This window comes from Planotetraspora thailandica (genome assembly GCF_016863335.1).
Classification (GTDB): Bacteria; Actinomycetota; Actinomycetes; order Streptosporangiales; family Streptosporangiaceae; genus Planotetraspora; species Planotetraspora thailandica.
The window spans coordinates 1-56,644 of the sequence record NZ_BOOR01000072.1; the positions used below are offsets into that span (position 1 = coordinate 1).

At 70.6% G+C, this 56,644-nt stretch carries 52 protein-coding genes (1 of these 52 cut by a window edge); 20 read left to right on the top strand and 32 right to left on the bottom strand.

Annotated elements, in window-relative coordinates; genetic code table 11:
- Window positions 1-246 precede the first annotated feature (246 nt).
- Genes Pth03_RS35745 through Pth03_RS35755 form a run of 3 tightly spaced genes read right to left on the bottom strand, consistent with a single transcriptional unit; the run spans window position 247 to window position 2,961 of the window.
- Entirely contained in the window at window positions 247-1,437 is a 1,191-nt protein-coding gene (locus tag Pth03_RS35745; protein WP_203948914.1) for an ROK family transcriptional regulator, read from the bottom strand.
- 57 nt (window positions 1,438-1,494) lie between these two features.
- Complete coding sequence (locus tag Pth03_RS35750) at window positions 1,495-2,139, bottom strand: DinB family protein (protein WP_239119618.1); 645 nt, start codon at window positions 2,137-2,139, stop codon at window positions 1,495-1,497.
- Between the two features lie 42 nt (window positions 2,140-2,181).
- Complete coding sequence (locus Pth03_RS35755; RefSeq protein WP_203948915.1) at window positions 2,182-2,961, bottom strand: HAD-IIA family hydrolase; 780 nt, start codon at window positions 2,959-2,961, stop codon at window positions 2,182-2,184.
- A gap of 82 nt (window positions 2,962-3,043) precedes the next feature.
- Between Pth03_RS35755 and Pth03_RS35760 the strand changes: the two genes are divergently transcribed.
- Complete coding sequence (locus Pth03_RS35760) at window positions 3,044-4,081, top strand: LLM class flavin-dependent oxidoreductase (RefSeq protein WP_239119619.1); 1,038 nt, start codon at window positions 3,044-3,046, stop codon at window positions 4,079-4,081.
- A 4-nt stretch (window positions 4,082-4,085) separates the two neighbouring features.
- Here Pth03_RS35760 and Pth03_RS35765 read toward each other — a convergent pair whose 3' ends face one another.
- Window positions 4,086-4,982: a TIGR03619 family F420-dependent LLM class oxidoreductase gene (locus Pth03_RS35765; protein WP_203948917.1), complete on the bottom strand. Its 897-nt coding sequence runs from the start codon at window positions 4,980-4,982 to the stop codon at window positions 4,086-4,088.
- A 22-nt stretch (window positions 4,983-5,004) separates the two neighbouring features.
- Between Pth03_RS35765 and Pth03_RS35770 the strand changes: the two genes are divergently transcribed.
- Together Pth03_RS35770 and Pth03_RS35775 are read left to right on the top strand one after the other, a co-directional pair.
- Window positions 5,005-5,964, top strand: a complete 960-nt coding sequence (locus Pth03_RS35770) for a phosphotransferase family protein (RefSeq protein ID WP_239119620.1) — start codon at window positions 5,005-5,007, stop codon at window positions 5,962-5,964.
- Window positions 5,921-6,151, top strand: a complete 231-nt coding sequence (locus tag Pth03_RS35775) for a TFIIB-type zinc ribbon-containing protein (RefSeq protein ID WP_239119621.1) — start codon at window positions 5,921-5,923, stop codon at window positions 6,149-6,151. Before Pth03_RS35770 ends, Pth03_RS35775 begins: the two co-directional genes overlap by 44 nt.
- A gap of 66 nt (window positions 6,152-6,217) precedes the next feature.
- On the opposite strand, the gene Pth03_RS35780 is transcribed toward Pth03_RS35775, so the two are convergent.
- The gene (locus Pth03_RS35780) at window positions 6,218-7,177 is read right to left on the bottom strand and encodes a hypothetical protein (RefSeq protein ID WP_203948919.1); all 960 of its coding nucleotides are present in this window, start codon (window positions 7,175-7,177) and stop codon (window positions 6,218-6,220) included.
- A 206-nt stretch (window positions 7,178-7,383) separates the two neighbouring features.
- Between Pth03_RS35780 and efeU the strand changes: the two genes are divergently transcribed.
- The 7 genes from efeU (at window position 7,384) to Pth03_RS35815 (ending at window position 15,310) form a co-directional block, all read left to right on the top strand.
- The gene (gene efeU / locus Pth03_RS35785; protein WP_203948920.1) at window positions 7,384-8,232 is read left to right on the top strand and encodes an iron uptake transporter permease EfeU; all 849 of its coding nucleotides are present in this window, start codon (window positions 7,384-7,386) and stop codon (window positions 8,230-8,232) included.
- Window positions 8,233-8,263: 31 nt separating this feature from the next.
- On the top strand, window positions 8,264-9,406 hold the full coding sequence (gene efeO, locus Pth03_RS35790; protein WP_203948921.1) for an iron uptake system protein EfeO: 1,143 nt from the start codon (window positions 8,264-8,266) through the stop codon (window positions 9,404-9,406).
- Window positions 9,403-10,659 (top strand): iron uptake transporter deferrochelatase/peroxidase subunit, encoded by a 1,257-nt coding sequence (efeB, locus tag Pth03_RS35795; protein WP_203948922.1) that lies wholly within the window; start codon window positions 9,403-9,405, stop codon window positions 10,657-10,659. Before efeO ends, efeB begins: the two co-directional genes overlap by 4 nt.
- A gap of 158 nt (window positions 10,660-10,817) precedes the next feature.
- Window positions 10,818-11,933: a hypothetical protein gene (locus tag Pth03_RS35800; protein ID WP_203948923.1), complete on the top strand. Its 1,116-nt coding sequence runs from the start codon at window positions 10,818-10,820 to the stop codon at window positions 11,931-11,933.
- 20 nt (window positions 11,934-11,953) lie between these two features.
- Window positions 11,954-13,120, top strand: a complete 1,167-nt coding sequence (locus Pth03_RS35805; RefSeq protein ID WP_239119622.1) for a toxic anion resistance protein — start codon at window positions 11,954-11,956, stop codon at window positions 13,118-13,120.
- Window positions 13,117-14,703, top strand: a complete 1,587-nt coding sequence (locus Pth03_RS35810) for a vWA domain-containing protein (RefSeq protein WP_239119623.1) — start codon at window positions 13,117-13,119, stop codon at window positions 14,701-14,703. Before Pth03_RS35805 ends, Pth03_RS35810 begins: the two co-directional genes overlap by 4 nt.
- Complete coding sequence (locus Pth03_RS35815) at window positions 14,690-15,310, top strand: hypothetical protein (protein ID WP_203948924.1); 621 nt, start codon at window positions 14,690-14,692, stop codon at window positions 15,308-15,310. Before Pth03_RS35810 ends, Pth03_RS35815 begins: the two co-directional genes overlap by 14 nt.
- 30 nt (window positions 15,311-15,340) lie before the next feature.
- On the opposite strand, the gene Pth03_RS35820 is transcribed toward Pth03_RS35815, so the two are convergent.
- From Pth03_RS35820 to Pth03_RS35840, 5 genes are all read right to left on the bottom strand, one after another.
- Window positions 15,341-17,296 (bottom strand): CehA/McbA family metallohydrolase, encoded by a 1,956-nt coding sequence (locus tag Pth03_RS35820; protein ID WP_203948925.1) that lies wholly within the window; start codon window positions 17,294-17,296, stop codon window positions 15,341-15,343.
- Window positions 17,297-17,418: 122 nt separating this feature from the next.
- Window positions 17,419-18,402, bottom strand: a complete 984-nt coding sequence (gene meaB, locus Pth03_RS35825) for a methylmalonyl Co-A mutase-associated GTPase MeaB (protein WP_203948926.1) — start codon at window positions 18,400-18,402, stop codon at window positions 17,419-17,421.
- Window positions 18,399-20,516: a methylmalonyl-CoA mutase gene (gene scpA / locus Pth03_RS35830; RefSeq protein ID WP_239119627.1), complete on the bottom strand. Its 2,118-nt coding sequence runs from the start codon at window positions 20,514-20,516 to the stop codon at window positions 18,399-18,401. Before scpA ends, meaB begins: the two co-directional genes overlap by 4 nt.
- Window positions 20,517-20,542: 26 nt before the next feature.
- Complete coding sequence (locus tag Pth03_RS35835; RefSeq protein WP_203948928.1) at window positions 20,543-22,339, bottom strand: methylmalonyl-CoA mutase family protein; 1,797 nt, start codon at window positions 22,337-22,339, stop codon at window positions 20,543-20,545.
- Between the two features lie 69 nt (window positions 22,340-22,408).
- Entirely contained in the window at window positions 22,409-23,188 is a 780-nt protein-coding gene (locus tag Pth03_RS35840; protein WP_203948929.1) for a peptidoglycan recognition protein family protein, read from the bottom strand.
- Window positions 23,189-23,348: 160 nt separating this feature from the next.
- Here Pth03_RS35840 and Pth03_RS35845 point away from each other — a divergent pair, with 160 nt between their 5' ends.
- Complete coding sequence (locus Pth03_RS35845) at window positions 23,349-24,524, top strand: DUF5925 domain-containing protein (RefSeq protein WP_239119624.1); 1,176 nt, start codon at window positions 23,349-23,351, stop codon at window positions 24,522-24,524.
- On the opposite strand, the gene Pth03_RS35850 is transcribed toward Pth03_RS35845, so the two are convergent.
- The 4 genes from Pth03_RS35850 to Pth03_RS35865 form a co-directional block, all read right to left on the bottom strand.
- Complete coding sequence (locus Pth03_RS35850; RefSeq protein WP_203948930.1) at window positions 24,487-25,125, bottom strand: hypothetical protein; 639 nt, start codon at window positions 25,123-25,125, stop codon at window positions 24,487-24,489. The genes Pth03_RS35845 and Pth03_RS35850 overlap by 38 nt on opposite strands.
- Window positions 25,115-26,377 carry a hypothetical protein gene (locus Pth03_RS35855; protein ID WP_203948931.1) on the bottom strand — a complete coding sequence of 421 codons (1,263 nt, stop codon included), beginning with the start codon at window positions 26,375-26,377 and terminating at the stop codon, window positions 25,115-25,117. The genes Pth03_RS35850 and Pth03_RS35855 overlap by 11 nt, the downstream gene beginning before the upstream one ends.
- Entirely contained in the window at window positions 26,374-27,132 is a 759-nt protein-coding gene (locus Pth03_RS35860) for an ATP-binding cassette domain-containing protein (protein WP_203948932.1), read from the bottom strand. The genes Pth03_RS35855 and Pth03_RS35860 overlap by 4 nt, the downstream gene beginning before the upstream one ends.
- Before the next feature lie 126 nt (window positions 27,133-27,258).
- Complete coding sequence (locus tag Pth03_RS35865; RefSeq protein WP_203948933.1) at window positions 27,259-27,591, bottom strand: hypothetical protein; 333 nt, start codon at window positions 27,589-27,591, stop codon at window positions 27,259-27,261.
- Between the two features lie 380 nt (window positions 27,592-27,971).
- Between Pth03_RS35865 and tuf the strand changes: the two genes are divergently transcribed.
- Window positions 27,972-29,144: an elongation factor Tu gene (tuf, locus tag Pth03_RS35870; RefSeq protein WP_203948934.1), complete on the top strand. Its 1,173-nt coding sequence runs from the start codon at window positions 27,972-27,974 to the stop codon at window positions 29,142-29,144.
- A 4-nt stretch (window positions 29,145-29,148) separates the two neighbouring features.
- Here tuf and Pth03_RS35875 read toward each other — a convergent pair whose 3' ends face one another.
- Window positions 29,149-30,318: an NAD(P)/FAD-dependent oxidoreductase gene (locus Pth03_RS35875; RefSeq protein ID WP_203948935.1), complete on the bottom strand. Its 1,170-nt coding sequence runs from the start codon at window positions 30,316-30,318 to the stop codon at window positions 29,149-29,151.
- Between the two features lie 407 nt (window positions 30,319-30,725).
- On the opposite strand from Pth03_RS35875, the gene Pth03_RS35880 reads away from it, so the two are divergent.
- From Pth03_RS35880 to Pth03_RS35895, 4 genes are all read left to right on the top strand, one after another.
- Window positions 30,726-32,597, top strand: coding sequence for a S9 family peptidase (locus Pth03_RS35880; protein WP_239119625.1), 1,872 nt, complete (start codon window positions 30,726-30,728; stop codon window positions 32,595-32,597).
- Window positions 32,594-33,853, top strand: a complete 1,260-nt coding sequence (locus Pth03_RS35885) for a M20/M25/M40 family metallo-hydrolase (RefSeq protein WP_203948968.1) — start codon at window positions 32,594-32,596, stop codon at window positions 33,851-33,853. The genes Pth03_RS35880 and Pth03_RS35885 overlap by 4 nt, the downstream gene beginning before the upstream one ends.
- Before the next feature lie 82 nt (window positions 33,854-33,935).
- The gene (locus Pth03_RS35890; RefSeq protein ID WP_203948936.1) at window positions 33,936-34,748 is read left to right on the top strand and encodes a DUF4253 domain-containing protein; all 813 of its coding nucleotides are present in this window, start codon (window positions 33,936-33,938) and stop codon (window positions 34,746-34,748) included.
- Window positions 34,749-34,825: 77 nt separating this feature from the next.
- Window positions 34,826-35,638, top strand: a complete 813-nt coding sequence (locus tag Pth03_RS35895; RefSeq protein ID WP_203948937.1) for an SAM-dependent methyltransferase — start codon at window positions 34,826-34,828, stop codon at window positions 35,636-35,638.
- A 10-nt stretch (window positions 35,639-35,648) separates the two neighbouring features.
- Here Pth03_RS35895 and Pth03_RS35900 read toward each other — a convergent pair whose 3' ends face one another.
- The 7 genes from Pth03_RS35900 to Pth03_RS35930 all read right to left on the bottom strand — a co-directional run bounded on the left by Pth03_RS35900 (window position 35,649) and on the right by Pth03_RS35930 (window position 42,627).
- On the bottom strand, window positions 35,649-36,641 hold the full coding sequence (locus Pth03_RS35900) for a lactonase family protein (protein WP_203948938.1): 993 nt from the start codon (window positions 36,639-36,641) through the stop codon (window positions 35,649-35,651).
- Window positions 36,642-36,704: 63 nt separating this feature from the next.
- Window positions 36,705-37,835 (bottom strand): MsnO8 family LLM class oxidoreductase, encoded by a 1,131-nt coding sequence (locus Pth03_RS35905; protein WP_203948939.1) that lies wholly within the window; start codon window positions 37,833-37,835, stop codon window positions 36,705-36,707.
- Window positions 37,836-38,879, bottom strand: a complete 1,044-nt coding sequence (locus Pth03_RS35910) for an LLM class flavin-dependent oxidoreductase (RefSeq protein WP_203948940.1) — start codon at window positions 38,877-38,879, stop codon at window positions 37,836-37,838.
- Window positions 38,876-40,072 carry an LLM class flavin-dependent oxidoreductase gene (locus Pth03_RS35915; protein ID WP_203948941.1) on the bottom strand — a complete coding sequence of 399 codons (1,197 nt, stop codon included), beginning with the start codon at window positions 40,070-40,072 and terminating at the stop codon, window positions 38,876-38,878. The genes Pth03_RS35910 and Pth03_RS35915 overlap by 4 nt, the downstream gene beginning before the upstream one ends.
- 23 nt (window positions 40,073-40,095) lie before the next feature.
- Entirely contained in the window at window positions 40,096-41,421 is a 1,326-nt protein-coding gene (locus Pth03_RS35920) for an NtaA/DmoA family FMN-dependent monooxygenase (RefSeq protein WP_203948942.1), read from the bottom strand.
- A gap of 236 nt (window positions 41,422-41,657) precedes the next feature.
- On the bottom strand, window positions 41,658-41,897 hold the full coding sequence (locus Pth03_RS35925; protein WP_203948943.1) for a hypothetical protein: 240 nt from the start codon (window positions 41,895-41,897) through the stop codon (window positions 41,658-41,660).
- Window positions 41,898-42,000: 103 nt separating this feature from the next.
- Complete coding sequence (locus Pth03_RS35930; RefSeq protein WP_203948944.1) at window positions 42,001-42,627, bottom strand: hypothetical protein; 627 nt, start codon at window positions 42,625-42,627, stop codon at window positions 42,001-42,003.
- Window positions 42,628-42,653: 26 nt separating this feature from the next.
- Between Pth03_RS35930 and Pth03_RS35935 the strand changes: the two genes are divergently transcribed.
- Window positions 42,654-42,818, top strand: coding sequence for a hypothetical protein (locus Pth03_RS35935; protein WP_203948945.1), 165 nt, complete (start codon window positions 42,654-42,656; stop codon window positions 42,816-42,818).
- A 9-nt stretch (window positions 42,819-42,827) separates the two neighbouring features.
- On the opposite strand, the gene Pth03_RS35940 is transcribed toward Pth03_RS35935, so the two are convergent.
- From Pth03_RS35940 to Pth03_RS35950, 3 genes are all read right to left on the bottom strand, one after another.
- Window positions 42,828-43,571 (bottom strand): sulfite exporter TauE/SafE family protein, encoded by a 744-nt coding sequence (locus Pth03_RS35940; protein ID WP_239119626.1) that lies wholly within the window; start codon window positions 43,569-43,571, stop codon window positions 42,828-42,830.
- A 155-nt stretch (window positions 43,572-43,726) separates the two neighbouring features.
- Window positions 43,727-44,206, bottom strand: a complete 480-nt coding sequence (locus Pth03_RS35945) for a hypothetical protein (protein WP_203948946.1) — start codon at window positions 44,204-44,206, stop codon at window positions 43,727-43,729.
- A 480-nt stretch (window positions 44,207-44,686) separates the two neighbouring features.
- Window positions 44,687-45,625: an AraC family transcriptional regulator gene (locus tag Pth03_RS35950; protein WP_203948947.1), complete on the bottom strand. Its 939-nt coding sequence runs from the start codon at window positions 45,623-45,625 to the stop codon at window positions 44,687-44,689.
- A gap of 96 nt (window positions 45,626-45,721) precedes the next feature.
- Between Pth03_RS35950 and Pth03_RS35955 the strand changes: the two genes are divergently transcribed.
- Window positions 45,722-47,161: an MFS transporter gene (locus Pth03_RS35955; protein ID WP_203948948.1), complete on the top strand. Its 1,440-nt coding sequence runs from the start codon at window positions 45,722-45,724 to the stop codon at window positions 47,159-47,161.
- A gap of 72 nt (window positions 47,162-47,233) precedes the next feature.
- Window positions 47,234-47,656 (top strand): nuclear transport factor 2 family protein, encoded by a 423-nt coding sequence (locus tag Pth03_RS35960; RefSeq protein ID WP_203948949.1) that lies wholly within the window; start codon window positions 47,234-47,236, stop codon window positions 47,654-47,656.
- Here Pth03_RS35960 and Pth03_RS35965 read toward each other — a convergent pair whose 3' ends face one another.
- The 7 genes from Pth03_RS35965 to Pth03_RS35995 form a co-directional block, all read right to left on the bottom strand.
- On the bottom strand, window positions 47,657-48,643 hold the full coding sequence (locus tag Pth03_RS35965) for a DNA polymerase ligase N-terminal domain-containing protein (protein ID WP_203948950.1): 987 nt from the start codon (window positions 48,641-48,643) through the stop codon (window positions 47,657-47,659).
- Between the two features lie 42 nt (window positions 48,644-48,685).
- Entirely contained in the window at window positions 48,686-49,846 is a 1,161-nt protein-coding gene (locus Pth03_RS35970; RefSeq protein ID WP_203948951.1) for a cation:proton antiporter, read from the bottom strand.
- An 8-nt stretch (window positions 49,847-49,854) separates the two neighbouring features.
- Window positions 49,855-50,337 (bottom strand): cation:proton antiporter regulatory subunit, encoded by a 483-nt coding sequence (locus Pth03_RS35975; RefSeq protein WP_203948952.1) that lies wholly within the window; start codon window positions 50,335-50,337, stop codon window positions 49,855-49,857.
- Window positions 50,338-50,431: 94 nt separating this feature from the next.
- Window positions 50,432-53,617: a helicase HerA domain-containing protein gene (locus tag Pth03_RS35980; protein ID WP_203948953.1), complete on the bottom strand. Its 3,186-nt coding sequence runs from the start codon at window positions 53,615-53,617 to the stop codon at window positions 50,432-50,434.
- Entirely contained in the window at window positions 53,617-54,225 is a 609-nt protein-coding gene (locus Pth03_RS35985; protein ID WP_203948954.1) for a cytochrome P450 family protein, read from the bottom strand. The genes Pth03_RS35980 and Pth03_RS35985 overlap by 1 nt, the downstream gene beginning before the upstream one ends.
- Complete coding sequence (locus Pth03_RS35990) at window positions 54,218-55,147, bottom strand: DUF559 domain-containing protein (protein WP_203948955.1); 930 nt, start codon at window positions 55,145-55,147, stop codon at window positions 54,218-54,220. The genes Pth03_RS35985 and Pth03_RS35990 overlap by 8 nt, the downstream gene beginning before the upstream one ends.
- A gap of 350 nt (window positions 55,148-55,497) precedes the next feature.
- Window positions 55,498-55,911: a universal stress protein gene (locus Pth03_RS35995; RefSeq protein WP_203948956.1), complete on the bottom strand. Its 414-nt coding sequence runs from the start codon at window positions 55,909-55,911 to the stop codon at window positions 55,498-55,500.
- A 336-nt stretch (window positions 55,912-56,247) separates the two neighbouring features.
- Here Pth03_RS35995 and Pth03_RS36000 point away from each other — a divergent pair, with 336 nt between their 5' ends.
- Window positions 56,248-56,644, top strand: partial view of an STAS domain-containing protein gene (locus tag Pth03_RS36000; RefSeq protein ID WP_275413272.1) — the 5' portion only. It continues 110 nt past the right edge of the window; 397 of the gene's 507 nt are visible here — the first part of the coding sequence; it begins with the start codon at window positions 56,248-56,250; its stop codon lies beyond the right edge, outside the window.

A 56,644-nucleotide genomic window follows, 5' to 3' on the forward strand; every position in this document is an offset into this window, starting at 1 on the left:
GACCCCGCCGAACACCCACCACCGGAACGACCACCACCGGAGCGACCACCACCGGACCGCCCCACAGCGGCGACCCCCCCTGAGCTAAGGCGGCGTTACCGGCAACCGACGTGGACGGCCGAGGCGGCGGCGAGCGCAGCGGCTGTGCTCGCCGTGCCTACCGTCACAAATGCCGTCACAAATGCCATCGCAATGCCGTCCAAATGGCCATCCCGAATGCCATCCCGAATGCCATCCCGAATGCCGTCAGGAGAGCGGCAGGAGGCAGGAGGGTGTTCTGCTGCCGACAAGGGCGATCGCCCCGAGCACTTCGGCACGCGCGCCGAGCATGCCGGCCACCACCTTGACGCCTTGGGAGATCGAGGGAGAGGTGTGCCGCCGGACGGTCTCGCGGATTCCCCTCAGGAGTGGTTCGCCGGCTCCGGCCGCCTTGCCGCCGGCGACCACGAGGCCGGGGTCGAAGACCATGCAGATGCCGGCCAGCGCCTGGCCGACGGCCCTGCCGGCGTCTTCGATGACGCGGGTGGCGCCCACATCCCCTTCGCAGGCCAGCCGTACCACGTCGTCGAGGGTGGTGTCCGAGCCGTACTGATGCGACAGCGCGCTGATGAGCGCCCGGCCGCCCGCGACGGTCTCGAGGCAGCCGCGGCCTCCGCACCGGCACACGAGTCCGTCGGGGTCGACCACGACGTGGCCGAGTTCGCCCGCCGTATTGGTGGCGCCTTCGTAGAGGTGACCGTTGATGATCAGGCCGCCGCCGACGCCGTCGGAGAGCATGACGTAGATCATGTTGCCGCATCCGCGGCCGGCGCCGAAGGTCCATTCAGCCACCGCGCCGAGGTTGGCGTCGTTGTCGACCCAGACCGCCGTGCCGAGGCGGTCACGCAGTTCGGCTCTGACGTCGACGCCGTTCCAGTCGCTCAGTATCAGCGGAGTGCTCAGCGCGGGGCTGTCGGGACGGACCGGCGCCGAGACGGCCACACCGCATCCGGCGATCCGCCCGATGGTCATCGACTCCTCACCGAGCAGTTCTATCGCGGTGTCGGCCGCGTAGCCGAGCGCTTCGGCGGCCCGGTGGTCGACGTCGAGCTCGCGCACGCTGTCGGCGAGGATCGTGCCGGACAGGTCGGCGAGGGCGACGCGCACGCTGTCGTGGGCGAAGTGCATGCCGAGCACCCCGCCGCCGCGCGGGTTGAGGGTCAGCGCCATGGCGGGCCGTCCGCCGCTCGACGACGCGGACGGCATGGGCTCGGGCTGCTCGACGAGCAGCGCGTCGGCGAGCAGTTCACCGACCAGGCTGGAGACCGTCGACCGGGACAGACCGGTGGCGCGGACGATGTCGAGGCGGCTGGCGGTGCCGAGGCGCTGCACGGTCTGGAGCACGCGCCCACGGTTGAGCCCTCGCAGGGTCTCCAGCGACCCGGGTGCAGCGCTCATGCCAGGCAGTATAACGATGGGTTTATCCCGGGTTCGCACAAAGTGACCGCAGGCGATTCACCCGGCTCGGTCTTCCATCTCCCAGATGTGGTCGATGACGTGCCAGGCGATGCGGCGGGCGGCGTAACGGGCACACCAGCCGCGCGCGACCGGCCCGCCCGGCGACGGCCGGCTCAGGACGTCGGCGATCTCGTCCCGCATCGCGCTCAGGGCCTGCGGGTCGTTCAGTGTCCCGAGCGGGAACGGCTTGTGCCGGACGCCGATGGACCTGGCGTAGGACCGCTCGGCCTCGATGACGTGGGCGACCATCTTGTCGCGGTCGCGGCCGCCGCCCCGCGGCCCCTTGCGCAGTTCCTCGGGTGAGGCGGCGGACACCTCGGCGAGCGCCGCCCAGGAGGCGCGGATGAGCGCGACCGCCTTGGCGGCCTCGGTCGCGCCGACGGGCTCCAGGTCGAGCTGGGGCGTCACGGACGGCGCGCCGAAGTCGGTCGTGGCGTCGCCCGTGACCTGTTCGACGACGACCGGATCGCCGGGCGCGAAGTCCAGCCCCGCCCGCCCGGCGATGACGGCATATCTCGGAACATAGCCGATCAGCGCGTCGAGAGCGGCCTCCTCGGTCTTGCCGCTCCTGCACCAGCCCGGCCAGTCGGCCGAGCACGCGAAGACCTTCTTACGCCCGACTTCGAGATACACGCGGTTCATGCGGCCCAGCTTCGCAGCCGAACCTGCCAAGGTCTGGCAGGTTCAGATCAGCTCGATGAGGTCGGCCACCGAGTTGACCACCTGGGACGGCCGGAACGGGAACCGGTCGATCTGGTCCTTCTGCGTGACGCCGGTCAGCACGAGGAACGTGTGCAGCCCGGCTTCGATGCCGCAGACGACGTCGGTGTCCATGCGGTCGCCGATCATGGCCGTGCTCTCGCTGTGCGCGTCGATCTGGTTGAGGGCGCTGCGCATCATCATCGGATTGGGCTTGCCGATGAAGTACGGCTCCACGCCGGTCGCCTTGGTGATCATGGCGGCCACGGCGCCGCAGGCGGGCAGCGACCCCTCGTTGGACGGCCCCACGGCGTCGGGGTTGGTCGCGATGAAACGGGCACCGTTGTCGATCAGCCGGATGGCCCGGGTGATCGCGGTGAAGCTGTAGGTCCTGGTCTCGCCGAGGACCACGTAGTCGGGGTCGAGGTCGGTGAGCACGTAGCCCACCTCGTGCAGGGCGGTGGTCAGCCCCGCCTCGCCGATGACATAGGCCGAACCCTCCGGACGCTGGGCGGCCAGGAACTTGGCGGTGGCGAGCGCCGAGGTCCAGATCGACTCGGGCGGCACCTCCAGCCCTGCGGCGCGCAGGCGTACGGACAGGTCTCTGGGTGTGTAGATCGAGTTGTTGGTGAGTACGAGGAAGCGCTTCCCCGACTCCCGCAGACGCTTGATGAACTCGTCGGCGCCCGGCACGGGCTGACCCTCGTGGACCAGCACGCCGTCCATGTCGGACAGCCAGGATTCGATCGGCTTACGCTCACTCATGTGCCCAGCATCTCAGGTTCGCGGGCTCGGCTCACATTCTGGAAATATCCGGAGGGGTGCCCCCGTTACCGCCTTCATGGGCATGGACAACATACGCGGTGTGCCGCGCGGGTCGGCCGAGGTGCCGCTTTCGATCCTGGAACTGGCGACCGTCAGCGAGGGCAGCTCTCCCTCGGAGTCGCTCCGGGAGGCGACCGAGCTGGCCAGACGGGCTGAAGAGTGGGGCTATCACCGGATCTGGGTCGCCGAACACCACGGCATGCCCGGCATCGCGAGCTCCTCACCGGCCGTCGTCATCGCGCATCTCGCGGCCGCGACGAACTCGATCCGCCTGGGCTCGGGCGGCGTGATGTTGCCCAACCACGCCCCGCTGGTCATCGCCGAGCAGTTCGGCACCCTGCACGCCCTGCATCCCGACCGCATCGACCTCGGGCTCGGCCGGGCCCCCGGAACCGACATGGCGACCGCGAACGCGCTGCGCCGTTCGGCCGAGGTCGACCCCGACGACTTCCCGCAGGCGCTGGCGGAGCTGACCGGTTTCCTCGACGGAAGCTTCCCCGCCGGCCACCCCTATTCGAAGATCCAGGCGGTTCCCGCCTCCGACACCCGCCCGCCGATCTGGCTGCTGGGGTCGAGCGGCTTCAGCGCGCAACTGGCGGGGCTGCTCGGCCTGCCGTTCGCCTTCGCGCACCATTTCAGCGCCGGCAACACCGAGCCCGCGCTGGACCTCTACCGCTCGACCTTCCAGCCGTCGGAGGTGCTGGACGAGCCGTACTGCCTGATCGGCGTGTCGGCTCTCGCCGCCGACACGGAGGAGGAGGCCCTGCGCCAGGCCATGCCCGGCGCCTTGTCGTGGTTGCGCCTTCGCTCCGGCCGCCCGGGCCGGTTCCCCACGCCGGAGGAGGCGGCGGACTATCCGTACTCGCCGATCGAGACCGAGTTCGTGCGCGACCGGCTGTCCAACGTCGTGTACGGCGACGCCGACGGGGTGCGGTCCGGGCTGGAGGAGCTGCGCAAGCGCACGGGCGCACACGAACTGATGATCACGACCATGGTCCACAGCGCGGCGGAGCGGCGGCGCTCCTACGAGCTCATCGCCAAGGCCTACGGCATGGCGTGAGTGCTCAGGCGCTGGGGGCCAGCTCCTCCAGCGCCTCCTCCGCGCGGCGCAGCGACTCGCGGGGATCGGCCCCCGAGTCCACGATCTCGGGGTCGAAGTTGAAGTCGTGGAAGACCTCGGTCACGCCCTTGTCGGCCAGCGCCTGGACGTCCTCGATGATCTTCGCGTACGGGCCGGTCAGCGGGCCGCCGGCCTCGGCGCGCAGCCGGGTGACCCCACGCACGATGAAGCGCAGCGCCTCCGGGTCGCGTCCGGCCTCGGCGGCGGCCTCCTTCACGATGGCGATCTGCTGGTCGATCTTGGACAGGTCGGCGCGGCTGGAGCTGATCCAGCCCTCGGCCAGCCGCCCCACCCGGCGGAGCGCCACCGGGGCGGTTCCGCCGAGCAGGAGCGCGGGCGGGGTCTGCGGCCGGGGGTCCTGGTTCACCGGGGGCATCGAGTAGATCTCCCCCTTGTAGGTGACCACGTCGTCGGTCCACAACTTCCGGATCAGTTCGATGAACTCCTCGGCGCGCTTGCCGCGCCGTTCCATCGGGACGCCTGAGGCGGCGAACTCCTCGGGCACCCAGCCGAGCCCGAGGCCGGCGTCGACCCTGCCGCCGGAGACGATCTGCAGGGTGGCGAGCTGCTTGGCGAGCAGCGCCGGGGAGTAGAAGGGCAGGTTCAGCACGGCGACGCCCAGCCTGATGTGCTCGGTGATCCCGGCCAGGAACGCCAGCGTGACCGTGGGGTCCTGCACGCTGCGGTAGGTCGGTCCCATCGTGCTTCCGTCCGGGTGCAGCAACCGCTGGAAGGTCCACAGCCCGTGGTATCCCAGCTCTTCTGCGCGCAGCGCGACCCGCTTCATGTTCGCCGGTGTGGCCCAGGGACCGGAGACAGGAACGGCAAAGCCAATCTTCATAACCGCACCTTAGGCTAGAGCCGTGAATGATCAGCATCTCCCCGCTCCGCCGCTGATCGACGATCTCGTACGGCTCGCGCCCCACGGCGGGCCGGTGACCGTGCTGAAGGACACGCGCGTGCTGATCGTCCGCGTCGGCGACGTCGTGATCAAGGCTCATCCCCCCGGCACGGGCGAGCACGACATGCGGCGCCGCCTGGAGGTGGCGGGCCGGCTGCCGGGGCTGATGCTCGCCCCCCTCGACCTGGTCCACCTGGACGGCAGGATCGTCACGATCTGGCCCGCGGGCCGGGCGCTGACCGCGGGCGACCTGGAGTCGGGCGACATGCCGTGGGAGGAGGGCGGCTGGCTGCTCGCGGGATTGCACGCCGCTCCCCTTCCCGCCGACATGCCCCCGGCGGGCGGACCCGACCGGGCGGCCAGGGCCGTGGCCGAGCTCGCCGAGGTCGACGCCCCCGCCGAGATACTGAAGGCGTACGAGACGCTGCCGGAATTCCCTCCCGCCGGCCCCGGCCGGCGGGCGCTCACGCACGGCGACTGGCATCTCGGCCAGCTCGTGTTCCACGCGGGCGCCTGGCTGCTGATCGACCCCGACGACCTGGGCGCCGGGGACCCCGTCTGGGATCTCGCCCGCCCCGCGGCGTGGTTCGCGGCGGGGCTGCTCGAACCGGACATGTGGCACCGGTTCTTGTCCGCGTACCTGTCCGCCGGCGGGTCCGCCGTGTCGCGGGAAGACCCGTGGCGGGAACTCGACCTCCCCGCCCGGGCGTTGACAGTCCAATTGGCCGCGACGGCCACGGTCACCGCGCGGAGGAGCGGCAATCCTCTCGACGAGACGGCCGAGGCTCTGATCGCCTCCTGCGGGAGGATCGTCGCGGCGGCAGGCGCGACACGAGAGGGAGAGGTTTTTGATGGAGTGTCCCAAGTGCCGGGGCCACATGCGGACGTTCGACCGCAACGGAATCCACATCGAGCAGTGTGACAACTGCCGGGGGATCTTCCTCGACTACGGGGAGCTCGAGACGCTGACCCGCATGGAATCGCAGTGGGCACAGCAGCAGTACGCGCCGCCTCCCGCGCACGGCGGCCCGGCGTGGGGCGCGCCGCACGGCGGCCACCACGGCCACCACCGCAACCGCAGCTGGGTGGGCATGCTCTTCTCCAGCTGACACGGCAGCAGACGACGAAGGCCGCGGTCCCACGACCGCGGCCTTCCGCGTCCTGCGCGCCGTACGTCAGGCGGGGAAGGTGTCCGGGTCCACGCTCCGGGACGGGGCGTTGCCGCCCTTCACCTTGTTGAGGGTGAGGGTCCAGGTCTGCCAGCGGATCTGCGTGGCCGTGTAGACGGTGCTGAACTTCAGGTTGTCGTCGAACCGCTCGAACGCGCAGGACCGGGTGAAGGTGCGCTTCTTGCGGTCGAAGTCGGTGCCGGTGGTGAAGTAGACCCGGTAGCTGCCGTCCTTGATGTTGGACAGTCTCGCGCTCGACTTCTTGCGGATGTAGAGGCTGACGGCCTTCTGCTTGCCCTTGAGCAGGGTGACGACCCCGTCCTGGGAGCCTCCGTTCTTGACGGTGAGGGTTCCCCGCCCGCCGCGGATGCGGGAGCTGAACACGGTGCCGTTGCCGAGGCGGCGGTTCTGCTCCTTGGGCGGCTTCAGGCCGATCTTGCCGCCGGAGTAGCCGCCTCCGTCCGCGAGGGCCGCCCCGGCCTTCTTGAGCTCGCCGAACTCGTCCGACTTGCCGAGTCGTGCCAGCACGGCGGTGGAGGTGCAGAGGCTCTGCTCGCTGATCCCGTCGCGCAGGGTCTCCAGCTCGTCGTTCATGCGGCGCAGCGCGTCGAGGTAGTCGGCGTGCTTCTGCCCGATCTCCGGGGGCGCCTGGAGGCCGCCGAGTTGCTGCGTGGCCTTGTCCACCGCCTGCTGGGCCTTTTCCAGCCGCTGGTCCAGCGACTTGAAGGTGCCGGCCTTGCCGATGGCGGCGAGCGCGCCGCCGACGGGCTTGCCCGCGGTGTCCAGGGCGGATTTGTACGCATCGGGAGCCAGCCCCGCGGGGGTCGGCGTCGCCGAGGCCGCCGCTCCCCCTGAGGAGGAGGTCTTCGCCGACGAGCCGGAGCTCGCGGGGGTGGTGGTTTCGCTGCAGGCCGCCAGCGCGAGTGTCGCGGCCAGCGAGGCCACCACGATTCGGGGGTTGATCACCTACTAACTTTTTAGGGATCAGTCAGGACGTGTCAATACGATTACGTACCGGTTCGCGATCATTTCGCCGCAGACGGTCATCCCTGCAGCCCAAGTCCCGTATGGAACGTTTGTCTCTCGAACATCCCCCTGTCACACTGACGTACAGGTATTGCGGGTAAGGTAACCCTGACCTAATTTAGGTGAGGCTAACCACGGAGGGGCCTGTGTTCGCGAGCTACCTGATCGGCCTTCGCGAGGGTTTGGAGGCGACGCTCGTCGTCTCGATCCTCGTCGCATTTCTGGTCAAGAGCGATAGGCGAGACCGGCTACCTCTGGTCTGGGGAGGCGTCGCGGCCGCCGTCGCCCTGTCGGTCGGCTTCGGCGCCCTGCTCACATTCACCGCCGCGCACCTGGACTCGCAGCAACACGAGTTCTTCGACGCCGTGACCTCGCTCGCGGCGACCGTGTTCGTCACCTTCATGGTCTTCTGGATGCGGACCGCCGCCCGCAAGATGTCGGGCGAACTGCGCGAGAAGCTGAGCGACGCCCTCCAGCTCGGCGCCGGCGCGGTGGTCGTCATGGCCTTCCTCACGGTGGTCCGCGAGGGCCTGGAGACCACGCTGCTGTGGTTCGCCGCCGTCCAGGGCGCCACCACGAGCGCCACCCCGCTGATCGGGATCAGCCTCGGACTGGTCACGGCGGTCGCGCTCGGCTGGGGCCTCTACCGCAGCGCCCTGCGGATCAACCTCACCAAGTTCTTCACCTGGACCGGGCTCCTGCTGATCCTCGTCGCCGCCGGAATCTTCAAGTACGGCGTGCACGACCTCCAGGAGGCCGGCGTGCTTCCCGGGCTCGCGACGCACGCCTTCGACATCAGCGGCGTGCTCGACCCGAGCGCGTGGTATTCGGCGCTGCTCAGCGGCATGTTCAACATCACGGCGCAGCCCACGGTCTGGGAGACCGTCGCCTGGCTCGCCTACGGAATTCCGGTCCTGGTCCTGTTCCTCCTCCCGGCGATGCGCCGGCCCGCCGCTCCGGCGAGCACGCCCACTCCGCCGGTCACCGCCTCCTGAGATCCGCACTCCCCAATTCCTGGAGCTCCACATGCGCACCACCCCAGCCGTCGCCGTGGCGGTCGTGTCCCTCGGACTGCTCGCCGCTGCGTGCTCCGGCGGTGGCGACGGCACGTCCGCCACGTCGGGCGGCGCGGCCAAGCCCGGCAAGATCGCCGTCGCGGCGAGCGACACCGACTGCAAGGTCGCCACGTCGCAGCTGCCCGCGGGCACCTCGACCTTCAGCGTCACCAACAACGGCAGCAAGGTCACCGAGTTCTACGTGTACGCCGCGGGCGACCGGGTGATGGGCGAGGTGGAGAACGTCGTTCCCGGGCTCACCCGCGACGTGATCATCGAGCTGCCGGCCGGGTCGTACCAGACCGCATGCAAGCCGGGGATGATCGGCGACGGGATCCGCAACGCGCTCACCGTCACCGGCACGAGCGCGCCGCTGACCGACAACGCCAAGCTGGCCGACGCCACCGCCAGCTACAAGCGGTATGTGCAGTCGCAGTCGGAGACCCTGCTGACCAAGACCCAGGAGTTCGTGGACGCGGTCAAGGCCGGCGACGTCGACAAGGCCAAGGCCCTCTTCCCGGTGGCCCGGACCTACTGGGAGCGCATCGAGCCGGTCGCCGAGGTCTTCGGCGACCTCGACCCGGCGATCGACGCCCGCGAGAACGACGTCGAGCCGGGCCAGGAGTGGACCGGCTTCCACAAGATCGAAAAGGACCTGTGGGTCGAGAAGGACATCAGCAAGGACGGGCCGCTCGCCGACAAGCTGATCGCCGACGTGACGACGATCGTGCAGAAGGCGAACGCCGCGACGTTGTCGCCCGTGCAGCTCGCCAACGGAGCCAAGGAGCTGCTCGACGAGGTCGCCACCGGAAAGATCACCGGCGAGGAGGACCGCTACTCCCACACCGACCTGTGGGACTTCGACGCCAACCTCCAGGGCTCCCAGGCGGCTGTCCAGTCGCTGCGGCCCGTCCTCGACGAGCGGGACCCCGATCTGGCGAAGACGCTCGACGACAAGTTCGCCGCCGCGGAGGCCGCCCTCGAGCAGTACCGCCAGGGCGACGGGTGGAAGCTCCACAACGAGCTGACCAAGGACGACCTGAAGAAGCTCTCCGACGCCATCAACGCGCTCGCCGAGCCGATCAGCAAGGTGGCGGCGGTGGTCGCCCAGTGAGCCGCATCAGCCGCCGGGGGCTGCTCGGCATGGGAGCCGCGGGAGTCGCGGGCGTGGCCGCCGCCGGCGCGGGCGCCCTGGCCACCCGGGCTCTCATCGAGGAGCCCGCCGCGCATGCGGAGTCGACGGGCGACCCGTACCCGTTCTACGGGCGCAACCAGGCCGGCATCACGACCCCCGCCCAGGACCGGCTGCACTTCGTCGCCTTCGACGTGATCACGTCGAAGCGGGAGGAACTCGCCGACCTGCTCCAGAAGTGGACCGCTGCCGCCGCCCGCATGACCCAGGGCAGGGACGCCGGCCCGTTCGGCTCGGTCGGCGGGCCTCTGGAGGCTCCGCCGGACGACACGGGAGAGGCGCTCGGCCTTCCGGCCTCCGGCCTCACGCTGACGATCGGCTTCGGCTCCTCGCTGTTCGACAAGCGGTTCGGGCTCGCCGATCGCAGGCCCGCCGCCCTGGCCGACCTGCCCGCGTTCCCGGGGGACGAGCTGAGCCCCGACATCTCCGGCGGCGACATCTGCATGCAGGCGTGTGCGCACGACCCGCAGGTGGCGGTGCACGCGATCCGCAACCTGGCGAGAATCGGGTTCGGCCGGGTCTCCGTGCGGTATTCGCAGCTCGGCTTCGGCCGTACTTCCTCCACCTCGCGCGCCCAGACGACGCCGCGCAACCTGCTGGGCTTCAAGGACGGCACGGCCAACATCAAGCTCGAGGACACCTCGATGTTGCGCGACTACGTCTGGGCGGCGCCCGGCGACGGCCCCGCGTGGATGGACGGCGGCAGCTACCTGGTCACCCGGAAGATCCGCATGCACGTCGAGACGTGGGACCGCACGTCGCTGGGCGAGCAGGAGACGATCTTCGGGCGGGACAAGGGCAAGGGTGCGCCGCTCACGGGTCACGCCGAATTCGACGAGCCCGACCTGGCGAAGACCGGCCCGGACGGCCAGCCGGTGATCCCCGCCGACTCGCACGTACGGCTCGCGCATCCGTCCCTCCACGGCGGGGCCCGGCTGTTGCGGCGCGGCTACAACTACGTCGACGGCTCCGACGGCCTGGGCCGGCTCGACGCCGGGCTGTTCTTCATGGCCTACCAGCGCGACCCGCGCAAGCAGTTCGTGCCGATCCAGACGGAACTGGCCGCCAAGGACAAGCTGAACGAGTACATCCAGCACATTTCCAGCGGCGTATTCGCCTGCCCGCCCGGGGTGACGGACGCCGGAGATTATTGGGGCCGCGCCCTCTTCTCATGAAGATCCGGTGAACAGAAACTTAATTCTTGTGGTGTTTCCTTTCCTCGCGCATCATTAACTCCCGCTTTATCCCGTGATCGCGCGCTGTCTTATGTGATTGCTGCATAATTCGGGGCGGGGGGCCATACGGCCTACGGGTGCGCGCGAAGGACAACAAAATGAAGCGATGGATCGGCGTCGGCCTGGCGCTGCTCCTCGGTGCGGCCGTCGTCGTGGCCATCGTCATCGGCGGCGGTGACGACGGCCCCGGAGGCGGCGGGACGGCTCTCAAGACGGTCCGCGGGGTCATCGGCTCGGAGAAGAAGCCCTTCTTCGACGACCCCCAGGTGAAGGCGGCGTTCGCAAAGCACGGATTGCAGGTTGAGGTCGACACGGCGGGGTCGCGGCAGATCGCCACCTCGGTCGACCTCGGGAAATACGACTTCGCATTTCCTTCCAGCGTCCCGGCGGCCGAGAAGATCAAGCAGGATCGGCACGCCTCCCAGACGTTTTCGCCTTTCTACTCCCCCATGGCGATCGCGACGTTCCAGCCCATCGTGGACGTGCTGACCAAGGCGGGGGTCGTCCGCGATTCCGGCTCCGGGTACCAGATACTCGACGTCCGGAAATATCTGGATCTGGTGGCCAAGGGGACCCGCTGGGACACCCTGCCCGGCAACACTGCCTACCAGGCCCGCAAGCGGGTGCTGCTCACCACCACCGACGTGCGAACGTCGAACTCCGCGGCCATGTACCTGGCCATCACCAGCTACGTCGCCAACGGCGACGACGTCGTCAACTCGTCGTCGCAGACGGCGAAGGCCGCCCAGACGGTCTCCCCGCTGTTCCTCGACCAGGGCTACTCGGAGTCGTCCAGCGAGGCCCCCTTCGAGGACTACCTGGCGATGGGCGTGGGGAAGACGCCGATGGTCGTCGTCTACGAGGCGCAGTACGCCTCCCGCCTGTTCGCGGGAGACGGGAGCATCCGGCCGGACATGCGGCTCATCTATCCCTCCCCGACGGTGCTGAGCAAGCACACGCTGGTGCCGTTCAACGACGCCGCGACCCAGGTCGGCGCCCTGCTCCAGGACGATCCCGAGTTCGCCCGCCTGGAGGCGAAGTACGGCTTCCGCACGTCCGACCCGAAGGTCTTCACGGCGCAGGCCGACGCCGCCAAGGCGAAGCTCCCCGCGAGCCTGGTCGACGTCGTCGAGCCGCCCACCTACGACCACCTCGAGCGGCTGATCGCCACGATCGAGCAGCGCTACCTGGCCGAGGGCAAACCAGCCTCGTAACCCCCCAAGGAGAACCGAAAGTGTCCAACGATCTGGTGCTGACCCCGCCCGCCCCGGTGGCGGCGGTGCCGGCCGAGAAGGCGGCCACCATGCTGCCGCTGCCGGACGAGCGCGGCGCGGAGCTGGCCCAGAAGGCGGCGGGATTCGCCGAGGATCTCGCTTCGATCGATCCGCGCTCGCCGGAGTTCACCAAGAAGGTGCACGACATCTCCTCCATGGGAGATTCGGAGATCAGGGCGTCGTCGCAGGTGGCCAACCGGATGCTCAAGCGCCCGGTCGCCGCGCTCGCCTCCGCGAAGGGCGAGGGCGCCGACGGCCAGGTCCAGGTGGCCAACCAGCTGGTGGCGCTGCGCCGTACGATCGTGGACCTCGACCCGAAGCAGGCGGCCAGCGGGACGAAGCGGCTGCTGGGAATGATCCCGTTCGGCGACAGGCTGCGCGACTACTTCGCGAAGTACCAGAGCGCGCAAAAGCACATCGACGACATCATCAGAGCGCTCAAGTCAGGGCAGGACGAGCTGCTCAAGGACAACGCCGCCATCGAGGGCGAGAAGGCCAACCTCTGGGAGTCGATGACCAAGCTACAGGAGTACGCGGTGCTCGCGGCGGCGCTCGACTCGGCCCTGGAGCAGAAGATCAACGAGATCGAGCTGAGTGACCAGGAGAAGGCGACCGCCCTGCGGTCCGACGCCCTGTTCGGCGTACGGCAGAAGCATCAGGACCTGCTGACCCAGCTCGCGGTGTCGGCGCAGGGCTATCTCGCCCTCGACCTGATCCGCAAGAACAACCTCGAGCTCATCAAGGGCGTGGACCGCGCCACCACCACGACGATCTCGGCGCTGCGCACCGCCGTGACCGTGGCGCAGGCGCTGGCCAACCAGAAGCTCGTGCTCGACCAGATCTCGGCGCTCAACGCCACGACCTCCGACCTGATCCTGGCCACCAGCGAGATGCTGAAGACCCAGGCCGGGCAGATCCAGACCCAGGCGGCCTCCACGTCGGTCGACATGGACGCGCTGCGCCGGGCGTTCGACAACATCTACTCGACGATGGACATGATCGACACCTTCAAGGCCAAGGCCGTCGAGAGCATGGCGGTCACGGTGGACAGCCTGACCCTGGAGCTCGACAACGCCAAGACCTACCTGGAACGTGCCCGCCGCGGCGACGAGGCGATCGGCGCATGACGATGTTCTTCACCCGGCGGCTCGCGGCAGCGGCGCTGGCCGTGCTGGTGGCGGCCACCGCCTGCAGCGCCGACGATGACGCAGCGCCGCAGGACGGGCCTGACGTCCTCCGCGTGCTCGCGGGCAGCGAGGTCAAGGACCTGGAGCCGCTGCTGAAGGAGGCGGCGGACGCGGTGGGCGTGCGGGTCTCGCTGACCTACGCCGGCACGCTCGACGGGGCCGAGCAGGTCGCGAGCGGCGGCGCGGACGGCCGCTACGACGCGACGTGGTTCTCGTCCAACCGCTACCTGTCGCTGATCGACGGCGCGCCCGCCAAGCTGTCCACCCAGACCAAGATCATGATTTCGCCGGTGGTGCTCGGCCTCAAGCGCAGCAAGGCCCACGAGCTGGGCTGGGACACCAAGCAGGTGTCCTGGGCCGACATCGCGACGGCGGCCGGGCAGAAGCGGTTCACCTTCGGCATGACCAACCCGGCCTCGTCCAACTCGGGCTTCTCCGCCCTGGTCGGGGTCACGGCCGCCCTTTCGAATGCGGCCGACGCGCTCGACGCCAAGCAGATCGCCGCGGTCACGCCGAAGCTCAAGGAGTTCTTCTCCGCCCAGACGCTGACCGCGGGATCGTCGGGCTGGCTCGCCGACGCCTACGCGGGCCAGGGCGGGCAGACCTCGGTCGACGGCCTGATCAACTACGAGTCGGTGCTGCTCGGCATGGAGAAGCGGGTCAAGGAGCCGCTCACGATCATCTACCCGAGCGACGGCGTGGTGACCGCCGACTACCCGCTCACGCTGCTCGCCTCCTCCGCCAAGAAGGACCTGTACGGCAAGCTCGCCACCTGGCTGCGCACGCCCGACGTGCAGCGGAAGATCATGACGACCACCTTCCGCCGGCCCATCCTGCCGGAGGTGCGGCCCGACCAGCGGTTCGGCACGGCCCAGCTGGTCGAGCTGCCCTTCCCCAACCGGCGCAGCACCGCCGACGGGCTGATCAGCGCATACCTCAACCGGGTGCGCCGCCCGTCCAGGACGTTGTTCGTGCTCGACACGTCCGGCTCGATGAAGGGTGAGAGGCTCGACTCGCTCAAGCAGGCGCTCAGCGCGCTGACCGGCGCGGACACCACCGCCTCCGGGCAGTTCTCCCGCTTCCGCGACCGCGAGACGGTCACGCTGCTGCCGTTCAACTCGGGGCCGGAGACGCCCCAGTCGTTCACGGTGCCCGAGAGCAACCCCGACCCGGTCCTTAAGCAGATCAGGTCGTACGGCGACGCCCTGGAGGCCAGGGGCGGCACCGCGATCTACGACAGCCTCCGGGCCGCCTACCAGACGCTGGAGAGCAGGCCCTCCGGCAACGACTTCACCTCGATCGTGCTGATGACCGACGGCGACAACACCGACGGCTCGTCCTACGACGACTTCGCCTCCTACTACGCCACGACGTCCCGGACCATCCGCACGTTCGTGGTGCTGTTCGGCGACAGCGACGTCGGGGAGATGCAGCAGGTCGCCAAGCTGACCGGCGGCGCGTCGTTCGACGCCCGTAAGGGCTCGCTCGCGTCGGCGTTCAAGGAGATCCGTGGCTACCAGTGACCGGGTGCTGCGCTACCTCGGGTCCACGAAGAACATCGTCGGGTCGGCGCTCGCCATCGGCGGCGTCGTGCTCCACCTGTTCGGGGTGGCGGGGTCGTTGTGGCCGGTCGTCGTCGCCGGCCTGTACGGCATGGGCGCGCTGCTCGCCCCGCCCGACCGGGTCAGGCTGACGATCTCGCACGCGGAGGTCGAGACCCGGCAGTTGCGGGCCGACCTCGACACCCTGCTGGGCAAGGTCACCGCGAACCGGTTCCCCGCCGACGTGGTGACCAAGGTGGAGGAGATGGCCGGGATCCTGCGGGACATCCTGGCCAGGGCCGAGGCGCTGACCTCCTCCCCCGACCAGTTGCACGTCGTCTCGCAGGCCATCCGCGACTACCTGCCGACCAGCCTGGAGGCCTACGCCAACCTGCCCCGGTCGTACGCCCTGGCCCGCAGGGCCGAGCGGGAGCGCAGCGCCCACGAGGAGCTGATGTCACAGCTCGACCTGCTGGAGAGCGGCCTGGCCACGGTGGCCGAGGCCGTCTACAAGGGCGACGAGCAGGCGCTGCGTGACCAGGGCAGGTTCCTGCGGGACCGTTTCGGCGGCTCCACGCTCGACCTGTGACCGGCGCCCCGGTTTAGAGGCGTGCGGGGTCTAGAGGCGTGCGGTGTAGACGGCGCGGGCCTTCTCGATGAGGTCGAGGTGGTCGCGCAGCTGCGTGGCGTCGTCCAGGCGGGCCTCACGGCACACCAGGTCCTCCAGGAGGGCCAGCCACCGCAGGCACCACCGCACGTCGTCCGGGCGGGCCACGTGGCGGCCGGCCACGTCGAGGTAGACCGGGCTGGTGTGCGCGAACGACACCCCGTCCGGCGCCAGCGGATGGCCCGTCCCTGTGGCGACCGCCACGACGTAGGTGGGCTCGCCCACCACCACGGAGGCCGTCAGCTCGCCGCCGGGGCCCTCGGCGAGCACGCCGTCGGCCGAGCGCAGCTCGAGACGCTCCACGCCGGGTCCGGCCGTACGTGCCTGGACGGTGACCCGGTCGCCCGGGTTCAGGTGGAGCGTCTCCCCCACCTCCCGTCCGCCGACGGTCAGCTCCAGCCAGGGGCCGTTGGTGGCGAAGGTGCGGCCCTGCCGTACGGCACGGGCGAACGCCCCGGCCGACAGGGGGCCGTCGACGCGGGCGTAGACCCGCTCCCAGCCGGGCGGGTTGGAGACGGTGTCCTGCCGGGTGAAGGAGAGCATCGTGTCGGTCCCGGCGAGCGCGGCCAGCCGGTTTCCCGCACCGAGGAGCCGCCGGTAGACCTCGACGGTGCCGGACCAATCGGAGAAGTGCAGGAGTTCCATGCCGTCCATCAGGCCGAGCGCGGCGTCCACGACGAGCGCCCGGCCCGTGCAGTCCCTGCCGCCGCCCGCGATGATGTCCTCCGGCTCGCGGACCGGCCCGTGGAAGGGATGGGCGTAGCCGAGGACCGCCCGGAGCTCGCGCAGCTCGCCGCAGGCCGTGGCGTTCGGCGGCCAGTCGGGCGCACCGGCGAAACCGGTGTGGAAGACCGGGGGCGGCGCGGCCACCGCGAAGGCGTGCACGTGGCCGAGCAGGTCGTTGCGGTATTCGACGCCCATCCGGGCGATGTGCTCGGCGTCCGACCACGGAAGGTCGCGGCCCGCCCAGTGCCGCAATCCCTCCTCGTCGTAGACGCGCTCGCCGGAGACGTTGCCCGCGACGAGGTTGAGCACGTGAAGGTCCTCGCCGTGCTGGGCCGCGGCGGCCTCGGCGGGACCTGCGACCAGGTCACCGCCCCAGTTGAGGTGCACGTGGAGGTCGGCGCCATACCACCCGCGGGCCGCCGCGTCGACGAGCCGCTCGGGGGCGAGCTCGACCAGGGTCTCCCGCCACGCCTGGGGCACCACGCTCACCTCGGCCGTGCCGTACTCCATGCCGCGTGAGACGCGGACGGTGAGCGGCTCCGCGGGCACGTCGAGCACGAGGTCGTCCCCGTGGAAGAAGGGCACACCCCGGTAGTCGCGCCTGCGCGGCCTGCCCTCCGGATACCACCCCTGACCTCCGGCCGACATGACGCTCCAGCGGCAGGGGAACCCGGCGCGCAGGCGCAGCCGCGCGGGGACCGCCGCCCGGGTCGTGGGCGACAGGTCCACCGGCTCCTGGTCGACGGTCACGGAGGAGGCGGTCGTCAGGTCGAGCAGCCGCGCGCCGCGCGGCCCGATCTCGTACGGCACGCCGTCGACGCGGACGAGGGCCGGGGTGTCACGGGCGGAGTCGACCAGCAGGATGACGGGCAGTGCGTCGGCGGACAGCACGGCCTGCGCGGGGCCGTGCTCCAGCCGGTGCCCTGTCTCCTGCAGACGCAGTGCGGTGAGGCCCTGGGGCAGTTCCCCGGCGAGTGCCGCGCGGAACGCCTCGTGAAGGTCACCGTGGAGCTCACCGGACGCGTCCATGTGCCGGGACTCCTCGGGAAAACGGAGGAAGGTCATCAGCTGGACGTAGGAGATCGGGGGTTCGCCCCATGTGAGGCCGTGCTCGTCCAGCAGTGCCCGGTATTCGTTCAGAGCCCGCGCCACCGGCGGCGGCGTCATCGGATCCTGATGCATGGTGCCTCCCCGTTTCGACGACAACGCGATCGTCTCCGCGGGGGTTCTACCTCAGCAAATATGCAATCCTGCATTAACGGTCATGCGGGTAGGCATATATACAACCAGGAAGTAAACCTCATTCACCCCGAGGGCGTTTCCGGTTCCCTGGATTCCCCGGGCTCCCCCGTTTGCCCCCAGAAGGCCGCGAGGATGCGGTCGGCCGCCATCGACGGCGTGAGGGCGCCGTCGAGAACCTCACGCTCGATCTCCGGAGCGACGGGCGCGGCCTTGTCCTGAAGGCGGGCCAGCAGCCGGTCGCGCACCAGCGCCCACGTCCAGTCGACCTGCTGGCGGCTGCGCTTGGCCTTCAGGTCGGCGCCGTCCTGATGGCGCTCGATGTGGCGCCACAGCTCGTCGAGCCCCGCGCCGGTCAGGCCGCTGCACGTCAGCACGGGCGTGTGCGAGCGGAGCAGCCGCAGCGCCCCGGCGAGCTCGCTCGCGGCCTTGCGCGCGGCCGCCTCGTGCTCGCCGTCGGCCTTGTTGACCGCGATCACGTCGGCCAACTCCAGCACGCCCTTCTTGATGCCCTGCAGCCCGTCTCCCGTACGGGAGAGGGTGAGCAGCAGGAACGTGTCCACCATGTCGGCGACGGCCGTCTCCGACTGGCCGACCCCGACGGTCTCAACGAGCACGATGTCGTAGCCCGCGGCCTCGACGACGACCATCGCCTCGCGGGTCGCCTTGGTGACCCCGCCGAGCGTGCCGGCGGTCGGGGACGGGCGGATGAACGCGTTCGGGTCGGCCGAGAGGCGGGCCATGCGGGTCTTGTCGCCGAGGATGCTGCCGCCCGAGCGCCGCGACGACGGGTCGACGGCGAGCACGGCCACCCGGTGACCGCGCCCGGTCAGCCGGGTGCCGAGCGCCTCGATGAAGGTGGACTTGCCGGCTCCCGGCACGCCGGACACGCCCACCCTGCGCGCGTTGCCCGCGTGCGGGGTCAGCTCCACCAGCAGCCGCTGCGCCTGCTCGCGATGGTCGGCCCGGGTCGACTCGACCAGGGTGATCGCCCGGGCGATCCATCGCCGGTCCGCCTCGAGCACGCCCCGCAGGTAGTCGGCGATCACGACCGGGGAATGGCGCGCAGGAGCTCGAGCGCGGCCTCGGAGATCACCGTGCCGGGCAGGAAGATGGCGGAGGCGCCGGCGGCCTTCAGCTCGGCGATGTCGCCGGGCGGGATCACTCCGCCCACCACGATCATGATGTCGTCGGCTCCCAGGTCGGCCAGCGCCCGCCTCAGCTCGGGCACGAGCGTGAGGTGCCCGGCGGCCAGCGACGAGACGCCGACGACGTGCACGTCCGCCTCGACGGCCTGGCGGGCCACCTCCTCCGGCGTCTGGAACAGCGGGCCGACGTCCACGTCGAAACCGAGGTCGGCGAAGCCGCTGGCGATCACCTTCTGGCCCCGGTCGTGGCCGTCCTGGCCCATCTTGGCGACGAGGATGCGGGGCCTTCGGCCCTCCGACTTCTCGAACTCGGCGCACGCCGCGCGAACCTCGTCCACGGCGTCGCCGGCCTCCTGGCGGTACACCCCCGAGATGGTACGGATCTCCGCGGCGTGCCGTCCGAACACCTTCTCCAGAGCGTCGGAGATCTCACCCACGGTCGCCTTGGCCCGGGCCGCGTCGACCGCCAGCTCCAGCAGGTTGCCGCCGCCGGCCGCTGCCTTGGTGAGGGCGTCGAGCGCCTCGGCCACGGCCGCCGGCGAGCGCTCCTCGCGGAGCCTTCGCAGCTTGTCGATCTGCTGGGCGCGCACGGCCGAATTGTCGACCTTGAGGACCTCGATCGGCTCGTCGGCCCGGGGACGGAACTTGTTGACCCCGATGACCGGCTGGCGGCCCGAGTCGATCCTGGCCTGCGTGCGGGCGGCGGCCTCCTCGATGCGCAGCTTGGGCAGGCCCTGGCCGATCGCCTTGGCCATGCCCCCCGCCCGCTCGACCTCCTGAATGTGCTCCCACGCCTTGCGGGCCAGCTCGAAGGTCAGGCGTTCCACGTAGTAGGAGCCGCCCCACGGGTCGATCGCCCGCGTGGTGCCCGACTCCTGCTGGAGCAGCAGCTGGGTGTTCCGCGCGATCCTGGCCGAGAAGTCGGTCGGCAGGGCGAGCGCCTCGTCCAGCGCGTTGGTGTGCAGCGACTGCGTGTGTCCCTGAGTGGCGGCCATCGCCTCGACGCAGGTGCGCACGACGTTGTTGAACACGTCGTGGGCGGTCAGCGACCACCCGGAGGTCTGGCTGTGCGTGCGCAGCGACAACGACTTGGGGTTCTTCGCGCCGAACCCCTTGACGAGGCGGGCCCAGAGCAGCCGGGCGGCGCGGAGCTTGGCGACCTCCATGAAGAAGTTCATGCCGATGCACCAGAAGAACGACAGCCGCGGCGCGAACGCGTCGACGTCCAGCCCCGCCCCCACGCCCGCGCGCAGGTATTCGACGCCGTCGGCGAGCGTGTAGGCGAGCTCCAGGTCGAGGGTCGCCCCCGCCTCCTGGATGTGGTAGCCGGAGATCGAGATCGAGTTGAACTTCGGCATGTGCTTCGAGGTGTACTCGAAGATGTCGGAGATGATCCGCATCGAGGGGCCGGGCGGATAGATGTAGGTGTTGCGGACCATGAACTCCTTGAGGATGTCGTTCTGGATGGTCCCCGCGAGCCGGTCCGGCGTCACCCCCTGCTCCTCGGCGGCCACGATGTAGAGGGCGAGGATCGGCAGCACGGCGCCGTTCATGGTCATCGACACGCTCATGCGGTCGAGGGGGATGCCGTCGAACAGCTGCCGCATGTCGTAGATCGAGTCGATCGCGACGCCGGCCATGCCCACGTCGCCCGCCACCCGGGGGTGGTCGGAGTCGTATCCCCGGTGGGTGGCCAGGTCGAAGGCCACCGACAGGCCCTTCTGCCCGGCGGCCAGGTTGCGCCGGTAGAACGCGTTGGAGTCCTCGGCGGTGGAGAACCCGGCGTACTGGCGGATCGTCCACGGCTGGGTGACGTACATCGTCGGGTACGGCCCGCGCAGGAACGGCGCCAGCCCGGGATAGGTCGGCAGGTAGTCGAGCCCGTCGAGGTCGGCCCCGGTGTAGAGGGGCTTGACCGCGATGCCCTCGGGCGTCTCCCAGACCTCACCGGCACCCCGGGCCTCACCGGCACCCTCCGTGCCCTCCGGACTGGGTACGGCTCCCGCCTCCGGCATCAGCTCGATTGCTGAAAAATCCGGAATCATCGGCTCACTCCAAGGTCGTCGAACGTCGTACGCAGCACGTCGAGAGCGTCGCATCCGGTGTGGAGCGTGGCGTCCACCCCTTCATACTCGCCCTTGCCCGCGAGCCAGATCCGGGTGGCCCCCGCCCGTCGGAGCGCGGCCGCCACCTCCGCCGCGTGCAGGCCGTACAGGCTGTCGCTGGAGCACAGGCAGGCGACCGGCGTGCCCACGGCCCAGAAGGCGTCGGCGATCGCCTCCGGATCGGTGACCGGCCCCGCCGTCACCGTCGCCACTCCCCCGGCGGCGAAGAGGTTGGCGGCGAAGGAGGCGCGCGCCGTATGGGCGGCGACCGGGCCGATGGTCGCCAGGAAGACGGCGGGCCTGGTCTCCCGCGCGTCGGCGAGGTCGCGCAGCGCCTCGAACTCCGCGGCGTACCGCACCACCGGCAGCCCGCCTTGCACGGGCCCGTGCGCGAGCCCCGGCCCCGGCCGCCGCGTGAGCGGGCGCTCCCCCAGGTCGGGGAACTCGCTGACGCCCGTCACGGGATCGGTGCGGCGGGCGAGGCCGGCGGCCCGGGCCTGCCGGGTCGCGGCCAGCCGGTCGGGGACGAGCCGCTCCAGCGCGTCGGCCATGCCGCCCGCCCGCTCGATCTCCTGGAACCACGCCCACGCCCGCGCCGCCAGGTCGGCGGTGAGCCGCTCCACGTACCAGGACCCGCCGGCGGGGTCGATCACCCGGGCGACGTTCGCCTCCTCCATCAGCAGCGACTGGGTGTTGCGCGCGATCCTCCGGGCGAAGGCGTCAGGGAGGCCGAGGCACGCGTCGAACGGCTGGACCGTGACCGCGTCCGCGCCGCCGACTCCCGCCCCGAAGCAGCCCAGCGTGGTCCGCAGCATGTTCACCCAGGGATCCCGGGCGGTCATCATGGCCGACGACGTGACCGCGTGCTGGAGTTGCCGCGCCGGTTCGCCCGTGCCGCCGACCACCCCGGCGACCCTGGCCCACATGCGCCGGGCCGCCCGCAGCTTGGCGATCGTGAGGAACTGGTCCGCGGTGGCCGCGTACCGGAACTCCAGCTGGCTCAGCGCCTGCTCGACGGTGAGGCCCGCGCCGGTCAGCGTGCGCAGATAGGCCACGCCGGTCGCGATCGAGCACCCGAGCTCCTCGACGTCGCTGCCGCCCGCGTCGTGGTACGGCAGGGCGTCGACGACGATCGCACGGAGCCGGGGATGATCGGCGGCGCAGCGGCGCGCCAGGGAGACCGCGCCCTCCATGTCTCCGGCCGGCACGCCCGCCCGGGCCGCGAGCCCGATCGGGTCGGCGCCGAGGTTGCCGCCGGGCAGCTCGGTCCCCACGGCCAGGTCGAGGAAGATCTCCGCGGCCTCCCCCGTACGGCTGCCCGCGCCGAGCACCACCGGGGCGAGGTCGAGATAGACGCCCTCCAGGACGTCGGGAAGTGCCGAGGGGTCGAGCGTGGTGAAGTCGAGCCAGATCGAGGTGGCGCCGTTCTCCAGGTCCGCCTGGATCGCCGGGCCGGTGACGTCGGGGTCGGGATCGGCGTGCCGCTGGCGGACGTCCCATCCGGCGGCCGGGCGCACGAGACGCGGCGCGCCGGGAAGATCGGAAGGATCGTGCAGGGCCGCGATCCGCACCCCGTCATAGGTGGAGGTGGACAACGCGTCCTCCACCGCTTCCGGTGGGACGTCCGCGCCCGACTTGCGTAGAACGCCGAAAGCGAGCTGCCGCCACTGGTCGCGGGTGGCGGGCGGGAAGTCCGAGACGAGGTCGGCGAGATCGAGAGGCGGCACCGTCATGCACCGGATGCTAAGCGGAGCCCGGAGCGATCAACACCATGGGGCTCCGCTTCGCGTGTCGCGGGCCTGTCACGCTTTGGCGGAGAAGGCCGCCTTCCAGGTGATCGGGCCGACGATCCCGTCGGCGTCGAGGTGCTCGGCCTTCTGGAACTTGACGCAGACCGCCTTCGACTTGGGCCCGTAGTAGCCGTCCACGACGATGTCGTAGCCGATCTTCTTCATCTGGGCCTGCCACTTGCGCACGTCGTCGCCCTGCATGATCGGCGGGTACTTGAGCAGGCGGCCGGGCCACTTGGGCACCTGGGTGCTCGGCGGCGGGTTCTGCGTGCTCCCCCCGCCTCCGGGCCGGGGGGAGCCCTTCTTGACCCAGGCGTAGAGCTGGTCGCCGGGGCACTCGGTGGAGTAGCCGTCGCGGTGCCCCTTGATCTCCTTGCCGGCGTTCCCCTTGTCGCGCAGGTACTCGATGGCGTCGAGGATGGCGAGCAGCTGGGAGTCGGACGGCTTGACCAGGCCGGAGCTCCCGACCAGCGCGAGCACCGCGTAATGGCCGGAGTTGAGTCCCGCGCCGTTGGCGGCGGGCAGGTGCTTGGGGCCGCGCCCGACGAACACCTTGCGGTGGGGGCAGGCCACCATCGAGTAACCGATGTCGATCCAGCCGTTGCCGTCCATGTGGAAGTTCTGGATCGACTTGACCATGGCGACGCACTTCTTGTGATCGTCCACGATCGCCGGATCCACCCGGCCGCCGGTGTAGTGGACCTTGACGCCCTTCGTGGAGGCGAGTGAGGAATAGGAGCCTTTGGGAGCGCGAGCACCCCATTCGGCCCGAGTCACGAGATCGATGGCCACGTTGCTCTCCGGGGGGATTTATTGACGCTTGATCGTAATCGGGATCGGTCCATCAGGTATGCCCTTTTGCCGAGAACGGTCGCCCTAAACGCCGGTTGAAGCCCTCGGCGCCCGGCTTAACCGATCGACAACGACCCCCGCAGGCGGAGATCATGGACATATGTCCGTTGTGAAGGAGGCTCTCTTCTCCCCCAACTCAGAGACGACGAGGCCCGGGACGTCGCCCAACACGGTTCCGAACACGGTGCCGAACACTGTGCCCAATACGGTGCCGATGAGGATGTGCCTCGACGACGCCGACACCCCGGCCGACGTCATCGACGCGCTCGCCCTGTCGCCGTTCGCGACCGGCGCCCAGCCCTGGTCCCGCACCACCGACCTCGACCGTGTGCGCGCCGACGCCGGCCTGACCGCCGCCGGCGGCCGGGTGGTGCGGGTCGCGCAGCACGGCGACGGCCACGAGGTGCGCCTCATCGAAGGTGACGGCTGGACCCTGCGCGTGGTCCGCCGGGTCAACCGCTCGGCCACCGTCACGGTCACCGCGGTCAGCGAGCGGCTGGCCGGAGCCGTCATCGACGAGGCCGTCAAGGACGCCGAGGAGCCGGTGCCCGAGGACGCCGACCACGTCGAGATGGGTTTCTGGTGGATGTCGAGCCACGGGCCCCGCCGTACGGACAAGCCGATCAGCACGCAGGAGTGGGCGGCGGTGCGCGGGAACTACGCGCACACGGCGGCCACCCGGCTCGACGGGCTGATGACCGTCAAGCCGGCCGACGTCTCCGGGCGGCTTCTCCTGCTGCACGGCCCGCCGGGCACAGGCAAGACCACGCTGCTGCGGACCCTGGCCCGGGAGTGGGCGTCGTGGTGTCAGGTCGACTGCGTGCTCGACCCGGAGCTGCTGTTCGGCAACCCCGGCTACCTGATGAACGTCGCGGTCGGATACGACGAGCCCGATTCCGAGGGACGCCGCTGGCGGCTGCTCGTCCTGGAGGACTGCGACGAGCTGATCCGCGCCGAGGCCAAGCAGTCGACGGGCCAGGGCCTGTCGCGCCTGCTCAACCTCACCGACGGCCTGCTCGGCCAGGGCCGGGACGTGCTGGTCGCCATCACGACCAACGAGGACCTCAACCGGCTGCACCCCGCGGTCGTACGGCCCGGCAGGTGCCTGGCCCAGATCGAGGTGGGGCGGCTCGACGCCGAGCACGCGGCGCGGTGGCTGGGCACGTCCTCCGGCATCGGGCCGCAGGGCGCCACCCTGGCGGAGCTGTTCGCCCTGCGCGACGGGTACGGGCCGTCCGTCACCGCGCAGGCCACAGAGACCGGGCTGTACCTGTAAGGGGTCGCGGCGGGAGCAGGAGGGCTGCCAGGCCGCAGGCGAGGCAGGCTCCCGCCGCGACCCACGACCACGCACTGTCGTACACGTGGAACTGCCAGGCCCACCAGTACGGGTGGACGCCGTCCGACCCCCAGAAATCGACGACGACGAAACCGGCGAGCGGCACGATCCACGACAGCGACCGGCCGAACAGCCGGCCGGACACCAGGGCGAACCCCGCGTAGAGGATGAGGTTGCGGACCGCTTCCGCGGCGCCTCCGGCCGAGCCCGTCGCGGCCGTGGCCGTCCCGATCAGGGCCGCCGCGAGCAGCAGCGCTCCCGCGAAGTGGACGAGTTCGGCTTTGAGCAGACGGCCGCCGGCGGCCTGCTCGAGCGACGCCATGGCGCTGTGCAGGCTGCCGGCCGCGAAAACCGCGAATGGGATGGCCGTCGCCGCCGTGCTCGCCATCTCGGTCCACCCGTTGCCGTTGGCGGCGGGCAGGACGAGGTCGGAGTTTCCGGCCCAGCAGGCGACCGCGGTCGCGGCCGCGAAGCCCAGCGCCATCTGGCCGAGATGGTGGGCCCGGCCGTAGCGCAGGAGATCAGCCCGCCTAGCGGTCACGGCAATCACCGCCGATCTCCCTGACCGCCGCCAGCCGGCCCTTCACCCACTCCGCCTGCCTGTCGTCGGGGAGCGAGGCCACCCGGGCGATCTCGCGCATGTCGACCCCCGGCGGGCCCCCATCGTTCCCCAGGGCGGCGGCGTCTCCGAAGCCGCGCAACTGGAGATAGGCGTCGAGGCTGAACACCTCGTGGGAGTACCGCTCCTCGGCGTCGGAGGGCACCTCGCAGTCGGGCAGCGTACGGGCGATCACTGCTGAGGACAGGAAAGAGGGCACGGACAAGTCACCGGCGAGGAATTGGAAGTCTGCGCCCGCATCTGGCGCGGACGCCGCACGCAGCCCTCGCTCATAGAAGGTGGGAGGAAGTGTGAGCGCCCCGCCCGGCAGCGAGTTGAGCCGGGCCACCATCGCGCTGACGGGACCGAGATACTTCCGGTTCTCCGGCCACAGGCACACACGGGGCGTCTCGTCCGAACACAACGCCCGCGCGGGTGCGGGGCGCCCGACCAGCAGAGGTCCCGCCACGGCCACCGCGACCAGCCCGGCGAAGGCGGCGACCGCGGCCAACGGTCGCAGAGGCACGCCCCGGGCCCGGCTCCACCCCAGACGGGCGTCACGCGGCGGAAGAGCCAGCGCGAACGCGGCCATGAGCAGGACGAAGGCCACACGCACGGCGAGCGCCGGACCCGAGACTTCGGCTTGGGGGTGCCCCGACAGCACATAGAAGCGGATGGGCCGCAGCATCGTCTGGCCGAACAAGCAGACCGCGACCGTGATTGCCGGGACGAAGCGCGACGACCACAACTTGCCGGCCAGATGCCCCGTGGCCGCGCTGAGCACGACCAGGCAGACGCCTAGTGCAAGGTAGGACGGCCACAGGAAGCCCGGGCCCGCCTCCCGCGCGCTGACCACGGCGGCGATCACGACGCCGGGCACGAACGCCACAAGCCCGTAGGCCAGCGTGCCGGCCAGAACGGGGAGTTCCACCTGCCATCGAGCGCGCGTCGAGGCGCTCAGCTGCTCGGTGAGCCCGGCCCGATGTGTACGGCCCGCGACCCACGCGGCCCCGCCCCCGAGCACGAGCCCGAAGAAGTAGGCCGGAAGCTGGGCGGCCGCGCTCGCTTCGGGCCACACGCCGATCCACCAGGTGTCCCTGCCGAGCAACATCGCGACGTCGAGGGCCACGAGCACCGGCAACCACCAACGCAGCGGGGAGCGGCGCAGCTCCGTCCAGAAGACGCGGGCCGTCACGCGAGCGCCCCCTGCCCGGCGAGCAGGCTCATGTACCCGCGCTCCAGCGGGCTGTCCCCCTCCGCCCCCGGGCGCGCCGCGCCCGCCAGGCTTTCCGGATCTCCCCGCCAGACCATGCGCCCGGACGCCATCACGGCCACGTCGTCGCAGACGGCGGCCACGTCCTCGACCAGGTGCGTGCTGAGCACGACCGCCGTGTCCTCGTCGCGGAGCCTGCGCACCACCGAGCGGAACTCCAGTCGCTGGGCGGGATCGAGACCCACCGTCGGCTCGTCCAGCAGTACCAGGGGTGGCCGTCCGACGATCGCGGACGCGATCCCGCAGCGGCGGATCATCCCGCCCGACAACGACTTCAGCCGGGCCCTCGACCGTTCGGTGAGGTTCACGAAGTCGATGGCCTCGCGTGCCGCCGCGTCCGCCGCGTCGTCGGGAACACCGCGAAGCCAGGCGCAATAACGGACGAAGTCGTAGACCGTGAAGCCCGGGTAGAAGCCGAAATGTTGCGGGAGATATCCGATGTGCCGCCGGGCCCGGCGGGCCGCCCGTTGTGAGCCGACCGGAATTCCGCAGATGTGAATCGTCCCCCGTTTCGGCGGGACCACGGTCGCCAGCGTGCGCAACAGGGTCGTCTTCCCCGCGCCGTTCGGCCCGAGCAGGCCGAGCACGCCGGGCCGCACATCGAGGTCCAGATCGACGATCACGTCACGGGCGCCGTATCCCTGCCCGATGCCGCGAAGCTCCGCGACCGACTTCACGTAATATCACCCATTCGTCATGACGGGTGCCCACCCATGGTGGACACCCGTCGGTGTATCGACCGGTTCATTGGCCGGCGCGACCACCCTGCCGATTTTCTGGTCGCGCCGAGGCCATCCTGCGTATCAGCTGAAGAGCAGGGAGGCCTTGTTCACGGAAAACGTGCACTCATTGCTGTCGAACGTGCCGGAGAAACCCTTCTTGATGGAGAAGGGGCCGTCCTCCCAGTCCAGTTCCAAGGCGCAGTCGCCGTACACGTAGACGGGCCAGATATCTCTCGTGGCCCCGCTGCATTTACCGGCGAAGGCCGTGTTCCACCACTGCGCGTAGCAGTTGGCGGTCTTCGCGGACGTACCGGCGGCGTTGGCCGCGGATGACAGGCCGGCAAAGGCACCGGCCACCAGGGCGAAGGCGGCGAGGCCGATTCCGGCCTTCCTTAAGCCCGACTTAGGACTCACTGAGGTGTAACCTCCTCTTGCATCGTTGATGCGCTGCGGGCGCTGATTCTTCGCGGGACTGGCGTCCGCAGCTGTGGACCGGCCAATTTGATCACGTTGACTAAATGGAGTCAACGCGTCCGATGTGACTTTTGTTGTTAATGGTTCTTCGGAAAACCATTTGCCGGATTACGGTCGTCCACGAGATCGTGGGGGCATGTTCCGGCACGCCTTCCTTGTGACGCCCGCCATCGCGGGCGCACTCGCGCGTGCCTCGATGCCGCTCGGCGGCGCGGAGCGCTGACCCTTTCCCGTTCGTCCACGGCGACCCGGCGGGGAGGGGTTGGACGATCCGTACGGGTCGCCTCTGGAGCGGGCATCGAAGGAACAAGGAAAAGGACATGGCCAAGAAGGCCCACACGCACTCGAAGCCGCACCTCAACATCGGCACGATGGGTCACGTCGACCACGGCAAGACCACGCTGACGGCCGCCATCACGAAGGTGCTCAGCGAGCGGGGCGGCGCGCGGTACGTGCCGTTCGAGCGGATCGACCGGGCTCCCGAGGAGGCCCTGCGGGGGATCACCATCAACATCTCCCACGTGGAGTACGAGACCGCCGACCGGCACTACGCGCACGTGGACATGCCGGGCCACGCCGACTACGTGAAGAACATGATCACGGGAGCGGCGCAGCTCGACGGGGCGATCCTGGTGGTCTCCGCCCTGGACGGGATCATGCCGCAGACCCGGGAGCACGTGCTGCTCGCCCGGCGGGTCGGCGTCGAGCACGTCGTCGTCGCGCTCAACAAGGCCGACGGCGCGGACCCCGAACTGGCCGACCTGGTCGAGCTGGAACTTCGGGACCTCCTCGCCGAGCACGGCTACCACGACGTACCGATCGTGCGCGTCTCCGGGCTGCGGGCGCTGCAGGGCGACCCGGAGTGGGAGGACTCGATCGAGGCGCTGCTGCGCGCGGTCGACGACCACGTGCCGGTGCCGGTCCGCTACGTCGACGCGCCGTTCCTCCTGCCGGTGGAGAACGTCATCACGGTGACGGGACGCGGCACGGTCGTCACCGGGGCGATCGAGCGGGGCACGGTCAAGGTGGGCGACACCGTCCAGGCGGTCGGGCTCGGCGACGGCGTCACCGCGGTGGTCACCGGTGTGGAGACGTTCGGCAAGACGATGGAGCGGGGCGAGGCGGGCGACAACGCCGCGCTCCTGCTGCGCGGCGTGCGCCGCGAGCAGGTGCGCCGCGGCCAGGTGCTCGCGGCCCCGGGCAGCCAGCAGGCCCACCGGCGGTTCACGGCCAGGGTCTATCTGTTGACGGCCGCCGAGGGCGGCCGGCATACGGGCGTCTCCGGCGGTTACCGGCCGCAGTTCTACCTCCGCACGGCCGACGTGCCGGGCCGGATCGAGCTGGGGGACGGCGAGGTCGCGCTGCCGGGCGACACCGTCGAGGTGACGGTCGAGCTGGGCAGGCCGGTGGCGATCGAGGCCGGACTCGGCTTCGCGATCCGGGAAGGCGGCAGGACCGTGGGCGCGGGGACGGTCGTCGCCCCGCTCGGTTAGGTCGTCAGGGCCCCGGCGGATCTCCGCCGGGGCCCCCCGTGCGGGGCCGGCGCCTGCGCCAGAAGGGATGAGCGGCCCAGCGGCGCTCCATGGCGTAGTAATCGGCGCGTTCGCGCAGGTAGTCGGCGCGCTCCTTGTCCCGGGCGACTTCGTACGCCCTGACGGCGTGGTGGGTTTCGACGTACGCGTCGCCGCCGAGGAGCGTGAGCGCGGTCTCGGCGGCGGCCCTGCCGGAGCGCAGGGCGCGCACGACCCCGCTGCCCGAGATGGGGTCGACGGCGAGCGCGGCATCGCCCGCGGCGATCCACGGGGTGTCGTAGGCGGTGCGCCGCAGCCGCTGGCTGAGCGCCGGGAAGACCCTCGGCCCCCACACGACCGGGCGCGGCTCCCCCGTCGCCACGCGGGCCGCCGTGGCGGGGGCCTCGCCGAGCATCTCCTGCCAGGGCTCGGGCGCCGCGATGCCGTACTGCCGGCAGATGTCGGCGTCGGTCATCAGCATGGTGATCATCCGGTCGCCGCCGGCGGGCGCCGAGTACCACCAGCCGTGCGGGGTCGTCTCCACGAGCACGTACCCCTCCGCCGACACGTCCGCTTCACAGTGTGAGACCGCGACCCCGACGAGCCGGTCGATGACGACGCGGGAGGCGCCGAGCCGGCGGGCGAGGTGCGCGGCGCGCCCGGTCGCGTCGACCAGCACCCGGGCCCGCACGACGACCGGCGACGCCCGGTCGCGCTCCACGCAGGTGATCTGCCACCGGCCGTCCTGGAGTCGCACGCAGCCCAGGCCCGCGGTCCCGCAGCGCAGGTCGGCGCCCGCGTCGGCGGCCGCCCCGGCCAGCATGCGGTCGAACGAGGGCCGGTCGACGTGCCATCCGCATCCGTACGGCCCGGCCATGTGGGAGTGTCCGTGCTCGTCCGGGCTGCCCCAGATGCTGCGCGTGCCGTACGAGGGCAGGGGGGACAATGCGGCGAACTGGCGCCACACTCCGAGTTCCTCCAGCAGCGGGCGCGTCGCGGGGGCGAGCGACTCCCCGGCGCGGGGGGCCTCGAACCGGGAACGTTCGAGCAGCACGACCGCACAGCCCGCGCGGGCCAGTCGGCGTGCGGTGGCGGCCCCGGCCGGGCCCGCTCCGACGACCGCGACGTCGAAGTCTCCCGCCGTGCGCATCGTCATGACCTCGCCCCGCGCACCGCCGTCCGCGGACGGGTCGTGGGGACGGCTGCCACGGGCGCTCCTTCGCGAGTGTCTCCGCGCCACGGGAAATACCGGGAAATCGGGCGGCGAATATCGGGGGCGATATCGGCGGGACCCCGCCGACGCCACAAATATGGGCCGCACGGCAGCGGCCGTCAAGGCGTCACCTGGTGATTTACATTCATCACTCATACCGAAACGCGATTGTCAGCGCCATTTGTGATTGATATAGCGGCGATTTCGGAATTCAGAGGACGCCGAATGCCGGAAATGCAGCATCCGGTCAGATCGACCCCTTTGGCGCGGAACCGCCCGGTCACGAGGAGCGACGGCCCGAACGCCCTGTAACGTTCCATAGGACGGACATCCCGAGCCGGAGGGGACCGGTGCCGATTCACGCCTCCGACGTCGCCCGCATGGGCGACCCGCCGTTGTGGGTCGAGATCGCGGGAGACGAGACGTGGTGGGACGAGCCGCGCCCGCACGAAGGCGGGCGCCGCTGCGTCGTGCGCAGGACCGCGGACGGGCGGATCGAGGACGTCCTCCCGCCGGGATGGAACGCCCGCAACAGGCTCATCGAGTACGGCGGGCGGTCCTGGCGCTCCCACGCGGGACGGCTCGTCTTCACCAACTGGAACGATGGACGGGTGTACGTCTGCCTGCCCGGCGGGGAGCCCACGGCGCTGACCCCGGAGGGGCCGGAGCGGTTCGGGGACCTGGTGGTGCACGACGACGTGGTGGTGTGCGTCCGCGAGAGCGGTTCCGGCCGTGACGTGCGCCGGGACCTCGTGGCCGTGCCGCTCGACGGCTCGCCGATCCGCAGCCTCATCCGAGCCCAGCATTTCTTGATGAACCCCCGGATTTCGCCTGACGGGCGGCACATCGCGTGGATCGGCTGGAACCACCCCGACATGCCGTGGGACGCCACCGAGCTGTGCGTCGCGCCGATCGACGGCACGGCCCGCGTCGGCGCGCACCGGGTCGTCATGGGCGGTGCCTCGGTCGTCCAGGCGGAATGGCGCGATCCGGGCAGCCTCTACGCGGTGGCCGACCCGACCGGCTGGTGGAACATCCACCTCGTCGGCCTGGACGGCACGGCCGCCGACGTGACCCCGCTCGACGAGGAGTTCGGCGACGCTTTCTGGCGGATCGGCAACACCTTCTTCGCCCTGTCCGCGGGACGGATCGTCACCGTGCACGGGACGGCCGACGAGCGCCGCCTCGGCGTCGTCGACGACCCCGGAGGCGGCTCGCCGATCAGGGACGTCGGGGGCTCCTTCACGTCGTGGGCGCCGACCGTCTCCGCCGACGACAGGTATGCCGTCGGCGTGGCGGCCTCGCCGTACCAGCCGTATGAGGTGGTGCGGGTCGACCTGGAGACCGGGGAGCACACGGTGCTGTCGGCCCGCAGGCCGCTGCCGCCGGGCGAGTTGCTGCCCACGCCGGAGCCGGTCTCCGTCGCGGGCGTGCACGCCCACCTCTACCCGCCGCATCCCGGGGCGACGGCGGGCCCCGGACGGCCCTACGTGGTGTTCGTCCACGGCGGCCCGACCAGCGCGGCCGTCCCGGTGCTCGACCTGACGGTCGCCTACTTCACCAGCAGGGGCATCGGCGTCGCCCAGGTGAACTACGGCGGCTCCAGCGGGTACGGCAGGGCCTACCGCGAGCGCCTGCGGCACAACTGGGGCGTGGTCGACGTGCGCGACAGCGAGGCCGTGGCACGATGGCTGATCGATTCGGGGCGCGCGGACCGGGTCGCGATCAGGGGCGGCAGTGCGGGCGGCTGGACGTCGCTGGCCGCGCTCGTGCACAGTGACGTCTTCCGCGGCGCGGTCTCGCATTACGGCATCTCCGACCCGGAGGGGTGGGCCGCCGAGACGCACGACTTCGAGTCCCGTTACCTCGACGGGCTGATCGGCCCGCTGCCCGAGACCCGCGCCCGCTATTCGGACCGCTCTCCGCTGCTGCACGCCGCCCGGGCGTCCGGGCCCGTCCTGCTCCTGCACGGACTCGAGGACGCGGTCGTGGACCCGTCGCAGTCGCAGCGGTTCGCCGAGGCCCTGGACCTGGCCGGCGGCCGGTGGGCGTACCGGACGTTCCCGGGGGAACAGCATGGATGGCGGCGGGAAGAGACGATCATCGCCGTCCTGGAGACCGAGCTGGCCTTCTACGGCCTGATCTTCGGCTTCGCGACCCCGGAGGTGCCGCCGCTCACCCTCCGGGGCAACGGACTTCTACGCACCGGGGAGACGACATGACCGACGTGGCGGAGATCTGCTCCGACCTGCTGCGGATCGACACCACCAACGACGGGTCCGGCGACGGGCCCGGCGAGCGGCGAGCCGCCGAATACGTCGCCGGGCTGCTGGACGAGGCCGGGATCGAGCCGATCGTGTTCGAGTCGGCCCCGCGCCGCACCAGCGTGGTCGCCCGCATCCCCGGCGACAGCGACGACGCCCTGCTCATCCACGGGCACCTCGACGTGGTGCCGGCCGACGCCTCGGAATGGCGGATGCACCCGTTCTCCGGCGAGGTCTCCGACGGGTGCGTGCACGGGCGCGGCGCGGTCGACATGAAGGGCACCCTCGCGATGACGCTCGCGTGGGCGCGGCAGGGACTGCGGCCCAAGCGCGACCTCGTGCTCGCCTTCCTCGCCGACGAGGAGGCGACCGGCGAGTACGGCGCGGGCCACGCGATCGAGCGGCATCGCGACCTGTTCGAGGGATGCTCGGAGGCGATCAGCGAGTCGGGCGGCTTCAGCTGGCACGACGGCGACGCCCGGATCTATCCGGTGGCCGTCGGGGAGCGCGGCACCGCCTGGATGCGGCTCACCGCACGGGGCGTCGCGGGGCACGGATCCAAGCCCGCGGTCGACAACCCGGTAGCCGAGCTGGCCCGGGCGGTCGCACGGATCGCCGACCACACCTGGCCGGTGCGGCTCACGCCCGAGGTGGCCAGGCTGATCGGCGAGCTGTCCCGGGCGCTGGGCACGCCGATCGACCTCGACAGGCTCGACGAGGAGGTCGCGCGGCTGCCGCGGGCGAGCGTCCTGTTCAAAGGTGTGCTGCGCAACTCGGCCAACCCGACCATGCTCGACGCCGGATACAAGGTCAACGTCATCCCGGGCACGGCGCACGCCCACGTCGACGGGCGTTTCCTCCCGGGGCTGCGCGAGGAGTTCCTCGACACGATCGACCGGCTGCTCGGCCCCAAGGTGACCAGGGAGTTCGTCAGCTTCGAGGAGGGCGTCTCCTCCCCCGCCTCCGGCCTCTTCGACGAGCTCGCCGGCGCGCTTCTCGCCGAGGACCCCACCGGCAGGCCCGTGCCGTACATCATGACGGGCGGCACCGACGCCAAGTCGTTCGCGCGGATCGGCATCAAGGGGTACGGCTTCGCCCCGCTCCTGCTGCCCCCGGGGCTGGACTACTTCGGCATGTTCCACGGCGTCGACGAGCGGGTGCCCGTGGAGGGCCTGGAGTTCGGCGTGCGCGTCCTCAACCGCCTCCTGACCTGAGTGCGGCGACGGAGACGCCGGAAACCTGTCCTGAGGCGGCCCTCGCCGGGCGTTTCCTGACAAGGTCCGACATTATTGGCGCATGTCGGATCACCAGCTTCGGCAGCTGCCATTCGAACTGGAGCTGCTGTTCGGCGACGGCGGGGAAGGCCGGACGTTGCACGCCGACCTGCCGCCCGGCGGTCTCGTGTGGCCTGATCCCGATTACGACAGGATGCGAACGCATCACCGGCCGTCGTTCTGGCTCAGCGACGCGCCGGTGGACGCCGGGCTGTGGACCCGGCTGCGGAGCGAGCACGCGCGGTCGGGCCTTTGGCCCGTTCTGCTGGAGGACGGGGTGCAGCCCTGGTCGGCCGGGCAGATCGCGCCCGACTCGATCGCCGAGATCGGCTACTACACGGCGGCCGGTTTCATGGCGGAGACGTGGGCGGACCTGACCGACCGGGAGATGGACCTCGCGCCCTTCGGCGACGACTGCCCCGGGCCGGCGCGGCCGGGTGTGCAGGTCGCCCATCCGGACGTCGTCGCCGACTGGTACGCGGGCGTCGTGGCCGAGCGCAGGACCCCGCTCGGCCTGGCCGCGGTGCACCGGGGGGCGGACGCGCTGGTGGCCATCGGATGGCAGGGCGCGCTGAACCACAACGAGTGGACGGTGCCGCTGTCGGCCGTGGTGCGCAGCTGGGAGGAGCGGTTCGGCGCCCGCGTGGTGGGCCTGGGATTCAACACGCTCGATCTCAGCGTCGCCGCGCCGCCGGCGACCTGGCAGCACGCGTTGTACGTCGCCGCCGAGCACTGGACCTTCTGCCCCGACAGCGTGTTGCAGGGGCCCGGCACTCTCGCCGACTACGCCGAACAGATCGTCGGGCAGAACGCCTGGTCGTTCTGGTGGGATTAGCGCGTGTGTCTACGGGCACAAAGGGATATTTGTTAGGCAATAATCGTCAAGGCAGTATCTACGGCGAGGAGGCGGCTGTGAGCGGCGCGGAGCGGCGCGGAGTGCCGGGTTTCAACACGAGCGCGGCCAACATCGCCCGCATGAGCGACTATCTCCTCGGCGGCAAGGACAACTTCGCCGCCGACCGTGAGCTCGCTCAGCGGCTCCTGACGCTCGCCCCCGAGATCAAGGACATGGCCGTCGAGGTCAGGGACTTCCAGGAGCGCGTGGTGCGCTACCTGGTGGACCAGGGCATCCGGCAGTTCGTCAACGTGTCCTCCGGCCTGCCGACGCAGCGCAACACCCACGAGGTCGCCCAGTCGATGGTGACCGACGCCCGGGTGGTGTACATCGACGACGACCCCGTGGTGCTCACCCACGGGCGGGCCATCCTGGCGACCAATCCGAACACCGGCGTCGTGAAGGGGAACCTCCTCCACCCGGCCGAGCTGCTCGACAATCCCGAGATCCGCAGGCTCATCGACTTCGAGCAGCCGGTCGGACTGCTGATCCCGGCCCGGCTGCAGTACCTCCCGGACACGAGCGACCCGTACAAGTCCGTCGCCTACCTGCGCGACCACGTGGCCCGCGGCAGCTACCTGGCGATCGGTCACGCCGTCTTCGACGCCCGCCCCGACCTCGTCGGCCCGATCGTCGAGGCGTTCCGCCGGATCCTGCCCAACGCCGACGACGCGCCGCGCAGGCGCGAGGACGTGCTGCGCTTCTTCGACGGCACCGAACTCGTCGAGCCGGGTCTCGTCTACATCCGCAGGTGGCGGCCGGAGAGCACCGCCGCCGCGTCCCGGCCGGAGAAGGCCTGGATCGTCGGCGGCGTCGGGCTGATCTCCTGAAGGGGCCTGTCTAGCGCCTCAGCACGCATGAGGGGCTGCCCGACGCGAACGTCAGCCCGGTCGGCTCGGGCACTCCGTCCTTGAGCGCCAGCAGGGCGATCACGTCCGACCGCTGGTCGGCCACGTAGAGGCGCCCGGCGTCGATCGCGAAGTGCCGCGGCCACGAACCGCCCGCCGAGACCTCCGCGACCGGCCGCAGCCGGGCACCGTCCACCTCGAAGGCGGTCACGGTGTCGGGGCCGCGGTTGGCGACGTAGAGGTGGCGGCCGTCGGCGGACAGCTCCAGGTGAGACGGCTGGTTGTGGCCCGCGACCCCGCTGGCGGGCACCCGCCCGAGCTCGTTCCAGTCCTCGTCGTACACGCTGACCGTGCCGTCGAGCTCTCCCGCGACGTACCAGTGGGTGCCGTGGTGGGCGAAGTGCCGGGGGCCCGTTCCGGGGGCCAGCCGTACGGGACCGGCGGGGTGCGGGGTCATGTCGGACAGAAACCGGCGGATCTCGTCCGTGCCGAGGTCGGAGACGTGCAGCACGCCGCCGGGCCCGAAGACGGCCTGGTGGGCATGCGGGCCCTCCTGGCGTTCCTCGTGGGGGCCGCGGCCCTCGTTGGGGAACAGCAGGGGGCCGGGCTCTGGCATGCCGTCGGACGCGAGCCGGAAGACCGCGACGGTGCCGTCGCCGTAGTTGGCGACGGCGAGCCACACACCCTCGGGGTCGACGGCGACGTGGCAGGGGTCGGAGCCGCCGCTGGAGTGCTCGGCGAGCAGGCGCGGAGCGGGTTCGTCCGCGAAGACCGCCACGCCCCCGTCCTCGCGTTCGAGCACCGCGTACAGCAGGGGCAGCCGCGGGTGCGCCGTGACGAACGACGGACCCGCGACCGGCGCCTCGGCGACCGCCTCCATGTGCCCGGCCGCGTCCACGCGCACGCGGGTCAGCCCGGGGCCCGTACCGCCGGTGTCGGGCGTGTAGCCGCCGAGCACCAGCTCGCCTGCGGGTGAAGAGGTCATTCGTCGCTCCAGGTGCGGTCGGGCTCGGGCCGGTCGGATGCCGATGCTATCGACGGTCCGGCGTCACGAGTTCCACGCCTCCGCGAGCAGTGCGTGCGACCTGACCCTGACGTCGTGGTCATGGGTGATCGTCGTGATCAGCAGCTCGTCGGCGCCCGTCACGTCGCGGAGCACGGCCAGCCGTTCGGCCACCGCCGGGGGCGTGCCGACGAACTGGGTGTCGAGACGGTCGGCGACCAGCCGCCGGTCGGCGTCGGTCCACTCGTGCGCGGCCGCCTCCTGCGGGCTCGGGAACGGGACGGCGCCGACGCCGCTGCGGATGCTGCGCACCCACAGCCCGTATCCGGAGGCCACCTCGCGGGCCGTCGCGTCGTCCTCGGCGACGACCACGTCGGCCGAGACCAGCACGTGTGGTTCCGCGAGCGCCGTCGACGGCTTGAACGCCGCGCGGTAGGCCTCCACGGCCTCCAGGACGTTCGCCGGGCTGACGTGGTAGTTGGCCGCGAACGGCAGGCCCCGCTCCCCCGCCACCTGGGCGCTCTGGCCGCCGCTGCTGCCGAGGATCCACAGTTCGAGCGCCGCTCCCTCGCCCGGCACCACGTGCGCCTCGATGCCGTCGCCCGAACGGTGGGTCCCGGCGAGGAACGCGATGATGTCGTCCACCTGGTCGGCGAAGTCGGGCGTCGTGGCTCCCGGCTGCTGCAGCAGGGCGGCGTGGGCCGCGAAACGCGGCGAGCGGGCCAGCTCGGCGAAGGAGAACTCCTCAGGGATGAGCAGACCGCCGACCGTCCTGCGCGGCCTTGGTTCACGTGACTGGGGCTCGCGCGCTTGCTGTTCGCTGAGAACCTCGGCTCTGCGCTGCCCGGAGCGGCCCAGGCCGAGGTCGATACGGCCCGGGTGGAGCGCGTCGACGGTGCCGAACTGCTCGACGACGGCGAGCGGCGTCTGGTGCCCCAGTTGCACGGCGCCGGAGCCGACCCTGATGCGGCTGGTGGCCGCGGCGACCAGGGCGATGAGCACGGCGGGCGCCGAGCTCGCGACGCCCGCCGTCAGGTGGTGTTCGGCCAGCCAATAGCGGTGGAAGCCGAACTCCTCGGCCTTCCTGGCCAGGTCGATCGTGTTGCGCAGCGCGTCGGCCGCGGTCCCGCCGGACGGAATGGGCGAAAGATCGAGGATGGACAGCGGTGTCGGCATTCAGCCCTCCAAGGGAGACGACGGGAACGGCCTGCTGGGGATGTCGCGGCGCAGCACGGGCGCGATCTCACTCTGGAAGAGCTCCAGCGTGGCGCGGTGCTGCTTGTCGGTGAGGCCGTCGCCGTCGGCGTGCAGGTGCATCACCTCGTGGCCGAACCGCTCGTGGTACCGGTGAACCTTCTCGATGATCTGCGCGGGGCTTCCCACCAGGATCGAGCTGCGCTCGATGGCGTCCTCCAAGGTGGGGAACACCGGCTGGAGCCCGAGTTCGGCGAACATCGCCAGCCGGGCGTCGAAGATCGGCCGGTAGGTCGCGATCGCCTCCTGCGACGTCTTCGCCGCGTAGTAGCCGGCGGTGCCCGCACCGACGAGGGCCTCGGCCGGGTCGTGGCCGTAGAACCTCCAGCGCTCGCGGTAGTGGTCGATCAGCTCGGCGTACGGCTCGAGGGGGTTGGTGACGTTGGCGGAGAACAGCGGATCGCCGTACCGCGCCGCGAGGTCGACCGACTCCTTGCTCGTGGCGCTGCCGTGCCAGACGCGGATCGGCTGCTGCAGCGGGCGCGGCCAGGTCTCCGCGTCGGTCAGGGACGGCCGGAACCGGCCCTCCCAGGTGACCTTGTCCTCCCGCCAGAGCCGGCGGAACAGCTCGTAACCCTCGCGGTTACGGTCCCACTGGTCCTCGGCGGTCACGTGGAACAACTGGGCCTGCGCCGCTCCGTTGCCCTTGCCGATGATCAGCTCCAGCCGTCCCCCGGACAGGTGGTCCAGGGTGGCGTAGTCCTCGAAGGCCCGCACCGGGTCGAGCAAGCTGAGCGTGGTGACCGCGGTGAACAGCCGGATGCGCGATGTCAGGGCCGCGATGTGGCTCAGCACGACGGGCGGCGAGGACGAGATGAACGGGCGCTCGTGCCGTTCGCCGACGCCGTAGCCGTCGAACCCGAGCTCCTCGGCGAGCACGGCGTTGTCGACGACCTCCCTGAAACGGGCGGTCGTGGACGCCCTGTCGCCGGTGTGCGTGATGAGTGTGATCAGCAGGAATTTCATCGTGCTCCCTCCTCCGCGTAGCGGCCGGCGGGTCTCGGAAGGCCGAGCCGCCCGCGCAGGGTGACGGCGTCGTAGCGAAGGCGGAAGGCACCCGCCTCCTGCAGGTGCGGCACCAACCCTCGGGTGACACCCTTCAGGTCGTACGGCAGGGCCCCCGGGCGCAGCCGGTATCCCTCGATGCCGGCGGCCCTCCATTCCAGGAGCAATCCGGCCAGCTCGGCGGGAGTTCCGGCGAACACCAGCGCGTCGGAGGCGAGTTCGGCCCCGTCGAGCTCGTCGAGCCGGGCCTTGCGCGCGGCGGCGGCCCCGGGCTCGGGATCGACGAACACGACGAGGTCTGCGAAGATCCGCAAAGACTCTCCCGTACGGCCGGCCTCCGCCTCACGCACCCGGCCGACGATGGCGGCCGCCTCGGCGGCGTCGTGCGGGGTGACGAACACGACGTCGCTGCTGCGCGCGGCGAAGGCGTACGGCAGGACGTCGTGGACCAGGGAGGCGACCACGGGCTGCCCCTGAGGGGAGCGCGGGGTGATCGAGGGGCCCTTGACGTCGAAGAACCGGCCCTCGAAGTCGATGTAGTGCAGCTTGTCGCGGTCGATGAACCTGCCGGTGGCGACGTCGCGGATCTCGGCGTCGTCATCCCAGCTGTCCCACAGGCGGCGGGCCACCTCGACGGCGTCGGCGGCCTCGGCGAACAGGTCCTCGACGTGCCCCTGCAGCTCGTCCAGGGCGTCCGGCCGCAACTCGGGGAACGTCCTGCGGCCGAGGAGTGCGGCGTCGGTGCTCCAGGGGGAGACCTGGGGGCGCCAGCCCGCCCGCCCGCCGCTGACGTGGTCGAGGCTCGCGATGCCGATGGCCACGTGGAACGGCTCGGTGTGCGTGGTCGTCGCGGTCGGCACCAGCCCGATGCGGGTGGTCAGGGGCGCGAGGCGTGAGGCGAGCAACACGGCGTCGAGCCGTCCCCTGACCTGGTCGCCTCTCCCGTCGGGTCCGTCGGGCAGTGTCGACTGCAGGCCGAAGCCGTCCTCGAAGGTCACGAAGTCGAGCAGGCCGCGTTCGGCCTCGGCCACCAGGGCCGCCCAGTAACGAGCCCTGAACAGCTCCTCTCCAGGCCCGGGCAGATCGCGCCAGGCCGCGGGATGCCACCCGGCGCCGTCCAGCGCGACAGCAAGATGAAGTGATTTATCCGGCATGCGGCGCCCTTCCCAGATCATGGCTAGAGGGAGTCGAGGGCCAGGTGGTCGCGCAACGTCGTCCCGGCGTATTCGGCGCGGAACACGCCGCGCTCCTGAAGCAGTGGGACGACGCGGTCGACGAAGTCGTCCAGTCCTCCCGGCGTCAGGTGCGGCACGAGGATGAACCCGTCGGCGGCGTCACCCTGCACGAACTCGTCGATGCGCGCGGCGACCGACGCCGGGGTTCCGATGAACGACTGGCGGCCGGTCACCTCGATGACGAGCTCGCGGATGGTGAGCTTCTTCTCCTCCGCGAGAGCACGCCACCGCGCGGCGACCGCGGTGCGGTCGGCGATCGGCACGCGGCCCTGGGAGACGCCGTCCGACAGGTCGGGGTCCACGTCCGGGAGCGGCCCGTCCGGGTCGTAGGCCGATATGTCCCGCCCCCAGACCTGTTCGAGGAAGGCGATGGCGGTCTGCGGGCCGACCTGCTGCCTGCGGATCTCCGCGGCGGCCTCGGCCGCCTCCTCCTCGGTGTCGCCGAGGGCGAAGGTGGCCGCCGGCATGATCTTCAGCTCGTGCGGCTTGCGGCCGTAGGCGGCCAGCCTCCGCTTGACGTCGGTGTAGAAGGCCTTCCCGTCCTCCAGCGTGCCGTGGCGGCTGAAGATGACGTCGGCGGTCTCCGCGGCGAACTCCCTGCCCTCGTCGCTGTCGCCCGCCTGGATGATCACCGGGCGGCCCTGGGGGCTTCGCGGCACGGTGAACCCGCCGGACACGGTGAAGTGCCGCCCCTCGAAGGACACCTCGCCGATCGCCTCCGGCCGGACGAACCGCCCGTCCCCCGCCTCCAGCGCGTCCGGCTCCCAGGAGTCCCACAGTTCGCGCGAGAGCCGTACAAACTCGGCGGCGCGCCGGTAGCGGTCGGCCCGGTCGAGGAAGCCGCCGCGCCGGAAGTTCTCCCCGGTGAAGGCGTCGGAGGTGGTCACGACGTTCCAGGCGGCGCGACCCTCGCTGAGGTGGTCGAGCGTGGCCAGCCGCCGGGCCACCTCGTAGGGCTCGTTGAAGGTGGCGTTGACGGTCGCCGCCAGGCCGAGCCGTTCGGTGACGCCGGCCAGCCCGGCGAGCACGGTGAGCGACTCCGGGCGGCCCACGACGTCGAGGTCGTGGATGCGGCCCTTCAGCTCGCGCAGCCGCAGCCCCTCGGCGAGGAAGAAGAAGTCGAACCTGCCACGTTCGGCCGTCTCGGCCAGGTGACGGAAGGAGGAGAAGTCGATCTGGCTCTTCGACCGGGGGTCGGTCCAGACGGTGGTGTTGTTGACGCCGGGAAAGTGGGCGGCGAGATGGACCTGCTTGCGCGGCGTGCTCATCGAGACCCCTCCTTCAACGCGAGCAGGGACACGACGGGAAGGACAGGTCCGGAAAGAGATCTCTTGCGCATGGCGGCTACACGTCCCTTCAATACCTACTTTAAAAGTAGGAATAGAAGGTTTAGGTGTCAATGATCTCCCGGCACTTCTTCACAAGGAGTGGCAGAACCGGACGATTCGGCCGCGCGGCATTGCCGTATGGCCAGGGAGGCTGACGCGGAGACTTGCGGGGAGGCCTACTGGGCCGGACGCTCCCGCAGGCGGGCCAGGTCGCTCTCCATCTTGGCGATGACCCGCTGGTATCCCTCCCAGCCGTACAGCCGGAGCAGCTCGGACTTCATCCGGAGGGTCTCCTCCTCCACCGCCTCGGGACCCTGGCGGCTCACCGCGTCGAGCGCACGTCGCGCCCGAAGTCCGTCGCCGTCGAGACCGGCGCGACCGTCGAGGCCGTCGCCTCGAAACTCAGGAGTAGGCATGGGCCCTGCCATCCGCGTGTACCTAACGATGCCTAGTCCTGACGCGTCGCCGGGGCGGCAGGTTGACCGCCCCGGTGAAATCTTGACGCGGTTTTCACGGATCTCAGCGAACCGGCGGAATTTCCACCGCGATCTCGCCGCCCAGCTGCGCTCCGTTCAGCAGCTCCAGGTCGTCCCCGCTCCAGAATCTGCCCGGGTCGTACCAGTTCGGGCGGCGTCCCTTGGGGAGCAGCCCCATGGCCTCGTAGGTGAGCGCGACCACCTCGGCGCAGTAGGCCGTCTCCAAGGCGGTGTCCCCGCGCAGGAAGTTCGGCAGCCGCCCGCGCATCCACCGGCCGGCGAGCTGCGCGGTCGACGGGAACGGCGTGCCGTCCAGCCGCGCGATCGTGCGCAGCACGGCGTCCTCCATGTCTTGCGTCGCCGGCGGTTCGAGCTGGCGCAGCCACGCGCGCTGGCCGTACCTGTCGGCCCACACCCGTACGGCGTCGCGCAGGTCGTGCAGTTGCACGCCGCGCTGGTGGGTGCCCGACCACATGTCGGGAAGCGAGCGGCCGAGCTCGGCATGCCACATCAGCGCGGGCATGTCGTCGACGACGACGGCCATGCCCACGTGGTTGACCGGGCTGTTCGTGGTCATCTGGATCGCGCGGTCGGGTACGGTGCGACCGCGGAAGACCCATACGTCTCCGGTGCGCGTGAGGTCGACCGCTTCATCAAGACTTATCCGCATATCCGGCACGGCAGTAGCCTAGGCAGATGCGATGGTGGAAGGTACTGGGTCTCGCGGCGTTCGCGGGAGTCGCCGCGACCGGAGTGGTGGTCGTGCGCGCGGAGCGGCGGCGCCGCGCCTACACACCCGAGGAGATCCGCGACCGCCTGCGCGAGCGGGTGGCGCAGGCCCCCGCGGGCGACGGCTCCTGAGCTCGGCATTCAGCCGGTGTAGGCGTCGAGGCCGAGTTTGACCGCCACGGCCAGCCCGCAGACCGCGGCGATGATGCGCAGCGAGTGCCCGGGAAGCCGGCGCGCGATCGCGGGCCCGATCCAGCCGCCGACGAGGAAGCCCGCCGCCAGCGGCGCCACCGCCGCCCACTGCACGGGCCCGAACAACGCGAAGCCGATCGCGGCCACGCCGTTGGCGAGCGAGGAGACGACGTTCTTGATCGCGTTGACCCTGACCGGCGACCGGTCGAGCGCGGATCCGAGCACGGCGAACATCAGCAGGCCGCCGGCCGCGCCGAAATAGCCCAGGTAGACGGCGACCGCGAACAACGCCGCCCGCAGGGGCCCGCCGTTCTCACCCCCGAGCCGTACATGGCCCGGCCGGGGCGGGCGGAGCAGCAGCAGCGACGCGCCCGCGATGAGCAGCGGCGCGATCATCTCGAACGTCTGCGACGGCGTCGCCAGCAGCAGCACCGCGCCGACCGCGCCGCCGGCCGCGGTGATCAAACCGAACCGCAGGACGAGCCGGCCCTGGCCGGCCAGCTCGGGACGCGAGCCGGCCGCCGCGCCGAGGCCGGTGAAGAGCAGGGAGACGGTGTTGGTGACGTTGGCGCTCAGCGGCGGGATGCCGAAGGCGAGGAGCGCCGGATAGGAGACGATCGACGCCAGGCTGACCACCGTGCTCACCACACCCGCCAGCACGCCGGCCGCGGCGAGCCCGATCACCTGACCCATCACAGGGATGACCCAACCACACGGCCCTCACCCGGCCGCTGCCGGGGGCTCACGCGAAACAGACACCGGCCACGCAAACGACAACCAGGGCGGACACCTCCCGTCCAATACCGGAGATGCCCGCCCTGGTTGTCATTTCGCCATGCGTGCCACGGTCAGTCGATCAGCGTCCAGCCAGGACCGCACGGGGGTGTCAGGTCTGACGGCCCCGCCGGGAAGAAGGCGGTGGTCGCGGTCGCCGGGAGGGGTGAGCCCACGGTGGCGCCCCAGGTGCACGTGGTCTGGTAGATGCTCCCACTCGCGGTCTCCGCGGCGATGAGCAGGGAGGCGTTGACGTTGTCCGTAGCCACCGCGTCGTCCGCGGTGATGGCCAACCTGTTGTCGGCCACCGTCATGTTGGTCACGGCGCCGCCCCCGCTGCTCTCGATCCCCCTGAGGTTGATCCACGTGTTGGTGTTGGGGTCCCTGATCCAGGGGACTCCGCCGTTGGCCGACACCCTGAAGACGCGCCCCGGTTCGTTCACATTGGTGCCCGCCACGGTGTCGATGGTGACGAATGCCGAGTCGAACCACTCCGCCGGTGCTTTGCCCTTCGCCTTGGTGTCGGCGGAGGCGGCCAGACTCGTCAGGCCCACGGTTCCACATGCCACCGTCGCCGCGACGAGGCACGTCACCAGACGACCGGCGCCACGCGGGGTTGAAGTCGAGTGGCTCGTACGAGAAATCAATTGATTTCCCTCCATGCTGAGAATTGGTTTTCGGTCACCGCGGTGGGCGATGCGATCGGGAGATACCCGTCCCGCAAACCCGGACACCCGGCGGGATATTCGATAACAGCAAACAGATGCTCCGCCGACACAAAAGCCGACCACCTAACTCTGACCTTTCCTGACCTCGTGCCATCTGCGCCGTTCTGGGAAGATTCGGCGAAGCGACCGGCCGTAACCCATGCGATTTACCAGCCTTGCCACTGCACAATTTCCTGACATCAGAATAATTGCCGCATAAATCGATCCACGCTGGCCACACGGCATTCGTACCTATAGAAAGGTGGCATAAGCGATATATCACGGGAGGCGCGACTCCCATTCCTCGCTTTGGTGGAGCGAGCGGGCTCAGGCGCGCTCGCTGCGCCGGAACCTGCCGGGGGCCGTGCCGTACCGGCGTTTGAAGGCGTTGGCGAAGGCGAACTCGGAGGCGTAGCCGACCTGCGCGGCCACGGCGCTGAGCGGCGCGTCCGATTCGCGCAGGAGCCGCTCCGCGACGGTCATCCGCCACCACGTCAGGTAGGTGAGCGGCGGTTGTCCGGTCATCTCGGCGAAGCGCCGGGCGAACGCGGCCCGCGACAGGCCGGCGTGCGACCCGAGCGCCTCGACCGTCCACGGGCGAGCGGGCTCGCGATGGATGGCGTGCAGTGCCGCGCTGACGGCCGGATCGTTGAGCGCCGCGGCCCAGCCGGTGACCGTCCCCAGTTCTGGCTGCTCGGCGAACCACGACCTCAGGATGTACAGAAGCAGCATGTCGAGCAGGGCAGGCACGAGGGCGTCCATTCCGAGCCGGGGCCGGGCGAGCTCACCGCCCAGCAACTCGACGGCGGCGCGGATCTCGGGGTCGCGACCCGGCCTGGCGGGCAGGTGGACGATCTCCGGCAGGTCGGCGAGCAGCGGATGCGCCCGGACGGGGTCGAGCTGGTAGGCGCCGCAGAGGGCCACGGTGACCGCGCCCGGGCCGTCGCGCGGGCCGTCGTCCTCGGGGGGAGGGGCGTAACGACGGTGGTGGTCGCGGGGGTCGCAGGCGGGCTCCGGCACCGGAGTGGAGGGGGTGTCGGCGAGCGCGTGCCCGCGGCCGTTGACGAGGAAGACCACGTCTCCCACACCGAGCGCGACAGGCGCCCCCTCCGCAGGGATGAGCCAGCAGGAACCCTGAAGGATCACCTGGAAGCCCGCGCCCGGCACCGGCAGGTACGCCTGGCCCCACGGGGCCCGCCAGCGTGCGAGCGCCGAGCGCGGCTCTCCGGTTCGCATGGTGGCGATCACGTCGCTGAGGACGTCCATGCCGACACCGTATCCTCTCCCCGCATGGACGATCACGCATGAAATCAAGATCAATGAGCATTGGGCGTCTCACACGAGCGTCTTAGGGTCGGCGGCATGACCTCACCCCGACCGATCGCCCGCGGATCCTGGGCGTCCTTCTCTGTGCTCAGCACCGTGCAATTGATGATCATCCTGGACGGAGGCATCGTGAACATCGCGCTGCCGTCCGTCCAGGCCGACCTCGGCTTCACCCAGGCGGGCCTGGCCTGGGTGGTCAACGCGTACATGATCGCCTTCGCCGGACTGCTGCTGCTGTCGGGCCGCCTCGGCGACCTCATCGGCCGCAAGCGGATGTTCGTCGCGGGCGTCGCGGTGTTCACCGGGGCGTCTCTTCTCTGCGGCCTGTCCCCCACCCCGGAGATCCTCGTCGCCGCGCGGTTCGCTCAGGGCGTGGGAGGCGCCATGGCGGCCGCCGTCGCCATGGGCATCACCATGACGCTCTTCACCGACCCGCGGGACCTCGCGCGGGCGATGAGCTGGACGGGCGCGATCGCCGCCGCCGGCGGCACCGTCGGAGGCGTCGCCGGAGGAATGATCACCGAGGCCGCGGGCTGGCGCTGGGTCTTCTTCGTCAACGTCCCGATCGGCGTGGCCGCCGCCCTGCTGGCGCTGCGCCTGATCGCGGCCGACCGCGGGATCGGCTTGCGCGCCGGCGCCGACGTCGCCGGGGCGCTCCTCGTCACGTCCGGGCTGATGCTGGGCGTCTACACGATCGTCACGGTGGACGGTCACGGCTGGGCCTCGGCCCGCACGGCGGGGCTCGGCGCGGTCGCCGTCGCACTGCTCGCGGGCTTCGCCGTACGGCAGGCCACGGCGGCCGCCCCGCTCCTGCCGCCGCGCGTGCTGCGGTCACGGGTGGTCGCCGGGGCCAATCTGGTGCAGGTCCTGATGGTCGCCTCCGTCACCGGATTCGGCTTCCTCAGCGTGCTGTACCTCCGGCTCGTGCTGGGCTACGACGCGATGGCGACCAGCCTGGCCGGGTTGCCCATGCCGGTGACGCTCGCCGTGATCTCGCTCGGCGTCTCCGCCCGGCTCGTCACCCGGGCCGGGGCGCGACCGGTGCTGGTGGCGGGGCTGGTACTCATCGTGGCGGGCCTGTGCCTCGCCGCCCGCGCCCCCGCGGCCGGGCCGTACGTGATGGCGGTGCTGCCCATGATGATCCTGCTCGGCGGCGGAATGGGGCTGGCGATGCCCGCGGTGATGACCCTGGCGATGTCCCCGGCGACGCCCGGCGACGCGGGGGTCACCTCCGGCCTGACCGCGACCTCGGCCCAGGCGGGCGGCGCGCTCGGCCTCGCGGTGCTCGCCGCGCTGGCCGCCGGGCGCACCCACGACCGCCTGTCCATGGGAACGCCCGCCGCCGACGCGCTCAACGACGGCTACCACCTGGCCTTCGGCGTGGGGGCCGGGTTGGCCGCCGCGGCCGCGGTCGTGGCGGCGGCACTTGCCCGGCCCCGTCGACGGTCTCCCGTCCGGGCAGGCGCACGCTCGTGAACCGGTCTTTGCATACCACTCGCTAGCGTGAAGCATTCGGCGCAAATGGGAGCGAGCACGATGACCGAGGCCATGAAGATGTCAGATTCGCTGTACAGAGCACTCAACGCGCATGACCTCGGCCTGACGATGCGCCAATTCCATCCGCAGGCCGTGCTCGTCACCCCCGTGGGCATCATGGAAGGGCACGAGCAGATCGCGTGGCATTACGAACACATGTTCGGCGCGTTCCCCGACCTCGTCTTGACCACGTGGCATCGAGTGAGCTGCGGCGACCCGGCTCTCAACGAGTGGACCATGAGCGCCGTCCATTCCGGGCCGTTCCTGATCCCGGGCTGCGGGCTGGCCGAGCCCACCGGCCGCCGCGTCCTCATGCGCGGATGTTCCGCCTGCACGGTGGACCACGGCCTCATCGTCGTCAAACGCGTCTATTACGACCAGCTCGAGCTGTGCTCCCAGCTCGGGTACGCCCTCAGCCCGAGCATCCAGGCCTGATCAGGGGCGGCTCGGCAGGAAGATCCACGCCGCCGACTCCTGCCCCGGTTCGTACGGAGCGTCGAGACGCTTGCCGACCACCCCCGGCAGCCCCTGCTCGCGGGCCGCCTGCCGTACCTCGTCGAGACGTCCCGGCCAGCTCGGCGCGGTCTGCCACCGCGGCCCCCCGATCGCCAGCTCCTCAAGCGTCGAGCGCCGCCGCTCGTACGGCTCGGCGAGGAGCGAGCGCCCGTCGTCGTGGAGGACGTCGTAGCACACATAGACGGGGACGCCGGAGAGCGCGACGACCTCGCCGTCCAGCACGACGGCGCGACTGCCCAGCGTCTCCCCCATCGGCCGGAGCCAGCCGTACTCGGCGGTGACGTCGTCACCGTCCTCCGACTGCACCCGCACCCTTCCTCCCTGGACGTAGGCCAGGATCCGGACACCGCCCCACGCGAACTCCCAGGCGTACCTGCCGCTGGGCGCGCGGCTCCGGGTGACGGGACGCATCGGGGCCAGGGAGGCGGGCGGCGGCTCCCAGCCGGGGGCGGGCGGATCCATCCGGTGGATCATCCAGTTGTCGCCCCGCGTCCGGAAGAGCACGTAGCGGCCGTCGGCCCGAGCGCCTCGCAACACGACCTTGACCTCGCGATCGGTCCACTTCTCCGTCTCGTACCTGCCGTGGTCCCAGATCGTCATGGTGCCGCCGCCGTATTCGCCCTGGGGGATCTCCCCCTCGAACTCGGCATACTCCATCGGGTGGTCCTCGGTGTGCACGGCCAGGTGATTGGTGCCGGGGTCGGGCGGCAGTCCCTTAGGGATCGCCCAGGAGACCAGCACGCCGTCGCGTTCCAGCCGCAGGTCCCAATGGAGCGAGCGCGCGTGGTGCTCCTGGATGACGAACGTGTCACCCCCGTCACCCTTTTGGGGGGCCGCCTCGGGGATCGGCTCGCTTGTGCGCCGGGGGTCGCGCTTGCCGCGGTAGGGCTCCAGTTTGTCCGCCACGCCGGAGCCCTACCCGGCAACACGCCATCCTTCTCCTCGCGGTCAGGCGCGTTTGGCGATCGCCGTGATGAACGGCTGCACGAGCCGTGCGGCGAGCGGGCCGAACGCCGCGAGGATGAGCACGTACGCGGCCGCCAGCGGCCCGAGGTCGGGGTGGGCGCCGGCGGCGACCGCGAGGCCGGCGATCACGATGTTGAACTCGCCGCGGGGGATCAGGGCGATGCCCGCCCGCGCGCGGCCCGCCCGGGCGATGCCGGCCCGCCGGGCGGCGTAGGCCCCGGTGAGCAGCTTGGTGATCATGCTGACCAGGGCGAGCAGCGCGGCGACGCCCGCGACCGGGCCGATCTTCGTAGGGTCTGTCTGGAGGCCGAAGAAGACGAAGAACACCGCGGCGAACAGGTCGCGTAACGGCGCGAGCAACGCCTGGGCGTCTTCGGCCAGCTTGCCCGAAAGGGCGATGCCGACAAGGAAGGCCCCCACTGCGGCCGACACCTGCAGTTGCTGCGCGATGCCGGCGACCAGTAACGCCAGGCCGACCACCTTCAGGAGCAGCACCTCGGAGTTGGGGCTGGCCACGAACGCCTCGATGAGCCTGCCGAAGCGCAGGGCGACCACGAGCACGACGCTCACCGTCCCCAGCGCGATGGCCACGGTGATCGCGCCGCCGACGAAGCTCAGCCCCGCAAGAACGGCTGTCAGGACGGGGAGGTAGAGCGCCATGGTCAGGTCTTCGAAGACGAGCAGCGACAGAACCACCGGCGTCTCACGGTTGCCGATCCAGCCCAGGTCGGACAACACCTTGGCGGTGATACCCGACGAGGTCGCGTACGTGACGCCCGCCATCGCCATCGCGGCGACCGGTCCCCATCCGAGCAGCAGGGCGAAGACCGCGCCGGGTGCCGCGTTGAGCACCGCGTCGACGACACCCGCGCGGGCGTTGCCCTTGAGGCTGGTGACGAGTTCGTCGGCGTTGTATTCGAGGCCGAGCGTGAGCAGCAGGAGGATGACGCCTAACTCTGCGCCGACGGAGATGAATTCCTCGCTGGTCGCCAGAGGCAGGATGCCGCCCGTGCCGAACGCCAGACCGGCGAGCAGGTAGAGCGGGATGGGCGAGATGCCGACGCGCAGCGCCAGCGCTCCGAGCACGCCGAGCCCGAGGACCACCGCACCGAACTCGAGAAACAGAATCGCAGTCTCGTGCACCAGGCGGCCTAACCGTTGGACAGGATGTCGGCCACGGCGGAGGTGCTCTCAGGGCTGCCCACCACCACGACGACGTCACCGCCGGTCAGCACGACGTCGGGCCCGGGGCTGGCGATGACCTGCCCCGAGCGCACGATCGCCACGATCGACGCGCCCGTCCTGGTGCGCACGCGCGCGTCCCCCATGGGCCGCTCCGCGTACGGCGAGCCGGTGGGGATCGGCAGTTGCAGGCTGACCAGCCCCTCGACCTGACGGTGCAGGTCGTTGAGCCGCTGGACGATGCGCGGCGCGCCGAGCAACTCGGCCAGCGCGTCGGCCTCCTCGTCGTTCAGCTTCACGGTCTCGCAGGCCCGATCAGGATCGTCGAGGTCGTATATCACCAGGTCGCGGCGGCCCGTGCGATGCGAGACCACCCCGATCCTGCGTCCGGACCGTGTCGTGAACTCGTGCCGCAGCCCGATCCCCGGCAACGCCGTCTGTTCGACCTCCACCTGCGCCTACCGCCTTTCGCAAACCGGTGTTCTTCCGACAACCGTACCCGTGGAAGCAAACGTTTGGTACGCAGCGGATCCCGGTGCATCGGCCTCACTGCGGCTGCCGCGCCCTCTGGACGACCTCCTCCGTCGTGAGCGGGCTCCTCGGATGGTGGCTCAGGCACAGCGGGGCCTGGATCTTCGTGAACGCCGAGCCTTCGACGCCCGCGTAGAACTGCCCGGCGCCCAGATGCCCGACGTCGCCGATGGTGCTGTTCTTGGCCCTGGCCATCTCCTTGGCCGCCTCGATCTGGACCGGGCTGTTCAGCAGGCCGAAGAACTGGGTCGCGGCGTTGCCCGGAATCCGGTTGTGCAGCCCCTTGGGTGCCTGCGTGGCGAAGACGAGGCCCAAGCCGTACTTGCGGGCCTGCGACGCCAGCGCCAGCGTGCTCTGGGTGCACGCCGTCATGGCGCCGGACGGCGCGAACGTCTGCGCCTCGTCCATCACAAGGAGACCGCCCAGCGGCCGGTTCCCTGCCGGGTTCTTCCTGATCCAGGAGAACAGAGCCAGTTGCAGCAGGTTGACGAAGCTCTGCCGCTGCTCGTCGGACGGCAGGCCGACGAAGCTGATGACGGAGATGCGCGCCCGTTTGCCCGGCGGCGGGGTGAGCAGCACACCGGGATCGGCCGCCTCTCCCCCACCGCCGAAGAGCGGGTCGGTGACCATGGTCGCCGTCAGATTCTGAGCGACCACCTCCGCGATCTTGCCTGCGTTGGGAAGGGTGCTCACGCCGTCCGGCAGGTCGTACAGCAACTCGATCAGGCCCTCCAGCCGAGTGGTGCCGTGCCGTCCGTAATAGTCGACGGCCTGCGTCAGCACCGCCCGGCCGCGGTGGGCCTTCTCCGTACTGCCGCCGAGCTTGGCCCGCGGCACGAGAGATGCGACGGCGGCGTCGACGGCCTCCCTGAACTCGTCGGCGTCGTCGACCACCCCGCTGAAGTCGGGTAGCGGCTGGAAGGCGAGCGGGCGTCCGCCCTCCCTGCCGGGTGTCCAGACCACCACGTCGGTGCCGGCGAGATAACGCTCGGCCTTGGCGGCGTCGCCGTCCTGCCACCCTGCGGGAGGCTCCGGCCAGGCGTCGCCCAGCCGCGCGAGGTCGTTGTTGGGGTCGAGCACGATGGCCGAGACCCCCTGGAGCGCGCACTCCTCGATCAGCCGCCGGATCAGCACGGTCTTGCCTGAACCCGAACCTGCGAAGATCGCCGTGTGCTTGCGCAGCGCCTCCAGGCCCACGCCGACGGGGGCCCCGCCGTCCGAACGCCCGACGACGACGGACGGCACGCCTTCGGCGATGCCGGCCCGCGCCGCAGCGGCCGAGTCCGCACCGTCCGATTCCAGCGTGTCCACGATGGTCGATACACCGGGTTCCACGCCGTCGCCGTTGTCCCCTGAGCCGACCCGCGTTCCGTACGGAACGGTCCATACCTCGCCGAGCGCGTCGGCGAGGAACTTGACCTCGCCGGTCGGCCGCCGGTCGGCCAGCCATGCATGCAGGTGGGCGGGGTTCTCCTTGAGAAGATCACGCAGGGCGGCGAGGATCTTCACGTCCTCTTCCTCCACGCGCAGCGTCCTGCCGCCCGCTCGCTCGAACTCCGCGATGGTCTCGCGCGTCTTCGCGCCGCCCGACCACTCCGCGTTGCGGAGCAGGAACACGTGCCGTTTGCCGACGTCGGCGTTCAGCCCCGCCGCCACGCACGCGTTGCGCACCCGGGTCAGCGCGGCGTTGGCGTGCGTCGCGGCGATCGCCCGGAAGCTCCAGTGCTCCTCGTCCTCGGTCGCCTCGTCGAGGCTTCGCCGCAGGCGCGCGTGGAGGGGCGGTTTGGCACTCGGCGGCGCGTCCTGGTTGAACGCCCGGCCCGCGTCGCCCTGCTCCGCGATCCACGCGCTGAGCCCGGCCGCCAGCAACGCCGGCATCGTCGCATCCTCGGTGGCGGAGTCGAGCGCCGCCGCGGCGTCGGCGGCCGCCTGGGGGCTTCTTCTCAGTTCCGCGAACCGCGCGTCGAGCGCCTCGAGTTCGGGGCCTTCTGTGACCGGCGGCGGCATGGGCACCGGCGCGTCTACGCCGGCGAAGCTCCCCAGCTCCGTGATCTCACCGGTGTTCCGGCAGGTACGGATGTGTTCGTCGATCTTCATCAGGATCTGTCGCGGGGTGAGACCGGCCGCGCTATCGAAGGCGGAGAGCTTGACGGGCCACGTCGGGTGAGGCGGCCGGAAACCGACGTCGCGATAGTGGGCGCCGAGCCGCCGTTCCACCAGCACCCGGGCGGTCTCGGCGTCGGGCACAACCCTCAGCCGCACCGCCGGGCGGAACCGGTCCTGAACCGTGTCGGTGGCGTTGTTCTTGATGACCGCCCACGTCGCCGGAATGCACGACAACACGGTGAGCGTCCGCCGGGTGACGTCCCTGAGCTCCATCAGACCGCCTGCGACCTGATCGATGAGCAGCGCCTCTCGCCAGTCGCGCGTCCGGTCGAGGGTCTGGGTCGACGCGGTCGTGATGAGCGCGTCGATCTGGTCGACCGCGATGACCGACGGTCCGGTGAGCGCGAGCAGGCGCGACACATCCCTGACTATCTCCTGGGGAGTGCGTTGGCTCCTGCGCATCCCCCACGCGGCCCGCTCCCCTGGCTCCTCCTCCGGCAAGGCGGTCAGCAGCGCGTCGGCGACGTCCTGAGCGTGCCGGTCGGTGGAGGCCCGCAGAACCAGCGCCCTGGCGATGTCCTGGCTCTGCCTGCCCACATGCCCGTCGAAGGCGATCAGCGCCTCGATGAACGCGTCCAGGGCGTCCACCGTCAGCTGCGCGTCGCCGATCACCGAGCGGCGAACCATCCGCGACACGCCCACCTGCGACGAGAGGCGGCGAAGGAACGCCTTCAGCTGGCTTTCGCCGTCCAGTTCGCGCGCCAGGCCGTCGAGCACTGACCCCGCGACGCAGTCCCAGAACGTCTTGGCATCGAGGAGCTGTACGAGAAAAAAATAGCCGCCGTCCTCCTGGACCTTCTCCCGGATCCAGCCCAGCAGGTGCGTCTTCCCCACGCCTCGCTGGCCCTCGACGACCAGGCCGATCGGGCTGGTGCCCGCACTGCGCTTCGCCTCCGCCACCCCGTCGAGGACGGCCTGCGCCGTCGGCCGGTTCAGCGCCTCGACGTGAAACAGGGACGGGCTCCAGACGTCGTCGGGGCCGTCGGCCCAGTTGAACGTGAGCGCCGCGAGGGCGCTGTGTCCGTAGGCCATCATCAGGCTCCAATCGACAAGAGGTGCTTGTCCTGATCCCCGATCACCAGCGCCGCCTTCCGGTCCCGCGGGGTCAGCGCCTTCTGGTTCGACTCGGGGACGATGTCCACGTCGGGCATGATCGCCATTCGCCTGAGCGCGTCGTCGAGTCTGTCTCTCGCGACATCGCGAAGGAACACCCGGAGCTCGGCCAGGCCGACCCAGCCGCCGGGCTCCCTCACGAGCTCGGCGTACGCCTCCCTGATGAGCGCCTCCGTGTCCGCCTCGGGTCCGAAGACGTCCGCCAGCCTGCGATCGGTGCGCTCCATGAACCCCTGGACTCCGCCCATCAACGCTCGGGCCATCGCCCACGGGGATCCGCTCGCCGTGACCGTGACCGCGCGAAACTCCTCGGCCACCCGCGCCCAGCCCGCGTCAGTGAGGACATGAACGAATTCACGCCCCTGCTTCCAGCTGTCGACCAGTTTCCGCTCGTTGAGGCGCCGCCGCGGTTCACCGGTCAGGGTCAGGCCGTATCGCTCTTTAAGGTCGTTGTTGGAAATCTCCGTCGCTGCAACCATCAAAGCGATGAGTGCGGATATTTCCGGCAGAGACAATTTCGGGTCAGTCATGGGGGGTTCCTTCGAACGTTCCATTGCGGCGGCCCGTGACGAACCGCTCGATCTGGCGGACAACGGCCTCGACGTCTGAGGAGACCTGGTCATTCGTGAAGCGGAGCACGGCGAAGCCGTCGAGCTGGAGTTGCACGTCGCGCCTCCGGTCGGCTTCGAATCTCGCCGGGTCGCGGTGCTCCGGGCCGTCGATCTCGACCACGCACCGCTCGGGCAGCCAGCACAGGTCCAGCAGGATCCGGTTGGCCAGCGCATGCGACTGGTAAGGGTGGTTCCACTCCCGGCCGTGCGCCCATTCACAGGCCGCGAGGGCCTTCTCCAGCCGCCGCTCGATCGTGCTCGCCGGGTGCGGCCTACCCGCCGGGGCCGGAAACCGTACGGCCGGCGTCTGTTCTGCCTGCCGTACAGGGAGCGGCGCCGGGCCGGCGCCGGGGAGCGGCACCGTCACGGCCTCGAGCTGGACCGTCACGGCCTCGAGCCGGTCCGCGGCGGCGAGGGGCGCGCCGGCGAACCAGATGCCGAGCCCGGCGTGGTGCGCCAGCCATTCGAAGGCCGACACGAGCACCTGCTCACCGGCCGGCGTGAGGCCCTCGGGCACGTCGACCAGTACGGCCACGCGCGTGCGGCCGTAGGCGGCGGCGAGAACGCGGGCGAGACCCGCGGCGCGCACTTCGGGGGAGAATTTGGCCGGGCCGGACGACGCACCGGTGAGGGAGCGCTGGGCGAGATCGGCAAGAAAGGGCCCGAAATGGCCCGTGGCGGACGCCGCCTGCAGGGCGATGGCGCGAACTGCTCCGGCTCCCGCTCCCCCAGGCGTGATGCCGTCGGCCTCCGGCAGCCAGGCCGGATAAAGGGCGACCGCGGCGGCCTCCAGTTCGGACAGCACGGCCGCGACCACGTCCGCGGTGGACGTCTCCGGCATTTGCGGCGGGGTATAGGCGACGACGGCGGGGGCGCCGGCCGGGAGCGGCTCCAGCGAAAGCGCCAGTGTTCGCGCGCTCGTACCGGCTATGCGTACGACTCGGCCCGTCGGCGGCTCAGCCCACGAAAGCCCCACGCCGATTACCTCTTTTTCTGGCGAAATACGGGTAACTCGAACTGCCGACGTTATACGCCACCTTTGACGCGATGCAGCGAGTTAACCGAATAGCCAGAGATTTCGTCATTTAGCCGGGCCGAGCCGTACGCCACCGGCCGCCACGGCGGGCCCCCTCGAAAGGGACGGCCTGCCGCGCACGACCGGCGACGCGGGCTGCCGCGCCCTGACGGCGCTCAGACGACGAGCAGCACCGAGGTGGGCGTCTGGTGCGCGACCTTCTCGCTCACGCTCTCACCGAAAAGCACGCCGAGCTGGGTGTGGTGCCCGGGCGCAAGGACGATCAGGTCGCTGCCGAGCTCGCGGGCCTGGTCGGCGACCAGGTTGGCGACCTCGCCGCGCAGACCGGTGAGCACCCGACCCTGCACCGCCACACCCGCGTCCTTCAGCCGGGCGAGGGCGTTGTCGACGACCTTCTGAGCCTCCTGCTCGTCCTCGATGTCGACCACCGTGTCGTACACGATCTGCGACGGGCCGACGTGGACCACGTCGACCGCCGCGCCGGTCAGGCGGGCGAGGTTCTCGACAGTCTCCAGCACCCGATCGGAACGCTCAGAGCTGTCGATCGCGGCGAGGATGCGCTTGTACATGCCTGTCCCCTTGTTCTTGATGCCTTGTCAGGCGAGATCACGATTTACCGGATTAGAGTCTCTCTTATCGGCCGAGAGCGGTTTATAGCGGGCATGGCCCTCGACGCCCATCCGCCCGCAAGGGGCACGTGCACAGAAGGCGTGGCAAGGTCGCTGACCTGCGGCGAGGGCAAACTCGGGACGCGTCGCCCTTTACCCAGTTGACCAGGTGGTGGCCGCCACCTTGAGCTCTTCGCCTTCCACGGCCCGAACCGGCCTCGCACGTTACCGAGAGTAGACATACGAACGGATAGCGTCATTTCGGACAGCACGCCCGATCCAACCGAAGGCGCGCATATGACAGCTCAGCTCGATATCACCATAAACGATCATCCGGCCGTGACCGTGGTCACCCTCGCGGGCGAACTCGACATCGCGACCGGAGGAGTGTTGCGTGGCAGGCTCAGGCAGCTCGTCGCGGACGGGCACACGCGACTCGTGGTGGACGCATCGGACCTCCGGTTCTGCGACTCGACCGGCCTGGAGGTCCTCCTCGACGGCCTCGGCGACAGCGAGAGAGCCGGAGGCTCCCTGCGGCTGACGGGAGTGCACGGCACCCTGGCGGTCGTCCTCGACGCCACAGGGCTCCGGGAGACCTTCCGGGCCGAGGCATCTCCCGTTCCCGAGGCCCGCAGCGCACGACCGCGCTGCGCCGACACACTGGCGGGCACACGGGCGGACACACTGGTGGCAG

Excerpts from the sequence above, each read along its gene's own strand:
- Pth03_RS35745 (WP_203948914.1), bottom strand. The coding sequence starts at position 1,437 with ATGAGCGCTGCACCCGGGTCGCTGGAGACCCTGCGAGGGCTCAACCGT.
- Pth03_RS35750 (WP_239119618.1), bottom strand. The coding sequence starts at position 2,139 with ATGAACCGCGTGTATCTCGAAGTCGGGCGTAAGAAGGTCTTCGCGTGC.
- Pth03_RS35755 (WP_203948915.1), bottom strand. The coding sequence starts at position 2,961 with ATGAGTGAGCGTAAGCCGATCGAATCCTGGCTGTCCGACATGGACGGC.
- Pth03_RS35760 (WP_239119619.1), top strand. The coding sequence starts at position 3,044 with ATGGACAACATACGCGGTGTGCCGCGCGGGTCGGCCGAGGTGCCGCTT.
- Pth03_RS35765 (WP_203948917.1), bottom strand. The coding sequence starts at position 4,982 with ATGAAGATTGGCTTTGCCGTTCCTGTCTCCGGTCCCTGGGCCACACCG.
- Pth03_RS35775 (WP_239119621.1), top strand. The coding sequence starts at position 5,921 with ATGCGGACGTTCGACCGCAACGGAATCCACATCGAGCAGTGTGACAAC.
- efeO (WP_203948921.1), top strand. The coding sequence starts at position 8,264 with ATGCGCACCACCCCAGCCGTCGCCGTGGCGGTCGTGTCCCTCGGACTG.
- Pth03_RS35800 (WP_203948923.1), top strand. The coding sequence starts at position 10,818 with ATGAAGCGATGGATCGGCGTCGGCCTGGCGCTGCTCCTCGGTGCGGCC.
- Pth03_RS35810 (WP_239119623.1), top strand. The coding sequence starts at position 13,117 with ATGACGATGTTCTTCACCCGGCGGCTCGCGGCAGCGGCGCTGGCCGTG.
- Pth03_RS35820 (WP_203948925.1), bottom strand. The coding sequence starts at position 17,296 with ATGCATCAGGATCCGATGACGCCGCCGCCGGTGGCGCGGGCTCTGAAC.
- scpA (WP_239119627.1), bottom strand. The coding sequence starts at position 20,516 with ATGCCGGAGGCGGGAGCCGTACCCAGTCCGGAGGGCACGGAGGGTGCC.
- Pth03_RS35835 (WP_203948928.1), bottom strand. The coding sequence starts at position 22,339 with ATGACGGTGCCGCCTCTCGATCTCGCCGACCTCGTCTCGGACTTCCCG.
- Pth03_RS35845 (WP_239119624.1), top strand. The coding sequence starts at position 23,349 with ATGTCCGTTGTGAAGGAGGCTCTCTTCTCCCCCAACTCAGAGACGACG.
- tuf (WP_203948934.1), top strand. The coding sequence starts at position 27,972 with ATGGCCAAGAAGGCCCACACGCACTCGAAGCCGCACCTCAACATCGGC.
- Pth03_RS35875 (WP_203948935.1), bottom strand. The coding sequence starts at position 30,318 with ATGACGATGCGCACGGCGGGAGACTTCGACGTCGCGGTCGTCGGAGCG.
- Pth03_RS35885 (WP_203948968.1), top strand. The coding sequence starts at position 32,594 with ATGACCGACGTGGCGGAGATCTGCTCCGACCTGCTGCGGATCGACACC.
- Pth03_RS35890 (WP_203948936.1), top strand. The coding sequence starts at position 33,936 with ATGTCGGATCACCAGCTTCGGCAGCTGCCATTCGAACTGGAGCTGCTG.
- Pth03_RS35900 (WP_203948938.1), bottom strand. The coding sequence starts at position 36,641 with ATGACCTCTTCACCCGCAGGCGAGCTGGTGCTCGGCGGCTACACGCCC.
- Pth03_RS35905 (WP_203948939.1), bottom strand. The coding sequence starts at position 37,835 with ATGCCGACACCGCTGTCCATCCTCGATCTTTCGCCCATTCCGTCCGGC.
- Pth03_RS35910 (WP_203948940.1), bottom strand. The coding sequence starts at position 38,879 with ATGAAATTCCTGCTGATCACACTCATCACGCACACCGGCGACAGGGCG.
- Pth03_RS35915 (WP_203948941.1), bottom strand. The coding sequence starts at position 40,072 with ATGCCGGATAAATCACTTCATCTTGCTGTCGCGCTGGACGGCGCCGGG.
- Pth03_RS35920 (WP_203948942.1), bottom strand. The coding sequence starts at position 41,421 with ATGAGCACGCCGCGCAAGCAGGTCCATCTCGCCGCCCACTTTCCCGGC.
- Pth03_RS35925 (WP_203948943.1), bottom strand. The coding sequence starts at position 41,897 with ATGCCTACTCCTGAGTTTCGAGGCGACGGCCTCGACGGTCGCGCCGGT.
- Pth03_RS35930 (WP_203948944.1), bottom strand. The coding sequence starts at position 42,627 with ATGCGGATAAGTCTTGATGAAGCGGTCGACCTCACGCGCACCGGAGAC.
- Pth03_RS35935 (WP_203948945.1), top strand. The coding sequence starts at position 42,654 with ATGCGATGGTGGAAGGTACTGGGTCTCGCGGCGTTCGCGGGAGTCGCC.
- Pth03_RS35940 (WP_239119626.1), bottom strand. The coding sequence starts at position 43,571 with ATGGGTCAGGTGATCGGGCTCGCCGCGGCCGGCGTGCTGGCGGGTGTG.
- Pth03_RS35950 (WP_203948947.1), bottom strand. The coding sequence starts at position 45,625 with ATGGACGTCCTCAGCGACGTGATCGCCACCATGCGAACCGGAGAGCCG.
- Pth03_RS35955 (WP_203948948.1), top strand. The coding sequence starts at position 45,722 with ATGACCTCACCCCGACCGATCGCCCGCGGATCCTGGGCGTCCTTCTCT.
- Pth03_RS35960 (WP_203948949.1), top strand. The coding sequence starts at position 47,234 with ATGAAGATGTCAGATTCGCTGTACAGAGCACTCAACGCGCATGACCTC.
- Pth03_RS35980 (WP_203948953.1), bottom strand. The coding sequence starts at position 53,617 with ATGATGGCCTACGGACACAGCGCCCTCGCGGCGCTCACGTTCAACTGG.
- Pth03_RS35985 (WP_203948954.1), bottom strand. The coding sequence starts at position 54,225 with ATGACTGACCCGAAATTGTCTCTGCCGGAAATATCCGCACTCATCGCT.
- Pth03_RS35990 (WP_203948955.1), bottom strand. The coding sequence starts at position 55,147 with ATGCCGGAGACGTCCACCGCGGACGTGGTCGCGGCCGTGCTGTCCGAA.
- Pth03_RS35995 (WP_203948956.1), bottom strand. The coding sequence starts at position 55,911 with ATGTACAAGCGCATCCTCGCCGCGATCGACAGCTCTGAGCGTTCCGAT.